Genomic DNA, 57671 nt, shown 5'->3' on the forward strand with positions numbered 1-57671 from the left:
TGTTGCTTCTATCATCGAATAAGATTTGACGACACGGTACAAAAAAGGGCATCATTTGATGCCCTTTTTCTGCGCTTGATTAATTTTTGGCTTGTTTTTTAACCAAAAATGCAGAAAAAAAGATTATTCAATGAAGTTTTTTATATGTAATTAAGGCAATTTGCTTTTTCTTCATTACTAAGGCCTCGCACTTGCGGGGTTATTTTCGTCTATATTGAGACTAGTTACAGGTTGGTTGTATGAAAGCGAATGCCGAAAACCAAAGCAGCTCAAGTAGTATGGATGGCCTGAAGTGGGTCGCCGTCTTTGCTTTGCTAGCTGCCGCTGTGGTTGGTAATTACCTGTACAGTGATGTTTCTGTAGTGCTTCGTGCTGCTGCGATTGTAGTCCTTGTGGCTGCCGCTGGTGGTATTGCTGCGCTTACAGCGAAAGGTAAAACCGCGATTTCGTTTGCCCGCGAATCGCGCATGGAAGTCCGCAAGGTAGTATGGCCTACTCGTCAGGAAGCTACGCAGACAACCTTTATCGTTTTAGCTGTCACTGTCATTATGGCGTTAGCCTTGTGGGGTATTGACGGCATCATGGTCCGTCTAGTCCGCCTAGTTACCGGTGTGTGAGGTAAGAGTTCATGAGCGAAGCTCCAAAAAAACGATGGTATGTAGTACAGGCCTTTTCTGGTTTTGAAGGTCGTGTAGCGCAATCGCTACGTGAGCATATCAAAATGCATGGTATGGAAGATTACTTTGATGAGGTTCTTGTACCGACTGAAGAAGTAGTTGAAGTACGTGCAGGCCAGCGCCGCAAGAGCGAGCGTAAATTCTTCCCTGGCTATGTGCTAGTACAGATGGTAATGAACGACGAGACATGGCATCTGGTACGTAGTATCCCTCGTGTTATGGGGTTCATCGGCGGTACATCAGATCGCCCAGCTCCTATCTCTGATAAAGAGGCGGATGCTATCCTTAACCGCCTTCAGCAGGCGAGTGAGGCTCCTGTTCATAAGACTGTATTCGAGCCGGGTGAAGTTGTCCGTGTTATCGATGGTCCGTTTGCAGACTTCAACGGCGTTGTGGAAGAAGTGGATTACGATAAGAGCCGCGTTAAGGTTTCTGTATCTATCTTCGGCCGTGCAACACCGGTTGAACTGGAATTTGGTCAGGTAGAAAAAAGCTGATCAATAAGTAGTCAGCTTGTATTGTCAGGGGCGTGAAATTGGACTATAATTTCGCGCCCTTTCGTTAGACGGGGAGTCTATTTCAAGAATAGACGTTTGAACCCAAATTTAGGTAAATAGCAATGGCTAAAAAAGTAGAAGCTTACATCAAGCTGCAAGTTGCAGCTGGTATGGCAAACCCTAGTCCACCAGTTGGTCCTGCTCTGGGTCAGCACGGTGTGAACATCATGGAATTCTGTAAAGCGTTCAACGCTAAGACTGACTCTATCGAGAAAGGTCTGCCGACTCCTGTTGTTATCACTGTATACAACGACCGTTCTTTCACGTTCATCACTAAGACTCCACCTGCTGCTGTTCTTCTTAAGAAAGCTGCTGGCGTTAAGTCTGGTTCTGGCCGTCCTAACACTGAGAAAGTTGGTACTGTTACTGACGCTCAGATTCAGGAAATCGCAGAAACTAAAGCTGCTGATATGACTGGTGCAGACATCGAAGCTATGAAGCGTTCGATTGCTGGTACTGCTCGTTCAATGGGTCTAGTGGTAGAGGGTTAAGACAATGGCAAAACTTACTAAGCGTATGCGCGTAATCCGCGAGAAAGTTGATGTAAACCGTGAGTACGACATCAACGAAGCTGTTGCTCTTCTGAAAGAACTAGCTACTGCTAAATTCACTGAAAGCGTTGACGTTGCTGTTAACCTTGGCATCGATGCACGTAAATCTGACCAGAACGTTCGTGGCGCAACTGTACTGCCACACGGTACTGGCCGTGAAATCCGCGTAGCGGTATTCACTCAGGGTGCAAACGCTGAAGCAGCTAAAGAAGCTGGTGCTGACATCGTTGGCATGGAAGATCTTGCTGAGCAAGTGAAGAAAGGCGAAATGAACTTCGACGTAGTTGTTGCTTCTCCGGATGCAATGCGCGTTGTAGGTCAGCTTGGTACTATTCTTGGTCCACGCGGCCTGATGCCAAACCCTAAGGTTGGTACTGTAACTCCTAACGTTGCTGAAGCGGTTAAGAACGCTAAAGCTGGTCAGGTTCGTTACCGTAACGACAAGAACGGCATCATCCACACTACTATCGGTAAAGTGGACTTCGACGCTGCTCAACTAAAAGAGAACCTAGAATCTCTTCTAGTTGCTCTGAAGAAAGCTAAGCCTTCTTCAGCTAAAGGTACTTTCATCAAGAAAGTAAGCCTGTCTACCACTATGGGTGCAGGTGTTGCGCTAGACCAGAACACTCTGGAAACTAACGCACAGTAATTTGCAGAAGCGTCAAATTAGTGTATAATTTGGCGCTTCCGAATTCATGGCTGAGGTCGCAACGTAAGTTGCGATCTTCGTCCAAGACCGTAGGCGTCCAGCTCTTTGGAGCCGAGACTTAATACCACCTACGTAGACGGTGCCAGAACATGATTGATGTAAGTCTTTCTTGGATCTGCGCCGTAAAAACTCTCCTGCCATAGTGGCAGTGAGTGGTGTACTGTCCGGGGTAACCCGGCTATAAATCCAGGAGCAAATCCAATGGCATTGAATCTTCAAGACAAAAAAGCAATTGTTGCTGAAGTCAACGAAGCTGCCAATGGTGCCCTGTCTGCAGTTGTTGCTGACTCTCGTGGCGTTGCTGTGGGTGCGATGACTTCTCTGCGTAAACAAGCTCGTGAAAACGGCGTTTACCTGAAAGTTGTTCGTAACACACTAGCTCGTCGTGCAGTGGAAGGTACTGATTTCGAATGTCTTACTGAGACTTTCGTAGGTCCTACACTGATCGGTTTCTCTAACGAGCACCCAGGTGCTGCAGCGCGTCTTTTCAAAGACTTCGCTAAAGAGAACAAAGAATTCGAGATCAAAGCAGCTGCATTCGAAGGCGCTGTTGCTGACGTTGAAGTACTAGCGACTCTACCAACATACGACGAAGCGATTGCACGCCTGATGATGTGCATGAAAGAAGCGTCTGCTGGCAAGCTGGTACGTACTATCGCAGCTGTTCGCGATCAGAAAGAAGAAGCAGCGGCTTAATTGGCCTTGCTTTAATCTGGTTGCTATTTAAACTAATTGTTGACTTTAAAAGAGAATTGTTATGTCTATCACTAACGAGCAAATCCTAGACGCAGTTGCAGAAATGTCTGTAATGCAGGTTGTTGAGCTAATCGAAGCAATGGAAGAAAAATTCGGTGTTACTGCTGCAGCTGCAGTTGTAGCAGGCGGCGCAGCTGCAGAAGCAGCTGAAGAGCAGACTGAATTCGACGTAATCCTAACTGCTGCTGGCGCTAACAAAGTTGCTGTAATCAAAGCAGTACGTGGCGCAACTGGCCTAGGTCTGAAAGAAGCTAAAGGTCTTGTAGACGGCGCTCCAGCACCTCTGAAAGAAGGCGTTGAGAAAGCTGAAGCTGAAGCTCTTAAAGCTCAGCTAGAAGAAGCTGGTGCTTCTGTTGAAATTAAGTAATAATTACTTAATTTCTTAGCCTTAATTGGCTAATGGCTGGTGGCTAAATAGCCACCGGCCTTTTTGCGCTGTAGGGTGGTGGTGTTTTCACGTTGTTTTGCAACCACTATCTATGCAAAAAGCAGTCCTGTTTCCCCAGAACTGTTCCTACAATAAACAATGTTATTAGTCACTGCTCCTCGTTTTGAGCAGTTTGGATCACTTATCAGCGATCTGAGGAACCTATGGTTTACTCTTATACCGAGAAAAAGCGTATCCGTAAGGATTTTGGTAAGCGTCCACAAGTCCTGGATGTTCCATATTTGCTGTCGATCCAGCTTGAGTCTTTTGATAAGTTCATCGAGCAGGATCCAGAAGGGCATTACGGTCTAGAAGCTGCCTTTCGCTCTGTTTTTCCGATTCAGAGCTATAACGGCAATTCCGAGCTGCAATACGTTAGCTATCGTCTCGGTGAGCCGGTCTTCGATGTTAAAGAATGTCAGATTCGTGGCGTAACCTACTCTGCACCTTTGCGTGTGAAGCTACGTCTTGTCATGTACGATAAAGACGCGCCAGCTGGCACTGTTAAAGACATCAAAGAACAAGAAGTTTACATGGGCGAAATTCCGCTCATGACAGATAACGGTACATTCGTTATTAACGGTACCGAGAGGGTTATCGTATCCCAGCTGCACCGTAGCCCGGGTGTCTTCTTCGACAGCGATAAGGGTAAAACCCACTCCTCAGGTAAAGTGCTATATAACGCGCGCGTAATCCCTTACCGTGGTTCATGGTTGGATTTCGAATTTGATCCTAAGGATAACGTATTCGTACGTATCGACCGTCGTCGTAAGCTACCTGCTTCAATCATTCTTCGTGCACTAGGTTACACAACCGAGCAGATCCTTGACATGTTCTTCGAGAAAGTAAACTTCGAAGTTCAAGGTAAGTCTCTGGTTATGGAACTTGTGCCTGAGCGTCTACGTGGTGAAACTGCAAGCTTCGATATTGAAGCGAACGGCAAAGTTTACGTAGAAAAAGGTCGTCGCATAACTGCTCGCCATATTCGCCAGCTAGGCAAAGATGGTGTTGACCGTATTGAAGTACCTGTTGAATACATCGTGGGTAAAGTCGCTTCACGTGATTACGTGAACGAAGAGACCGGCGAGCTAATCGCAGCAGCGAACCAAGAACTAAGCCTAGAGACACTGGCTCTGCTTTCTCAAGCTGGCCACAAGTCACTGGAAGTTCTGTTTACTAATGACCTGGATTTCGGTCCGTACATGTCTGACACCATCCGTGTCGACAGCACGACTGACCGTCTGAGTGCGCTAGTAGAAATCTACCGCATGATGCGTCCTGGTGAGCCGCCAACACGTGAAGCAGCAGAGCAGCTATTCGAAAGCCTGTTCTTCTCAGAAGATCGTTACGATCTATCTGCTGTTGGTCGTATGAAGTTCAACAGCTCTCTTCTACGTGAAGAGACAACGGGTGCAGGTACACTTGATCACGCAGACATCATTGATGTTATGCGCAAACTGATCGATATCCGTAACGGTAAAGGTGAAGTTGATGATATCGACCACCTTGGCAACCGTCGTATCCGTTCTGTTGGTGAAATGGCAGAAAACCAGTTCCGAGTAGGTCTGGTACGTGTTGAGCGCGCTGTTAAAGAGCGTCTGAGCCTGGGTGACCTTGATGCAGTAATGCCTCAAGACCTAATCAACGCTAAGCCTATCTCTGCGGCAGTAAAAGAGTTCTTTGGCTCTTCTCAGCTGTCTCAGTTTATGGACCAGAACAACCCACTGTCAGAAGTTACTCACAAACGTCGTATTTCGGCGCTTGGTCCAGGTGGCCTGACTCGTGAGCGTGCTGGCTTCGAAGTTCGAGACGTACACGCGACCCACTACGGTCGTCTATGTCCAATCGAAACGCCGGAAGGTCCAAACATCGGTCTAATCAACTCACTATCGGCATTTGCCCAGTGTAACCCTTATGGTTTCCTGGAAACTCCATACCGTAAAGTGATTGATGGCAAGGTAACCGAAGAAATCGACTACCTGTCTGCTATCGAAGAAGGCCAGTATGTAATCGCACAGGCGAACGCCGCTCTTAATGAAGACGGTTCATTCGCTGACGAACTGATCACTGCACGTCAGAAAGGTGAATCAGGTCTGCACCCACGTGACCATGTTCAGTACATGGACGTTGCAACCAACCAGGTTGTATCGGTGGCAGCATCTCTGATCCCATTCCTAGAGCACGATGATGCGAACCGTGCATTGATGGGTGCGAACATGCAGCGTCAGGCTGTTCCGACTCTACGCGCTGACAAGCCGTTGGTTGGTACAGGTATCGAGCGTAATGTTGCTGTTGACTCAGGTGTAACTGCTGTTGCTAAGCGTGGCGGTACAGTTCAGTCAGTAGATGCTTCTCGTATCGTTGTTAAAGTTAACGAAGACGAGCTGGTACCAGGCGAAGCGGGTATCGACATCTACAACCTGACTAAGTACACCCGTTCTAACCAGAATACATGTATCAATCAGCGTCCAACAGTGATGCCGGGTGAACCTGTGGCTCGTGGCGACGTACTTGCTGACGGTCCTTCTACCGACCTTGGTGAGCTGGCGCTTGGTCAGAACATGCGTATCGCGTTCATGCCTTGGAACGGTTACAACTTCGAGGACTCCATCCTAGTTTCTGAGCGTGTTGTACAGGAAGATCGCCTGACAACTATCCACATCCAAGAACTATCTTGTGTGGCGCGTGATACTAAGCTGGGTGCAGAAGAGATCACAGCGGACATCCCTAACGTGGGTGAAGCTGCGCTATCTAAGCTGGACGAATCAGGTATCGTTTACATTGGTGCTGAAGTTAAGGGTGGTGACATCCTGGTTGGTAAGGTGACACCTAAGGGTGAAACTCAGCTGACTCCTGAAGAGAAACTGCTACGTGCAATCTTCGGTGAAAAAGCATCTGATGTTAAAGACTCTTCACTACGTGTACCAAACTCAGTGTCTGGTACGATCATCGACGTTCAGGTATTTACCCGCGATGGCGTAGAAAAAGACAAGCGTGCGCTTGAAATCGAAGAGATGCAGCTGAAAGAAGCGAAGAAAGACATCACAGAAGAATTCCAGATCCTTGAGGGTGGTCTTCTTGCTCGTGTTCGTACGCTTCTGCTATCTGCCGGTTACAGCGAAGACAAGATTGCTTCAATGGACCGTGAGAAACTGTTTGCACAGACTCTTGATGACGAAGCACTGCAGAACCAGTTGGAACAGCTTGCAGAACAGTATGATGAGCTGAAAGCTGAGTTCGATAAGAAGTTTGAAACTAAACGTCGCAAGATCACTCAGGGTGATGACCTTGCACCAGGCGTCCTTAAGATTGTTAAGGTTTACCTGGCTGTTAAGCGTCGTATCCAGCCTGGTGATAAGATGGCGGGTCGTCACGGTAACAAGGGTGTAATCTCTAAGATCAACCCTGTTGAAGACATGCCATACGATGAGAAAGGTCAAACTGTTGATATCGTACTGAACCCACTGGGTGTACCTTCTCGTATGAACATCGGTCAGATCCTGGAGACTCACTTGGGTCTTGCAGCGAAAGGTATCGGTGACAAGATCAACGAGATGCTGAAGCAGCAGCAAGAACTACACAAGTTCCGTGAGTTCCTGCAGCGAGTTTACGATCTGGGCGATACGCGCCAGAAAGTCGACATCGCAGCGCTGTCTGATGATGAAGTACGTACACTGATTAAGAACCTGCGTAACGGTCTGCCAATTGCTACTCCAGTATTTGATGGTGCGCCTGAAGCATCAATCAAAGAGCTGCTGAAGCTGGGTGATCTGCCTGAGTCTGGTCAGCTAACACTGTTTGATGGTCGTACCGGTGACAAGTTTGAGCGTCCTGTAACTGTTGGTTACATGTACATGCTGAAACTGAACCACCTGGTTGATGACAAGATGCACGCCCGTTCTACCGGTTCTTACAGCCTTGTTACTCAGCAGCCGCTGGGTGGTAAAGCTCAGTTCGGTGGTCAGCGTTTCGGTGAGATGGAAGTATGGGCGCTGGAAGCATACGGCGCAGCTTACACTCTACAGGAAATGCTAACTGTTAAGTCGGATGACGTTAACGGCCGTACGAAGATGTATAAGAACATCGTCGATGGCGACCATCGTATGGAACCAGGTATGCCGGAATCTTTCAACGTACTGTTGAAAGAAATCCGCTCGTTGGGTATCAACATCGAGCTGGAAGACGAATAAGTTAGGCTGGTTACCTATACTTATTAGTTAATCCGGTATAAATATGAAGGCGCCAGCAGACTGGCGCCTTTATGGGTCAACTCCTCACAGGAGCCGAATGTGAAAGACTTACTTAAGTTTCTGAAAGCACAACACAAGACCGAAGAATTTGATGCAATCAAGATCGGTCTTGCTTCTCCGGACATGATCCGTTCATGGTCTTTCGGTGAAGTTAAAAAGCCAGAAACCATCAACTACCGTACCTTTAAGCCTGAGCGTGACGGTCTTTTCTGTGCACGTATCTTTGGCCCGGTAAAAGACTACGAATGTCTTTGTGGCAAATACAAGCGCCTGAAGCACCGTGGTGTTATCTGTGAAAAATGTGGCGTTGAAGTAACTCAGACCAAAGTACGTCGTGAGCGTATGGGTCACATCGAGCTTGCTTCACCTGTTGCCCACATCTGGTTCCTGAAGTCACTGCCGTCTCGTATCGGTCTGTTGATGGACATGCCACTACGTGACATCGAGCGTGTACTTTACTTCGAATCTTACGTAGTAATCGAACCAGGTATGACCAACCTTGAGCGTAGCCAGCTGCTGACAGAAGAGCAGTACCTGGATGCACTTGAAGAGTGGGGCGACGAATTCGACGCTAAGATGGGTGCAGAAGCGGTTCAGGCCCTACTGGCCAACATGGACCTGAATGCCGAAATCGAACTAATGCGCGAAGAGCTGGAAGAAACCAACTCTGAAACTAAGCGTAAGAAACTAACCAAGCGTCTGAAGCTTGTAGAAGCATTCCTGCAGTCAGGTAACAACCCTGAGTGGATGATCCTGTCTGTTCTGCCAGTTCTGCCGCCGGATCTACGTCCGCTGGTACCGCTGGATGGTGGTCGTTTCGCTACCTCAGATCTGAACGATCTGTACCGTCGCGTAATCAACCGTAACAACCGTCTGAAGCGTCTACTAGACCTGGCTGCTCCTGATATCATCGTACGTAACGAAAAACGTATGCTTCAGGAGTCTGTTGATGCATTGCTAGATAACGGTCGTCGTGGCCGCGCTATCACTGGTTCTAACAAGCGTCCTCTGAAATCTTTGGCTGACATGATCAAAGGTAAGCAGGGTCGTTTCCGTCAGAACCTTCTTGGTAAGCGTGTAGACTACTCAGGTCGTTCTGTTATCACCGTAGGTCCATACCTGCGTCTGCATCAGTGTGGTCTTCCTAAGAAGATGGCACTTGAGCTATTTAAGCCATTTATCTACGGCAAGCTGGAAACTCGTGGCCTGGCTACGACAATCAAAGCTGCTAAGAAGATGGTAGAGCGCGAAGAAGCAGTAGTTTGGGATATCCTGGACGAAGTAATTCGCGAACACCCAGTAATGCTTAACCGTGCACCAACACTGCACCGTTTGGGTATCCAGGCATTTGAACCAGTACTAATCGAAGGTAAAGCGATCCAGCTTCACCCACTTGTGTGTGCGGCATATAACGCCGACTTCGATGGTGACCAGATGGCGGTACACGTACCTCTGACTCTGGAAGCACAGCTTGAAGCACGTGCACTGATGATGTCTACCAACAACATCCTTTCACCAGCATCTGGTGATCCAATCATCGTACCTTCTCAGGACGTTGTATTGGGTCTTTACTACATGACTCGTGAAAAGATTAACGCGAAAGGCGAAGGCATGTACCTTGCGGGTCCTGCTGAAGCTGAAAAAGCATACCGTACAGGTAATGCTGAGCTACATGCTCGCGTTAAAGTTCGTATTACCGAGCACAAAGTTGATGAGCAAGGTAACCTTGTTGCTGAAACTAAGCTGGTTGATACGACTGTTGGTCGTGCAATGCTATGGACTATCGTACCGAAAGGTCTGCCATACAGCCTGGTTAACACAGAAGCTCTGGGTAAGAAGCAGATTTCTAAACTGCTGAACACTTGTTACCGTGAACTGGGCATGAAAGACACTGTAGTCTTCGCTGACCAGATCATGTACACAGGTTTTGCTTACGCGGCACTGTCTGGTGTATCTGTTGGTATCGACGATATGGTTGTACCAGAAGCGAAATACACCAAGATTGCAGAAGCAGAAGCAGAAGTTGCTGAAATCCAGGAACAGTTCCAGTCTGGTCTTGTTACTGCCGGCGAACGTTACAACAAAGTTATCGATATCTGGGCAACAGCCAACGAGCAGGTTGCTAAGGCGATGATGGATAACCTGTCTTTCGATACCGTTATCAACCGTGACGGCGAAGAAGAACAGCAGAAATCGTTCAACAGCGTATACATGATGGCCGACTCAGGTGCTCGTGGTTCTGCAGCTCAGATTCGTCAGCTTGCTGGTATGCGTGGTCTGATGGCGAAGCCGGATGGCTCGATCATCGAAACGCCGATCACCGCGAACTTCCGTGAAGGTCTGAACGTACTTCAGTACTTCATCTCTACTCACGGTGCGCGTAAGGGTCTGGCGGATACCGCACTTAAGACAGCGAACTCCGGTTACCTGACTCGTCGTCTGGTAGACGTTGCGCAAGACGTAGTAATCACAACTGATGATTGTGGTACACACGCAGGTATCACTATGATGCCTCTGATCGAAGGTGGTGATGTTAAAGAACCACTACGTGAGCGTGTTCTGGGTCGTGTTGTTGCTGAAGATGTTATCAAGCCGGGCACAGACGAAGTACTTGCTCCGCGTAATACACTTCTTGATGAGAAGTGGTGTGACATCCTGGAAGCCAACTCTGTTGACCTAGTTAAGGTTCGTTCGGTTGTAACCTGTGAAAATGACTTCGGTTGTTGTAAGAACTGTTACGGTCGTGACCTTGCTCGTGGTCACCTGGTTAACCAGGGTGAAGCTGTTGGTGTTGTTGCAGCACAGTCAATCGGTGAACCGGGTACACAGCTGACAATGCGTACGTTCCACATCGGTGGTGCGGCATCTGCAGCTGCGGCTGAAAACAGCATCCAGGTTAAGAACAACGGTTCTGTGAAACTTCAGAATGCGAAATTCGTTACCAACAACGAAGGCAAGCTGGTTATCACTTCTCGTGCGTCTGAAATGACCATCATTGATGAGTTCGGCCGTACGAAAGAGAGCTACAAACTGCCATACGGTTCTCACCTGACTAAGGGTGACGGTGCGGAAGTTGCAGCTGGCGAAGTTATCGCTAACTGGGACCCACACACAATGCCAATCATCACTGAAGTGGCTGGTCGTGTTCAGTTTGTTGACCTGATTGATGGCGTAACTGTGTCTCGTCAGACTGATGAGTTAACAGGTCTGTCTATGATCACTGTACTGGACGCTGCAGAGCGTACAGGTGCAGGTAAAGACATGCGTCCAACCGTTAAGCTTGTTGACGAAAACGGCAACGATGTAATGATCGCCGGCACTGAAATGCCAGCTCAGTACTTCCTGCCGGGTAAAGCGATCATCCAGCTTGACGATGGTGCAGCTGTAGGTATCGGTGATACCCTGGCGCGTATCCCTCAGGCATCTGGCGGTACTAAAGATATCACCGGTGGTCTACCACGAGTTGCTGACCTGTTCGAAGCACGTAAGCCTAAAGAGCCTGCAATTCTTGCAGAGATCACAGGTACTGTTTCGTTCGGTAAAGAGACGAAAGGTAAGCGCCGTCTGATCATCACACCTGCTGAAGGCAACGCATACGAAGAAATGGTTCCTAAGTGGCGCCAGTTGAACGTATTCGAAGGTGAGAAGGTTGAGAAAGGTGATGTAATCGCCGATGGTCCAGAGGCTCCACACGATATCCTGCGCCTACGTGGTGTACACGCAGTAGCAGAATACATCGTGAACGAGGTTCAGGAAGTTTACCGTCTACAGGGCGTTAAGATTAACGATAAGCACATCGAGACTATCGTTCGTCAGATGCTACGTAAGGCGACTATCCTGTCTGCTGGTGATTCTGAGTTCCTACCTGGTGAGCAGGTTGAGTTCTCTCGCATCACGATTGCAAACCGTAAGCTTGAAGCTGAAGGTAAGCTACCAGCAACGTTCGAGCGTGACCTACTGGGTATCACGAAGGCATCTCTGGCAACAGAATCCTTCATCTCAGCAGCATCGTTCCAGGAAACAACTCGCGTTCTGACAGAAGCTGCGGTTTCTGGTAAGCGTGACGAGCTACGTGGCCTGAAAGAGAACGTAATCGTTGGTCGTCTGATCCCTGCTGGTACTGGTTTTGCCTACCACCAGGAGCGTCAGCGTCAGCGCGATGCAGAGCTTGAGCCAGTAGCTCCTCAGGTTGATGCTGAGCAGGCTTCTCAAGACCTTGCTGCACTGCTTAACGCAGGTCTGAGCGACGAAAACTAATTAGGTTTTGTCCTTAGCATAAGCAAGAAAAAAGGCACCCGAATGGGTGCCTTTTTGTTATTGGTGTACCTTGCTCTGAAATAGGTTTATCAGATATGAGGTTATTTCAGAGTAAAAAAAACGGTGCGAGCGTGCACCGGTTTATAAGGTTCTTTCAGGGCATGATAATGAAGGTCAGCAACATTATGACGCTGGTGGTTGCCAGAGCTGGTTAGGCATATAGAAGCTTAATACCTGAATGGATGTTCAGGCTTTGCTCAGTAAAGCAATAACGGTTTGAGCCGATATTGCTGCTGTTAAGCCCCCGGCGGACAGGCCAGGCTTTCGCTGATCAGTTCAATCAACTTATCTTCCAAGGCAAAGCGAAGTTCCATGAGCTCGCCGACCGAAGATAAATCTTTATCGAAATCCGGCAGGTCATCGTCATCATCAATAGCGCAGTAACGATCCGAAAAGTTCAGTAGCGGATCGGTTGTCTGGGTGATTTGTGAATAGAGCTGCGAAATCTCTTCGGTAGGGGAATAGCCGGTCGCATTCCAGCGTTCCATCACCATGTCATAGATTTTGAAGTGGCCTTCGGAGATGTAATCGACCAGTTGCTGGCTGAAAAGTTGAAGCTGGGAGCTTGTTGGAAGTTGACGTGTTTTCTTATCGAACGGGGGAAGACCTGCAAGTTTGCAGTAGTCTATCAACAACTGTTGACGAGACATCAGCCAGTGATCAATGACATCACTGGTACCACCCCACTGTTTTTGTACTTGCTCGAATTTACTTAACATGACCATGCCCTCATGATCTACAGTACCGGCACAAGGAGGTACTGAAAATATACCCGTGAAACTCTTAAAAAAGAGAGCCTTGTATGGCGGATTGATTCCGTTCCTAAGCTTAGATTGCCAGTAAAAAACAAACCCTGCAAGGATGGATGTGACATCTATGTTAAAAAAACAAGAATTAGCGTATTGGTGCGTGGTAAAGAACCGCAGATTATATTTGGTTAATCAGACACTTCCTTTGATGACGCCTGAGCAACTGGGGCTAAACAGCGAACAGGCCCGCAAAATAGGTGAATTTGATGGAAAACCGGTGCTTTGGCTGGAAGCGCCAGATCATATGCTGGAAGGTGAGTTTTTCACTCAGCGGGATTTGTTAGGCCTTGATGGTGAGTTGTTTAACCTGGCGGGAAAAGCGACCCAGTTTTCTCATATGCTGCATTCCCAGGCGTTCTGTCCATCATGTGGCGGAGCGTGTGAGCTTGCTGAACATGAATTTGCGATGCGCTGCCGAAATTGCCAGAGCAACCAGTATCCGCGCGTTTCTCCGTGTGTGATTGTTGCGGTTAAACGTCAGGATAAAATCCTGCTGGCTCAGCACCCGAGACATAAAACTGGCTTGTACACTGTGATAGCTGGCTTTGTTGAGGCTGGTGAAACTCTGGAGCAGTGTGTTGCTAGGGAAGTTGAGGAAGAAACAGGTATTCAAATCTCTAATATTCGCTATTTTGGCAGCCAGCCTTGGGCTTTTCCGTCTAATCTGATGATGGGCTTTCTTGCTGATTATGAAAGCGGAGAGATGAATCCAGACTATGAAGAGCTGACTGATGCGATTTGGGCCGGACGTGATGAATTGCCACTGCTGGCCCCGGAAGGGACGATTGCCAGGGCCCTGATTGAGCACACATTGTCATTGATAGCAGAGGCGTAAGATAAAAAAAACCCTCCGAAAGGGAGGGATTAAGGTGCAGTTATCTTGCTCTCTACGAGCAAAGTCATTGTTATTGTTGCTAGCGCGCGAATTTTGTACCACGGGAAGCTGATGAGTCGCAAATTTCGTGAACAGATTGTTGCTGTAAACATGATCAGCTTAACAAAGGGACTCTTTTGTTGCTGTTTTTGAGTGTTACAATACGCCCCAGAATTAACCCATGGAGCCCAGAATGAGCGAATTAAAGAACGACCGTTACCTGCGTGCGCTGCTGAAGCAGCCGGTAGACTGCACACCCGTATGGATGATGCGCCAGGCTGGCCGTTACTTACCTGAATACCGCGCTACACGAAGTGTTGCCGGTGATTTCATGTCGCTGTGTAAAAATGCTGAGCTGGCGAGTGAAGTGACTCTGCAGCCGCTGCGCCGTTTTCCGCTGGATGCTGCGATTCTGTTTTCAGATATCCTGACTATCCCGGATGCAATGGGTCTTGGCCTGTACTTCGAAGCTGGTGAAGGCCCGAAGTTCGAGCGTCCGATCACCTGTAAGGCTGATGTCGATAAGATTGGCCTGCCGGATCCGGAAGGTGAACTGCAGTACGTAATGAATGCTGTGCGCCAGATCCGTAAAGACCTGCAGGGTGAAGTACCGCTGATTGGTTTCTCTGGTAGTCCGTGGACACTGGCGACCTACATGGTTGAAGGCGGTAGCTCGAAAGCGTTTACCAAGATCAAGAAGATGATGTACGCTGAGCCTGCAACCCTGCATGCGCTGCTGGATAAGCTGGCAGACAGCGTGGTTGAGTACTTGAATGCCCAGATCAAAGCCGGTGCACAGTCGGTGATGGTATTTGATACCTGGGGTGGTGTACTGACTCCGCGTGACTACAATGAGTTCTCACTGCGTTACATGCACAAAATTGTGGATGGCCTGATCCGTGAAAACGACGGTCGTCGCGTACCGGTAACGCTGTTTACCAAAAACGGTGGTATGTGGCTGGAGCAAATCGCTGCAACGGGTTGTGATGCAGTCGGCCTCGATTGGACAATCAATATTGCTGATGCCAATCGTCGTATCGGCGATAAAGTGGCTCTGCAGGGCAATATGGATCCGTCGATCCTGTATGCTCAGCCAGAACGCATCCGTCAGGAAGTGGCTACTATCCTTGAAGGTTACGGTGACGAAGGTACGGGCCATGTGTTTAACCTTGGCCACGGCATCCACCTGGATGTGCCGCCGGAAAATGCCGGTGTGTTTGTAGATGCGGTGCATGAGCTGTCTAAGCCGTACCACAAATAACACGCTGACTCTTCATTGCTGAGTTCTGGCGCTATTTTGCTCTGAACCCCGAAGTGTTGAGTAAACATGTTATGAAAATATAAGTAGTGAAAAGCCCATGCAGTTTTACTGTGTGGGCTTTTTCTTATTGCTATTCTCTCGCTAACCTGAGGTGCTGGTGGACGTAATCGCGGATATACGGCACCACTTCCTCTTCAAACCACGGGTTTTTCTTCAGCCACAGGGTATTGCGCGGGGACGGGTGCGGCATCGGGATAAAACGCGGTGCCCACTGGTGCCAGGCCCGCACGGTTTCTGTCAGGGTTTTCGGCTTTTCTTTTAGGTAATACTGCTGAGCATACTGACCGACCAGCAGTGTCATGCCAACACCTGGCAACAACGACCAGACTTGCTGGTGCCATTGCGGTGCGCATTCCGGGCGGGGTGGCAGATCGCCAGATTTCCCTTTGCCCGGATAACAGAGCCCCATCGGCATAATGGCAATTTGCTGCGGATCGTAGAACGTCTCCCGGTCGAGCTCCAACCAGCGACGCAGGCGGTCGCCGCTAGGGTCATTCCAGGGGATGCCAGTTTCATGGACGCGGGTCCCCGGAGCCTGGCCGACAATCATCAGTTTGGCGCTGCTGGCTGCCTGGATCACCGGGCGTGGGCCGAGCGGGAGGTGATCTTTGCAGATCTCGCAACGGCGTATTTGATCCAGCAGGTTATCAAGTTGTTGCTGAGCCATGGAGGTTATCTCCTTCGCTATTAATAGCCACGTGTAAAATCAATTTGGTACAGCAACGGCTGTTGGTTGAGATAGCGCAGGTAGTTGGCGGTAAAAATCTCGAATACCTGTTCCGGAAAACTCTCTGCGGCAATGTGCGGTGTCATTGTGACCGCCGGATGTTGCCAGAAAGGGTGCTGCTCCGGGAGTGGCTCCTGCTTGAATACGTCCAGAAATGCATGGGCAATATGACCGTTGTTGGCAGCCTTCAGCAGCCCAGTTTCACATAGTGCATTGCCACGCCCGACATTAAACAGCAGCGTATCTCGGCAATGGCTTAGGCTGTCGGCATTGAGCAGGTTATCTGTCTCTGGTGTGGCCGGCAGGGTTGAAACCAGGATGTCAGCCAGCGCCAGTCCGTCGCTTAAACCATCAAGTGGATAAATCCGATCAAAGGCCGGTTCATCACAGCGGCCGGAGCGGTTGATGCCAATGACGGTCAGGTCAAAAGCTTTCGCCACCCGGGCCAGGTGGGCTCCGATTGAACCTGTGCCGAGAATGACCATGGTTTTTGAGGCCAGAGAGCTGTAAGGCTGAGGCTGCCATTGACCGCTGGCTTGCTGTTGCCGATACTGGCTTAGATGGCGGGTATAATCCAGGCTGTAACCCAGAACATATTCGGCGATGAGCTGGCCGAAGTGGCCGCGGATGTTCGTTAGCATATAGTCTTTGCGGATATTATCCCGGGTTAAGGCATCTATTCCGGCAAAGGTTGACTGTAGCCAGTTGAGGGCTGGATAGGAGTTCATGCTATTAGCAACACGGGGAGGATCGGCAAGCAGAATATTTGCTTCTTCCTGATTTTCCGTAAGTTCAAGGTCTGGTAACTGGGCTTGTGTCAGTAGCCGGCGATAAGCATCTCGCTGGCGCGAGATGATCAGTATTTTGTTCATTCCTTTCCCTTTTTCCCTGCGTTAAGCATCTTCAAAACATAACTACTATATCTTCATATGCTTGTCTTGCCCGAAAGGCAATGAATTCTCGCTGAAATCTGCATTGAAGTAGCTCTGGTATACAAGTAAACTCCGGTGCAAATCACTATCGCAGATTATCCCATGCTAAAGAATCCTGTTCAGCTTCGACTAGAAAAATTAGAACCGTGGCAACACATCACTTTTATGGTTTCCCTGTGTGAGCGTATGTATCCAAACTATGCGTTCTTTTGCCAGGAAACAGAGTTTGCCGATGCGCAGAAGTACCGCTCTATTCTGGATAGTATCTGGGAGATCCTGACGGTTAAAACTGCAAAGATTAACTTTGAAAATCAGCTGGAAAAGCTTGAAGAGTTGGTTCCTGTTGCTGATGACTTTGATCTTTATGCGGTTAATCCAGCTATTGATGCCTGTATGGCACTGGCTGATCTGCTTCATGCGATGCTGGATCGAGATCTGATGATGGAAACTTTGGTTAAGTTGAGTTCACTGTCAGCGGAAACTGTGGCCGATCTTGAATCTGCTCAGTCAGGTGTTGAAGTGACCAACGAAAACCAGAAAGAAAATGAAGCCGTCTGTGCAGAGTGGGATATGCAGTGGGCTATTTTCCGTGCACTGAAAGAAGCTGAAAAGCGAGATATTGAATTGATTAAAGGCCTGCGTAAAGAATTGCGTGACGAGCCGATCAGCAATATCGGAATTGAGCTGTAATTTCTGCTGAATCAATGATTGAAAAAGGAGCCGGGTGCTCCTTTTTTTGTGCCCGCGGTTCAGCCCTCGAGTAAGAAGATGCGTTAGCTGATAAGGGGAAAGCGCAGAGGTGCTTGCCGGAAATTCTGTCAGTAAAGTTACTTGTTATTAATGTGTTAAGTTTAAAGTTCTGGCTTTCTTGGTTAATTCTGGTTTTATTCTCTATATCTAGATTCAACCTTAACCAATTCAACTTATTTTGTGATGTGGGGTTGTACTAAGTATCTGGCGGCGTATATAAAAAAGGAAGCACCGATGATCATCATGTCGTCGGAATGAACTCAACCTGTCACAGTAGGATCAACGCATGAACGCATTCCAGCTTTCAGTTAACGCAATCAATAGCCGCGCTGCTATTGTTGCTCGCGCGCTCCTCCTGCTCTCTCTGAACCTTATTCGGAGCTGACGGGCTATATCTTTTTTATCTGTCAGCTTGAGAAGAAGCTGGCAGGATCCTTTCCCCCGATCACACTTTCCTTCCCGTTTCCTCAAGCTGAAAACAGAATGAGGAATACTCATGTTAACGACACGGTTAAGCGCACGTAATATCGCCGCATTAGGTTTTATGACATTCGCCATGTATTTAGGAGCCGGCAACCTGATCTTCCCACCGTTTTTGGGTTTTCAGGCCGGTGAGCACTTTCTGGGCGGAATGGCGGGATTCCTGCTGACTGGTGTTGGCCTGCCGGCGCTGGCGCTGGTAATGGTTGCTATCGTGAACGGCTCGGATAACCTGACGGCGGCACTGCCTCGTCCGCTGGCTACCTGCTTCTGGATGATGGTTTTTGTGGTGATTGGCCCGGCGTTTGTCGTGCCGCGTGCGATCACTGTCGCTTATCAGTTTAGTTTTGCTCCGTTTATTGGTGATGCTGCGCTGATTCCGTTTTCTATTGCCTTTTGTATTGCGACCATTATGTTTGCCTTGTTCCCGGGTAAGCTGGTGGACACTCTGGGCAAATGGTTGACACCTATGTTGGTGGTCATCCTGTCAATTCTGGCTGCAACGGCGTTTATGTTTCCGGCTGGTGAGGTGATGAGTGCCACTGGACCGTATGTTAACAGTGCCTTTGCGGAAGGTTTGACCCAGGGATATATGACGATGGATGCGCTGGGCTCAATTGGCTTTGGCTGGATCATCTTCCGGGCGATCCGCAGTATGGGAGTGGAATGCCCGAAAGCGACAGCTAAATATACCCTGATGGCGGCAATGATGTATGCGGTTGCGATGGTGGTGGTTTATATGTCGCTGGCTTATATCGGCTCAACCAGCTCGAACTTAGGTTCTGAATTTACCAATGGTGGCGAGATCCTGACAGCCTTTACCTTCCATCATTTCGGTGCTTTTGGCTCTGTGCTGTTGGGGACCGTGATGGTTCTGGCTTGCCTGACAACTGCGATCGGTGTGACAACCGCGGGCAGTGAGTTCTACAGCCGTACTTTTACTAAGGTGACTTACGGTAAGAGTGTCTGGGTTGCCATGGTGTTGGCTGGTTTAATTGCCAACATCGGTCTGGAGCAGTTGTTGGTTATCACCTTGCCAGTGGTTGTGGCACTTCACCCGATTGCGATTGCTTTGCTGCTGATTGCCCCGGTTCGAAAAAAGCTGGCACCGGCGATGGTACTGGTGGCGGCAGCAACGGCACTGATCTTCGGCTGCGTTGATGCAATACATATTCTTGGCCGTATGCCTGAGGGATGGGATCAGCTGTTCCAGCAGTACCTGCCGCTATACAGCTACTTTGCCGGCTGGATCGTACCGACAATCGTTGTGATTGGTACAGGTTTGGTGGTATCGGTGATGGGTGGTTTGCGTACTGAGGTCGCCGTTGCTCAGGGATAAATGCGACGTTTCAGGATGAACTCATGAATTAATAAAGGGGCCGCTCGGCCCCTTTTGGTGTTCGCTATTACTCGTCGTCTTTGCTTTCAATCACGCCGTGGAGTTGCTTCCACTGTTCCCAGCGCTGGTAAGCCAGTTGCTGCATGTCGGTGTTCTTGTCTGCCTCATCGACAATTTCTTCTCCCACCAGGTGCTCGAAGATATCTTCCATGGTGACAATACCCTGGACTGTTCCGTATTCATCGACTACCAGAACCAGCTGGGAGCGTTCAGTCATCAGTTGCTCAAACGCTTTCGGTACGCTGGCGTTGTTCATGATCACCGGGATCGGGCGCATCTGGGTGCCGAGCTCTTTATTACCTCGCCCTGCCTGACTTTCGGCAAACAGCTCCAGACGGTGAACAAAACCGATGATGTTGTCTTTCTGGCCGCTATAGACCAGCGGGCGTGAGAACGGGCTGTCTTTGTGCTGTGACAGGAATTCGTTAATCGGCTGTTCGGCTTCAACTCGGAACAGCACCGGGCGCGGTGTCATAATTTTGGTGACACTGACATCGCGGAACTGGAGCAGGTTTGTCATGATTTTGGATTCACCTTCTGCCAGCTCTCCGGACTCTTTAGCCAGCATCGCCATCGCCGACAGTTCATCACGGAGCTTAGGTGGCTGGTGGCCGTGTGACAGGCGACGGGTGATTTGTTCAGACACCCAGACAAACGGTGTCAATGCCCATACCATCCAGCGCAGAAGGGTGGCTGAAGATGGTGCCAGTTGACGCCAGTATGTTGCACCGATGGTTTTCGGGATGATTTCTGAGAACAGCAGGATGCCGATGGTCAGCACTGCTGAAAAGACACCCAGCCACTGGCTGCCAAAAACGACGGCGGCCTGAGCACCGGCTGTCGCCGCACCAATGGTGTGGGCGATAGTATTCAGGGTCAGGATCGAGGCCAGCGGACGGTCAATATTATCTTTGAGGGCTGCAAGGCGCGGTGCTGCCGGATGGCCTTGTTGGCGCAGGGTGCCAATGTAGCTTGGAGAAATACTGAGTAGAACGGCTTCGAGAACCGAGCAAATAAACGAAACACCAATCGCAACTGCGATGTAAATCGTAAGGAGTAACATGCTTACCTTGTCAGCTAATAGGATAATTACGCCTATATTAATCGGTGCGGCCGCTCAGAAATACAACTATTTCGTATAGGGAATAAGTAACATTTTGTGAACTTGCGCTCAGTTTATGGTTAAAGAGCCCGCACCTAACCGCAGGATGGTCGACAAACCTTTGCCACACGGGCTTCTTTTGAATTAGAGTTGATGCGTCTGATGAAAAAACCTTAGAAGGGAAACCTAATGAACAAGACCCAACTGATTGACCTGATCGCTGAAAAAGCAGATCTTTCTAAAGCTCAAGCGAAAGTAGCCCTGGAGTCAACTCTGGAAGGCATCACAGACGCGCTTAAGGAAGGTGACCAGGTTCAACTAATTGGCTTTGGTACATTTAAAGTAAACCACCGTGCAGCACGCACTGGCCGTAACCCACAAACTGGTCAGGAAATCCAAATCGCTGCTGCAAACGTTCCTGCATTCGTAGCAGGTAAAGCACTGAAAGACGCAGTGAAATAATCTATACTCCGCCAGGTAATTCATCTGGCGGAGTTTTTCTTATGAAACGTCTTATCCCTTTTCTCCTTCTTTCGCTCCTTGCTGGATGTGAATCCACCACAGTTCCCGAAAACACTATTACTCCAATCCTGAGCTATACCACCGGCCAGACCAAAGGTGATACCACTGCGGTATATTGGTATACGTTCCAGCAGAACCGTCCGGTCAGCTTGTCTGAAATCGTTATGAAAGGCGATTACGGCCAGTACCAGTCGGAATATCGCTGGCGAGAGGGTAACCTGCGCGAAATCAAACGCGAGGGAACACAGTTTATTGATATGGCGGTTAAGCCATTTTCGCTGCATGTTCGTTACGATACCAAGGGTAGTGCGGTATTCCAGCGCTATTTAGTCGACGGTACCGTGCTGCCGCTGAGTGATACCCAGCTATATCAACTGACCCGACAGGCCAAACAGGCGACGGATGTGATTAAGCAGCAGCGTCGTGACGGTCAATCCCTGGTACAGGGCTACTGGCAGGGGAAGCAGTTCCTACGCTGTGATGATGATAAGCCGCTTAGCGTGACATTCGAGACAGCTTTGCCGGATTATATTGAGCAGCAACTGAGCCAGGACAAGTTTATGGCTGTGACTGGCAAGGTGCGCCGCAGTATGTTGGAAGCTAATCAATTGCTGATGCTGGCTGATAAATCCCAGCAATGCCTGAGTGCGCCGGTACTGCTTAAATAAGCGCTAATCATTAGATCGCCACAGGTTCAGCAATAAAAAACGCGCCAGAAGGCGCGTTTTGTTTTTTTGGGGTAGTTGGTGGGGGTATTTTCTACTCGGGCGTTAGTTTTGTTGTTCGCGGGCGATGGCTCGGTAGCCGATGTCATCACGATGGAACATGTCATCCCATGAAATCTGGCTTGCCAGTGCATAGGCGCGTTGCTGTGCCTCAGAGACACTTTCACCCATCGCTGTGGCACAAAGCACTCGTCCGCCGTTTGTCACAATCTCACCGTTGTTATTGGCCGTACCGGCGTGGAAAACCTTTTCGCCTTCATATTCTTGCTGTGGCAGGCCGGAAATCACATCACCTTTGTTGTATGACGCCGGGTAACCGCCGGCAGCAAGGACAACACCGATAGAGGCGCGTGGATCCCACTTAGATTCAATGGTATTGAGTTTGCCGTCGATAGCAGCAAGGCACAGCTCAACCAGATCAGACTGCATGCGCAGCATGATTGGCTGGGTTTCCGGATCACCGAAGCGGCAGTTGTACTCAATGACTTTCGGTGTGCCGTCAGCCATGATCATCAGGCCGGCGTAGAGGAAACCGGTATAAGGGGCTCCTTCGGTTGCCATGCCATGCACCGTCGGGTAAATCACCTCTTCCATCACACGGTCGTGAATTTCCTGCGTAACCACAGGTGCCGGGGAGTAGGCACCCATACCGCCGGTGTTTGGCCCGGTATCACCGTTGCCCACACGCTTGTGATCCTGGCTGGTGGCCATCGGTAGGACATGCTCACCGTCGACCATGACGATGAAACTTGCTTCCTCACCATCGAGGAATTCTTCAATTACCACCCGGTGCCCGGCTTCGCCGAAGGCATTGCCGGCCAGCATGTCGCGTACAGCAGCTTCGGCTTCTTCCAGTGTCATGGCGACAATGACGCCTTTACCGGCTGCCAGGCCATCGGCCTTGACGACTATAGGGGCGCCTTTTTCACGCAGGTAGGACAGTGCTGGCTCGATTTCAGTGAAGTTCTGGTATTCTGCCGTCGGGATCTGATGACGGGCTAGAAAGTCTTTCGTGAAGGCTTTGGAGCCTTCCAGCTGGGCCGCTGCTTCTGTCGGGCCGAAAATTGGCAGTCCGGCAGCCTGGAAAGCGTCGACTACACCGATAACCAGCGGGGCTTCCGGGCCGACGATCGTCAGTTCAATCTGGTTAGTTCGGGCAAATTCAACCAGAGCCGGGATGTCTTCTACGCCAATAGCGACATTTTCGACTTTGGGCTCCAGGGCGCTGCCTGCGTTGCCCGGTGCGACAAAGACGGTTTCAACACGGGCAGACTGAGCGGCTTTCCATGCCAAGGCGTGCTCACGCCCACCATTACCTATAATCAAAACTTTCATAATTTTACCTTTGATAGCTTCGCCATATGGCCAACTTCTGTGTCACGCATGCCCACTTATATCCATAAGCTCCGCGTGCGCTCCTTGAATTAAGCCATCTGGCTTTGCTCTAAAATTAAAATCTTTAAGCTGCGTTGTAGGGCTAAAGCTACAACAGTCCGTGTTCTTAAAATCAAATAAGGCCCAGGGTTTCCCCTGAGCCTGTGTTGATTAGTGGCGGAAGTGGCGCATGCCAGTGAAGACCATGGCCATACCATGTTCATCTGCAGCTGCAATGACTTCTTCATCGCGCATTGAGCCGCCAGGCTGGATCACACAGGTGATACCGGCTTCTGCTGCGGCATCGATACCGTCGCGGAACGGGAAGAAGGCGTCAGAGGCCATTACGCTGCCTGCAACTTCCAGTTTTTCGTCGGCTGCTTTGATCCCGGCGATTTTGGCGGAGTAGACCCGGCTCATCTGACCGGCACCGACACCAATGGTCATGTCGTTTTTGGCGTAGACGATGGCATTGGATTTCACGTATTTGGCAACCTTCCAGCAGAACAGGGCATCGCGCAGCTCATCTTCGCTTGGCTGACGCTTGGAGACGACTTTCAGCTCCTCGTGGCTGACCATACCCTGGTCGCGGTCCTGAACCAGCAAGCCGCCGTTAACACGTTTGAGATCAAAGCCGGTGGTTTTGTCAGACCATTCTCCGCATTCCAGTAGGCGGACGTTCTTTTTCGCTGCAACGGCGTCGGCAGCTTCGGCTGAGACTGTCGGGGCAATGATCACTTCGACAAACTGACGCTCAACAATAGCTTGGGCTGTTGCAGCATCCAGCTCACGGTTGAAGGCAATGATGCCGCCAAAAGCGGATGTCGGATCGGTCTGGTAAGCGCGGTTATAAGCTTCCAGAATATTGTCGCCCAGTGCCACGCCACACGGGTTGGCATGTTTAACAATCACACAGGCCGGCTGGTCGAATTCTTTCACGCATTCCAGCGCAGCATCCGTGTCGGCGATGTTGTTGTAGGAAAGGGCCTTGCCCTGCAATTGGCGGGCTGTTGCCACAGAAGCTTCCTGTGGGTTGCTTTCAACGTAGAAGGCAGCAGCTTGATGGCTGTTTTCGCCATAGCGCATGTCCTGCTTCTTCTCGAACTGCTGATTGAAGGTGCGTGGGAACTTACTTTTAGTTTCAGGAGAAGGTTTATCAACTTCTTGCCCTTGTTTATAAAGAGCTGGGTCGCCGTAAGACGGCACCATGGTACCGAAGTAGTTGGCGATCATGCCGTCATAGGCGGCGGTATGCTCAAAGGCGGCGATAGCAAGATCGAAGCGGGTAGCATGGGTCAGAGAGCCGCTATTGGCTTCCAGTTCGGCCAGAACACGGCCATAGTCATGGGCGTTTACCACAATAGTGACATCTTTGTGGTTTTTCGCCGCAGAACGAACCATAGTCGGGCCGCCGATATCGATATTTTCCACCGCATCTTCCAGTGTGCATCCAGCTTTAGCGACTGTCTGAGCAAACGGGTAGAGGTTAACGACCACCAAATCAATCGGGTTGATTCCATGCTCGGCCATGACGGTATCATCCTGGCCGCGGCGACCTAATACACCGCCGTGTACTTTTGGGTGAAGGGTTTTGACCCGGCCATCCATCATTTCCGGAAAGCCAGTGTAATCCGATACTTCTGTTACTTTAATGCCTTGCTCGGCAAGCAGACGGGCAGTGCCGCCAGTAGAAAGGATGTCAACACCACGGTTGGCGAGGGCTTGTGCAAATTCAACAATACCTGTTTTGTCTGATACGCTGATCAATGCACGGCGAATAGGACGAGCGTTTTCCATTGCTACCATCTCTTTTATACACGGGGGAATATTTGCCAAAAACCATGGTGGTATAGGCGCTGGCTTTTGGCAAATATACTCAGCTAGAATCGGGGAGCCTGATAATGGTTACCGGTCATGTCAATGGCGGTATTTTACATGAATTTCGGTGTTGCGCAAACGTTTGCTTTTTTTGTTTTCGCGGCACTTATCTATGCAATTTGGCATTAAGTATAGAAAAGAGTCTGGTATGTATCTGATAGGACAGTTGGCAAAATTGTGTGATGTCAGCAGCGATACGTTACGGTTTTATGAGAAAAACGGGTTGTTGCGGCCAGCCGGTCGTAGCGAGAGTGGGTATCGCCTCTACAGCGAGGATGACAAGTCGCGGGTGAAATTTATCTTGCGGGCAAAAGCGATTGGCCTGAGCTTGGATGAAATACGGGAATTGCTGGATATTCGGCTGGAAGCCTGCCAGCACAGCTGTGCGGAGGTGAAGGCGATCACTCAGGCTAAGCTTGATGAAGTTGACCGTAAAATGGCAGAGCTGAAACGCATCCGCACCGCTTTGAAGAAGCTGAATGATGCCTGCTGTGGTCACGCTGACGATGATGCCAGCCATTGCTCGATCCTCGAAGCTCTGGCGGATGATGGCGAGGCGCACTAGTGCTTGGATGAAATGATTTGTTTTGATGGACCTGCGTTTTACTGAAAAGCCCTTGAGCGGGTTGATGGTACTTACCGGATAATATTTTATCCGGTAAGTACAGTTTTATATCAGGCAAATTATTGCTCAGTTTGAAATATGGATCAGGACATATCCATTACAATACGGCCGTTGATTTCCCCTTTTTCCATGTCAGCGAAGATGTCATTGATATCTTCAAGGTGTTTGACCTCGATGATGGCTTTGACTTTACCTTCGGCGGCAAACTGCAGGCATTCCTGAAGATCTTTGCGGGTACCGACGATGGAGCCGATGATTTTTACCCCGTTGAGCACCGTATCGAAGATTGGAACCGGCATTTCATCCGGTGGCAGGCCAACCAGAACACAAGCCCCGCCGCGACGGACTGACTTATAGGCTTCTTCGAAAGCTGATTTGGATACCGCAGTACAAACTACGCCGTGTACACCGCCAACTAACGCCTGAACAGCTTCTGACGGGCTCTGCTTCATAAAATCGATACAATGCGTCGCTCCGAGCTCTTTGGCCAGGGCGAGCTTTTCAGCGCCGGTATCAATGGCGATCACATTCATCCCCATCGCAACCGCGTACTGAATTGCCAGGTGCCCCAGACCACCGGCTCCGATAATGGCTACCCATTGCCCTGGTTTTACGCCGGTGACTTTGAGTGCTTTATAGGTGGTAACACCGGCGCAGAATAGCGGTGCAGCGTCGATATAGCTGATGTTGTCGGGAATTTTAACTACATAGTCGCCATGAGCGAGGCAGAATTCTGCATATCCGCCGTCGACGGAGTAACCGGCATTGTGCTGTTCCATGCACAAGGTTTCCTGACCGTCGAGACAGTAGTCACAGTGACCGCAGGCGCTATATAGCCAAGGCACACCGACTCGGTCTCCGAGAGACAAATGATGTATTTCACTGCCGACTGCGACAATCTCACCTACACCTTCATGACCGGGCACCAACGGCATTTTCGGCTTTACCGGCCAGTCACCATGGCAAGCATGCAGGTCGGTATGACAAACCCCGCATGCCTGGACTTTGACCAGTACATCATGGGCTTTTACTTCCGGTAACGGAACATCCTTGATAACCAAAGGGCCTTTGAATTCGTTAATAACAGCGGCTTTCATAATCTCTCCCTAAATGAAGGACCTGATGAATAATTCAATCAACGTTAGTGATAATTATTATCACTCTGAGCTGTTTTAATGTGATGGCTTTCATATAACGATGGCCATTATGTTTCACTGCTATTGAGGTGGCTCGCAGTTCTTGATGAGAATTTTATGCCACTGGTGGGGAGCTGTTTTTCCAGGAAGAGAAAAAGTGGTGATGGGTGTTGGGGAAAGCACGTTAACTATGGTAGCTTCGAAGTATCAAGGAATTAGTGACAGGGAAAGCTATGCTTAAAGTTAACGAGTATTTTGATGGTCAGGTTCAGTCTCTGGGTTTTGAAAGCCAGGGCGAGCGAGCCAGTGTCGGGGTAATGATGCCGGGGGAATACCGTTTCTCAACAGCTGCACCTGAGCGGATGACGGTAGTCAAAGGGGCGCTGACCGTGAAGTTGCCGGGTCATATCGACTGGGAAACTTATCATGCCGGAGACAGCTTTGAAGTACCGGGAGATGCTTCTTTCCATGTGGAAGTCAGCCAGACAACCGCGTACCTGTGTGATTATCTGTAATCATGGCTAGGCCCTGAGACAGCACACAATAAACGCAAAAAAGCCTGCACCAGAGGTACAGGCTTTTCCAAGCAGGGTACTAAACCAGTTGGATTAGTTCATGCCGTATTTTTTCAGTTTCTTGCGAAGCGTACCGCGGTTGATACCCATCATAGTTGCTGCGCGAGTCTGGTTACCACGAGTGTACTGCATGATAGTGTCTAGTAGTGGTTGCTCAACTTCAGCAAGCACTAGCTCGTACAGATCATCGACTTCCTGACCGTTTAACTGAGCAAGGTAGTTTTTTAGTGACGCTTTTACAGAGTCACGTAGTGGCTTCTGTGTGATTTGGTCTTGTGAAGTTACAGTTGTCACTGTTAATGCTTCGGAAGTCAGATTTTGTTCGAACATATTCTGTAAGCTCTTCTAGTATTTATGCAACGTTTTCGAAGTAGCCTTGCAGCGCATCGAGTTGATGTTGTGCATCTTCGATTGCGTTGAAGGTCCGGCGAAAATCACCAGCAGGGGCATGTTCTTTCAAGTACCAAGACACGTGTTTACGTGCAATGCGCAACCCTAAGTACTCACCGTAGAAACGGTGAAGTTCCTGAACATGACCCAGCATAATGTCACCCACCTCATCCATAGAGGGTGCCGGCAGGTGTTCGCCAGTTGTTAAGTAATGGTGGATTTCACGGAAAATCCATGGTCGTCCCTGCGCAGGGCGGCCAATCATCAAAGCATCGGCACCGGTGTAATCCAGTACGAAGCGTGCCTTTTCCGGGGAGTCGATATCACCGTTAGCGATCACTGGAATGGAAATCGCTTCTTTCGCTGCTTTGATGTAATCGTATTCTGCTTCGCCTTTGTACATGCAGGCTTTGGTGCGGCCGTGAAGGGCCAACGCCTGGATGCCGCATTGTTCGGCGAGCTTCGCAATGTCGACACAGTTTCGGTTTTCAATATCCCAGCCGGTACGCGTTTTCAGCGTCACAGGTACATCTACGGCATCGACGACAGAACGAAGAATTTCTTCGATCAGATGGGGATACTGCAGCAGGGCAGAACCTGCAAGGCGTTTGTTCACCTTTTTTGCAGGGCAACCCATGTTGATATCGATGATTTGGGCACCGTTTTCAACACTGAATTGCGCAGCCTCAGCCATCAGTTTCGGATCTGAGCCGGCGATTTGAACCGAGCGGATACCCGATTCGCCTTCATGAACCATGCGGTTCTGGGATTTAGACGTTTTCCATAAATCTGGATTGGACGACATCATTTCGCTTACAGCCATACCTGCACCGAAACGCAGGCAAAGTTCACGAAATGGCCGATCGGTCACACCCGCCATTGGCGCGACTATCAGCTGGTTTTTAAGTTGATAAGGACCGATTTTCAAACGTCTGTTCCTGACTGTGCCAGTAAGGGCGCGCATTTTACGCATTTTTTCTCTTTCTGAAAAGGCCAATAATTGAGCATTTAGTTTTTCAATTGCAAAACTGTATGATTTTCAAACTATTGGGTGTTTTTTGTTCAGAAAAATAGCGTCCTTCATTGTGCTTGTTATGCTTTGCGACCAGCAATTCGGCACCATTCTTCGCGTGCCACAACAGGATCCAGGGTCAGCTCATCGCTGTAGTAAGACGATACGTCTTCCGCCTGTGTTTCCAGAACGCCGGAAATTGCCAGTTGGCCACCGTCTTTCACCAGGCTTTTGATCACTGGAGAAAGTTCGCGTAGCGGGCCTGCCAGGATGTTGGCAACAACCACGTCAGCCTGGATATCCTGAGGCTGATCTTGTGGCAGGAACAGTTCCAGTTTGTCGGCAACGCCGTTACGTTCGGCATTGTCGCGGGAAGCCAGAATCGCTTGCGGGTCGATATCGATACCGATCACTTTCGCCGCACCTAGCTTGATAGCCGCAATGGCCAGGATGCCTGAGCCACAACCGAAGTCGATCACTGTCTTGCCAGTCAGATCCTGGCCGTCCAGCCATTCAAGGCACAGAGAGGTTGTCGGGTGAGTACCGGTACCGAATGCCAGGCCTGGATCCAGCAGGACGTTTACCGCATCCGGTTCCGGCGCTTCACGCCAGCTTGGACAGATCCACAGGCGACGACCGAAACGCATCGGGTGGAAGTTTTCCATCCACTCGCGCTCCCAGTCTTTGTCTTCCAGCTGTTCGATCTTATAGGCGAAGTCGTCTGCGATCAGTGGGCTGTTCTTCAGCATCGAAAGGACGAAATCCATGTCGGCTTCAGCATCATATAAACCAACGACATCGGTATCACCCCACAGGCGGGTTTCACCTGGCAGCGGCTCGAAAACCGGGGTGTCTTGTGCGTCCAGGAAAGTGACGGACAGAGCACCGGTTTCTTCCATCAGCATATCGCCAATTGCTTCGGCATTGTCTGCTGTCGCGTTTAATTTTATTTGAATCCAAGGCATGGTTAATTCGCTTATTGTTTGACTACGGATCAAGGAAGCGGAGTCTAGCATAAAATTTAGTCAGCCCGCATCAACTTCGTTGGTCTGGCGGGGCTATGCGGCGGGATGGCGGAGAAAAAAAGATAGCACCCGGAGGTGCTATCTTGTGGTGATTTGTTGTGAATCAGAGCTGATGTTGCGGGCTTGGTGCGGCAACCGGTTTTAGCAGGCTACCCAGTACAAATGTGACAAAACTCAGGGCGAGAGTTGGCACGATAGCATGCATACCACCAAGATCCGGCTTCACCACCGACAGGCCTGCATAGCACATCAGGCCGGTGACCATGGAAGCAAATGCGCCTGCTGCGGAGGCTTTCTTCCAGTACAGGCCAAGCACCAACGGCCACAGGAACACCGCCTGCATACCGCCGAAGGCCAGCAGGTTAAGCCAGATGATCATATCCGGCGGGTTAGTCGCGGCCACAAACACCAGGGCTGAGAAAATACCGGTAACCCACAGTGACAGTTTAGGCAGGCGGGATTCGGCTTCCGGCCCTTCGGCTGCTTTCGGGTTAATGTAGTTGAGGTACAGGTCCTTGAGCAGGGTGGCCGATGCTTGGATCAGCTGGGAGTCGATGGTTGACATAATTGCAGCCATCGGCCCTGCCAGGAACACTCCGGCAACCACCGGCGGCAGTACTGTCATCATCAGCGTCGGCATGATTTGGTCCGGGCTGGCGATATCCGGCACGATAGCGCGGCCAAGGGCGCCGGCCAGGTGCATACCCAGCATCAGGAAGGCCACCATGGCAGTACTGATCACCATGCCTTTGTGCAGCGATCCGCTGGACTTATAGGACATGCAGCGCACAGCGGCATGGGGCAGGCCGATCACACCGAAGCAGACCAGCACCCAGAAACTGAGCATAAACGGCTGGGACAGGAAGTTATTGGCTCCGAACGGTGTCACCAGCTCCGGGTTGATCTGGTGCAGCTCGGTAACCAATTCACCGATGCTGCCACCGGCATGGACTATCCCGACCAGCAGGGCGATGGTACCGATGATCATCATGATGCCCTGGATGGTATCTGTCATCACTACCGCGCGGAAACCGCCGATGGTGGTATACAGCCCGACAGTGACGGCAAACAGCATCAGGCCATGGCTGTAAGAGAGGCCAGTGACGGTTTGCAACAGGCGGGCACCGCCGACAAACTGCACTACCATGGTACCGAAGAATGCCAGCAACAGAGCCAGCGAAGCGAAGATCACCACCGCCCGGTTTTTATAGCGGGCATAAAGGATATCGTTGAGGGTCAGGGCATTGTGGCGGCGTGCCTCAATGGCAAATTTTTTGCCAAGTACACCCAGCGTCAACCAGGCTGCTGGCAGTTGGATCATCGCCAGCAGTACCCAGCCCAAGCCCATTTTATAGGCTGCACCCGGGCCGCCGATAAATGAGCTGGCACTGGCATAGGTCGCCGCCAGGGTCATGGCCAGGACAAAACCGCCCATACTGCGGTTGCCGACCAGGTATTCATTGAGAAACCCTTTGCCGGTATTGCGGTGACGGCGGGTGAAAAGGGCCAGGCCGAAAACTGCGGCCAGATACAGGATGAGGGGGATTAACAGTTGGCTATTCATCAGTGGTGTCCTTGTCGACTTCCAGTGACATATCCTGGTAGATGTATTTCACCATCAGGGCGCAGAGCAGGGTAAAAATTACCGGGCCGATGATGCAGGCCATCAGGAACCAGAGCGGGAAGCCCCAGTACAGTTCCGGTAAGGCCTCGTGTACATTGATTGGTGCCAAGCCATAGGCTGAGCAGTACCACCAGACGAAATAGGCGAGTGCCAGGCCTATCGCCCATTTGGCTTCCTTATGAGCCTGACGATAACGCGCTGCGAGCGTCTTCATGCCGAAGTCTCCAGTTGGTTGGGTACATTACTCACAGAAGTGGTTGAAAATACTGGAAATGAGTAATGTCTATGGAAAATAAGGTGGGGTATTGTGGCAAAAGTTAGAATTCAGCGCTAGAAAACACATCAAATTGCCGTTGATCGAACTAAAAAAGGCTGCCTGAGGCAGCCTTTTGTATCTGTGATTTTGCAATTATTGCAGACCCAGTTTCTTTTCCAGGTAGTGGATGTTTGCACCACCGTGCTGGAAGTTCTCGTCAGCCATGATGTCTTGCTGCAGAGGAACGTTGGTCTTGATGCCGTCGATGATCATTTCACCCAGCGCGTTACGCATTCGTGAAATTGCGACATCACGGTTCTCACCGTAGGCAATCAGTTTACCGATCATTGAGTCGTAGTGCGGTGGTACTGTGTAGCCGCTGTAGATGTGTGATTCCCAACGGATACCCATGCCGCCCGGCGCGTGGAAGCGCTCAATCTTGCCAGGACATGGCAGGAAACGCTCCGGATCTTCAGCATTGATACGACACTCAACCGCATGGCCGCGGATCTGGATGTCTTTCTGGCTGAATGATAGTGGCTGGCCTGCTGCAATGCGCAGCTGCTCTTTGATCAGGTCAACGCCAGTTACCATTTCGGTCACTGGGTGCTCAACCTGGATACGGGTGTTCATTTCAATGAAGTAGAACTCGCCGTTTTCGTACAGGAATTCGAATGTCCCCGCACCACGGTAGCCGATTTCGATACAAGCACGGCAGCAGCGCTCACCGATGTACTTACGCATCTCTTCGGTGATGCCCGGAGCCGGTGCTTCTTCAACAACCTTCTGGTGGCGACGCTGCATTGAACAGTCACGCTCACCCAGGTGGATAGCACCGCCCTGGCCGTCAGCCAGTACCTGCACTTCAATGTGACGAGGGTTTTCCAGGAATTTCTCCATGTAAACCATATCATTGTTGAAGGCTGCTTTTGCTTCTGCACGGGTCATGGCAATCGCTTCGGTTAGCTCAGCTTCGCTGCGAACCACACGCATACCACGACCGCCGCCGCCACCGGATGCCTTGATGATCACCGGGTAGCCGATACGTTTAGCGAAGGCTTTGTTTCTTGCTTCGTCGTCATCCAGCGGGCCGTCAGAGCCTGGTACACAAGGTACGCCAGCTTTTTTCATCGCGGTGATTGCAGACACTTTGTCACCCATCATGCGGATGGTGTCGGCTTTCGGACCAACGAAGATGAAGCCGCTGCGCTCAACCTGCTCGGCGAAGTCTGCGTTTTCAGACAGGAAACCGTAACCCGGGTGGATAGCTACCGCACCGGTGATTTCAGCCGCACTGATAATACGCGGAATGTTCAGGTAACTTTCGGTGCCGCGAGCAGGACCGATACATACAGACTCGTCTGCCAGTAGTACATGCTTCAGATCGCGGTCAGCAGTTGAGTGAACGGCAACAGTTTTGATGCCCAGTTCTTTACACGCGCGCAAGATACGCAGCGCGATTTCGCCTCGGTTGGCGATAACTAATTTATCTAACATAGATAGCCCCGGTTACTCGATGATAACTAGAGGCTGGTCGAACTCGACTGCATCACCGTCTTCAGCCAGGATCGCAACAACAGTACCTGCTTTGTCTGCTTCGATCTGGTTCATCATCTTCATTGCTTCAACGATGCACAGAGTGTCACCAACATTCACGCTCTGGCCTACTTCTACGAATGCTTTCGCATCTGGGCTTGGCGCGCGGTAGAAAGTACCAACCATTGGAGAAAGAACCTGATGGCCCGCAGGTGCAGCCGGCGCCGCCGGAGCTTCTGCTGGTGCTGCTTGAGCTTGAGCTGGAGCTGCTACTGGCGCAGGTGCTGCAGCAACAACTTGTGCTGGAGCTGCTACAGTTGCAACAGTCGAATTACGGCTGATGCGTACTGATTCTTCGCCTTCAGAGATTTCAAGTTCCGAGATACCAGACTCTTCAACCAGTTCAATTAGCTTTTTAATCTTACGAATATCCATTTATCTTTCTCTTATCTATATGTTCATTTAGCTTTCTGCTTGCAGGCGTCGTACAGCTGCACGCAGGGCGAATTCATAACCATCCGGGCCAAGACCGCAGATCACCCCGACAGCGACGTCAGACAGGTAAGAATGGTGGCGGAATGGCTCACGGGCATGGACGTTGGACAGGTGCACTTCAATAAACGGGATACTGACCCCGAGCAGGGCATCACGGATCGCCACACTGGTGTGAGTGAAAGCGGCCGGGTTGATGATGATGAAATCCACATTGCCTCGGGCATTGTGGATGGCATCGATCAGCTCATGCTCTGCGTTGGACTGAATGTGCTCAAGCGTCACACCAAGTTCAGTTGCTTTGGCAGTTAAATTCGTCACGATTTCAGCCAGGGTACTCTGACCGTAGTGACCTGGCTCGCGAAGGCCCAGTAAATTCAGGTTAGGGCCGTTGATCAGTAAAATTCGTTGAATGGTCGACATCTTGACGTTAAATCACTCGTTTTTTGACGTTTTACTCTAACAATGTGCAGAGAACAACAAATCTGCTTCCTTGTGTCCCAATTTTAGCTGCCAAAACACGCTTGGAGAGCAATTATAGTGAATTCAATGCAAATCGCAGCAAAATACTGGTCTAATCACCACAGTTTTTTGTGGACACCTGTACGCTGTAATAATTGAGTCATTGCATTAGATGGCTGCGAGAATGCAGAGTTCAGCCGGGTATATTTAAGTTGTGGCCGAGTTCGTGATTTTTATCCCGGATGTCACTTTCAGCCGTTTTCTGAATACAGAAACAGTGTGAATTGGGAGTGAAAATCTCTATTAGTGTAGTTGGTTTGGGAAAGAAAGTACGCGATCCTGCGCGATGATTTTGTAACCAGTCGTTGATATTGTAATGGATATCAAAGAAAAGCAAAGCCGCCCGAAGGCGGCTTTATGTTGATAGATTAAAGAACCTGTTGCTTTTCGGCTATCAGCTTTTCGACCACACTCGGATCGGCCAGTGTTGAGGTGTCGCCCAGAGTGCCGGTATCGCCGGTGGCGATTTTGCGCAGAATTCGACGCATGATCTTGCCTGAGCGGGTTTTTGGCAGGGCGTCGGTCCAGTGCAGGAAGTCCGGGGTGGCGATCGGACCGATTTCCTTGCGCACCCACTCTTTCACCTCTTTGTGCAGCTCGGCACTCGGGATTTCGCCGGCGTTAAGGGTGATATAGGCGTAAATTGCCTGCCCTTTGATGTCATGAGGCACTCCGACTACCGCGGCTTCAGCTATTTTGTCGAAGGCCACCAGAGCCGATTCAATTTCGGCGGTTCCCATACGGTGGCCGGATACGTTCAGAACGTCATCGACCCGGCCGGTGATCCAGTAATAGCCGTCTTCGTCGCGGCGGGCGCCGTCACCGGTGAAGTACATGCCTTTGAAGGTTGAGAAGTAGGTTTGCTCAAAGCGCTCATGATCGCCCCACAGGGTCCGCATTTGCCCCGGCCAGGAATCAAGCATCACTAGGTTGCCTTCTGCTTCCCCATCGATGATATTGCCGATGTTATCAACCAGGGCCGGCTGAACGCCGAAGAACGGGCGGGTGGCGGAGCCCGGCTTGAGCTCGGTCGCGCCGGGCAGCGGGGTGATCAGGATGCCGCCGGTTTCGGTTTGCCACCAGGTATCGACAATCGGACAGAAGCTGTTACCGATAGTGCGGTGGTACCACTCCCAAGCTTCTGGGTTAATTGGTTCACCGACCGAGCCCAAGATGCGCAGGGTCGAACGCTCGGTGCCTTCAATAGCTTGGTCGCCTTTGGCCATCAGGGCGCGGATAGCGGTCGGGGCTGTGTACAGGATGTTGACGCCATGCTTGTCGACCACCTCGCTCATTCGGCTGGTGGATGGGTAGTTCGGCACCCCTTCGAACAAGATTGTTGTGGCGCCGTTGGATAACGGGCCGTAGACCAGATAGCTGTGGCCGGTGATCCAACCGACATCTGCGGTACACCAGTAGATATCACCGTCATGGTAGTCAAACACATACTTGAAGGTCATGGTGGCATACACCAGGTAACCGCCAGTGGTGTGCAGCACACCTTTTGGCTTACCGGTTGAGCCCGAGGTATAGAGGATAAACATCGGGTCTTCGGCGTTCATCGGCTCTGGTTCACAGTGGGTTGAGGCGACAGCTGTTGTTTCGTGCCACCAGACATCGCGGTCGTCATCCCACGCGACTTCTGCTCCGGTGCGTTTAAAGACAATGACTTTCTCGACACTGGTGACTTCTTCATTTGCCAGTGCCGCATCAACGTTTTTCTTCAGCGGTACAGCTCGTCCGCCACGGATCCCTTCATCGGCAGTGACCACGACTTTGGCATCTGAGTCTGTGATACGGCCGGCCAGTGCCTCCGGTGAGAAGCCGCCAAATACAATGGTGTGAACGGCACCGATGCGGGTACAGGCCAGCATGGCAACGGCCGCTTCGGCGACCATCGGCATGTAAAGGCAGACCACATCGCCTTTGCGGATGCCCTGGCTTTTCAGCGCATTGGCAAACTGGCACACCTGCTGGTGTAATTCATTGTAGGTCAGGGTGGCATCGTCGGCCGGGTCGTCACCTTCCCAGATGATGGCAACCTGGTCACCGCGGCTTGCAAGGTGGCGGTCGATACAGTTGGCAGAGACGTTCAGAACACCGTCTTCAAACCATTTGATACTGACGTGCCCGGTATCAAACGAGGTGTTTTTCACTTTGGTGTAAGGCTGGATCCAGTCAACAACCTGGCCATGTTCTCGCCAGAACCCTTCTGGATTAACGACGGAATGCTGGTACATCTCGCGGTATTGCTCATCGTTGATATGGGCCTTGGCGGCGATTTCCTTGTAGACCGGATAGATATGAACCTCACTCATTATTATTTTCTCCTTGTGTTTCCGTCATTGTCCGTTCCGGACCGGCTGGTTCTTATTGTTTGTATTGTGTGTAATTAATAACTTCTGTCAGATTCCGAATAGTCACAATTAGACTTTAGGATGACTGGGGGAAAACGAAGGGAAAAAGAGCCGTTTTAGTTCAAAAACAGATAAAAAAGTTGCCGGTAACCGGCATTTAGAGGTCAGGCACAACGCAGGGGCGGGATGTCACCGTGTTTGAGGCGGACATAAATCAGCGCGGCGGCAATGGCATCCTGCATGGCGTCATGGCGCTGTGGCTCGGGGAGTTCAAGGTGGCGGCTGATAGCTTCCAGGCTCAGATCGTAGCAGGCGTTGGGCAGCAATCTTTCCAGCCGCTCATGGTAGAGATGGCTGACTTCCACGGTTTTGTTGGGCAGGGGAAAGCCGAGCAGTCGACGGAAGTAGCGGTCGAGGATCGTCTTGTCATAGCGGATGTAATAACCAACCAACGGGCGGTTGCCGATAAAGGACAAAAGATATAACAGAGCTTGTTGTTCATCCACCCCCTCACTGAGATCCTGATGACGCAAGCCGTGTATGGCGATGGAATCGGCATTGAGGCTGCCGGGCGCTTGTAAGGTCAGCCTTAGTGACTGGCTGGTTATAATACGGTTGGCCTTGATCTGGGTGGCGGCAATGGTTACCAGTTCGGCGGAGTGAGGGTCGAGGCTGGTGGTTTCGCAGTCGAGTGAAACCAGCTCATCGCCCTGGTAGCGTTCAAACAGAAATTGGTATGGGCTGTTTGCAAATTTATGCAGATACCACCATCGTCGTAAGCTGTTCATGGTTGTTTCCTCTTTTATGATGTCTCTCGCTTTTTGTTTTTAATCCCGGATTTGGTAGTGGTAACCGAGCCACTCTTTAAATTTCTTGACGACATGCAGGCTGTGGCGGAGCAGGTCGCGTTCGGCTCGGTTGAGCTGGCTGATATCCAGATGGTGTTGCAGCCCGTGGTCCGGGTGACTCAACTGCTGCCGCAGGCGGAGCTTGATAAAGAGTTTCAGAGCTTCACTCAGATTGGATGAGGTGGAAGGCTCTAGTACGCTGTGCTTTTCCAACTGTTCAATCCGTCGGAAGGTATTGTTGTCAGCGATGTTATGTTCAAGGGTCAGGGCGCGAATACCGTGAACTATCGGAAAGATCCCGCCACGCTTGATATCCAGCCCTTCTTTGCCGGATTTGAGGTTGCCGAAAAGGGTCAGCGGGACACTGAAGGTCAGGGCCGGGCGGGTGAAGGTCGCCAGGAGTAATTCCTGCTGGCCAAATTGTTGGCGGAGGTGGCCAAGTACCGGTTTCAGCAGTTCGGTGTTACCGGCAACGGCATGGCTGTCGGCCATAATCGCCAGCTCCATCATGGTTTCACTGTTACCTGTCTGAGTGGCATCGCGAATGGTTTGTAACCACTCACTTTGATGTTTGACCCATTTGGGGTTGCTGACCATCACTTTACCGGGGCAGTTCGGGTAGCCGAGCTGGAGCAGGGTGTGGCTGAACTCTTCCATTACCTGCTGACAGTCGGGCCAGTCGATGCCATCTTTGACGATCAAGGCATTGTCCTGATCGGTTTTGAGAATTTGCTCTCCCCGCCCTTCCGAACCCATTACCACCAGGCAGCAATAATCATGCATATAGTGAGGAACCACTAACTGGAAGGCTTTTTCGATAATTTGCTCGTTGACGGTGGCGATCAGCTCCGTTACAAATCGGGTATGGATGCCGTTGTTAAATAAGGTTTCGACCAGCCGGTTTTGCCCTCTGGCCGCTAAGGCCAGCTCCTCAACGGTTTCAGCTCTAGCGATCTGCAGGGTTAGGACGTGGGAGTGGGTGGAAAACAGGCTCAGTACCTGGGTCAGATCCAGCATCCCGATAATCGCATTGCCATCTAAAACCGAAACCCGCTTAACTTTGTGGCGGGTCATCGCCAGCATGGCGTTAAATAAGAAGTCTCCTTTGCGGACACTGATCACTGGTGTTGTGGCTATCTGGCTGACCGATGTTGCTGGCAGACAAGCTTCAAGCATAACGGCATGGAGCAGGTCGGTACGGGTGACGATGCCGTATTGGTTTGCTCCATTCTCTGCGGTATTGAGTTTGACCAGGGCAGCATCAGTTCCTTTGTTTTGCATCTGTTTAGTGACGGTAAACAGGTCGGTGTCTGCCGGGACTATCAGGCAAGGCTGGATATTGTCATTACTAACTTTGGTCAGGATAAATTCAGCCAAGTTTTGTTGCTGGTGAGCGTTTTCAAGCAGTTGTCGGCGTCGGGCCAGGTTGTTGTCGAAGTAGGCGGCAAACTCGCCGTTGGCCTGATAAAGGTCGGTAAAGAATTCCCGTGGCAGCAGGTAACACAGGGTGTCTTCCAGCGCGGTATAGCGGTGTCGGCTGCGTTGTTCCAGTTGGGCCCGGACATCAAACATGTCATCAGCAGTGTAGTGGGCGAAGATTTCCTGACTGTCTGAGGCTGTTTCCTCGACATAGCCTTTAATAATAATGAAGAGGTGAGGGCTTGGCTCTCCGGCTTCAATAATGATCTCGCCGCCACGGAAATAACCGATATCCAGTGATTGTTGCAGGGTGCGTTGCTGATCTTCCAGTAGTCGGTCAAACGGTGGCAGTGAGGTATCGAATGTATCAGGCATGGCAACCCTCCAGTAGGTTTGGATACGGCTGACAGATCGTGTACTTAGTACCTGTTTGAAAGTATCTGAGTACCGTATCTATGTTGGCAGTGTCGCCCAGGAATGCCCTCGGCTCCAGCCGACTTTAGTCTAGCTGTGAACCGGAATTCGTCTTCTGTTTGAAAAAGGGGAAGGGATTTTGTCTGATAATTTCGTTTGGGTGGGAAGGCAGAATATGCATAATAGGCGCTCAATTTATTCTTCACTCTGCATATAGGACTTGGCATGTTTCGAAGTAGTCCCTATGGATGGACCTCGCAGTATCTGCTCGGTTTTTTCTTTAACTATGGTGTTTACCTTCCTTTTTGGGCGTTATGGTTTGCCCATCTAGGAGTCAGTGCCTCCAATATCGGCCTGTTGCTGGGCCTTGGGCTGGGGGTTCGCTGTTTTGCGAACCTGGTAATCACACCACGCATTCACAAAGCTGAGCATCTGATCCCGGCGCTGCGTTGGCTGGCGCTTGCCTCCCTTATTAGTTGTATTGTCTTTATATACTGCGGTAGCAGCTTATGGGCGCTGACGGCAGTGACTGTCATTTTCAACCTGCTGGTGGGGCCGATTGTTCCACTGTCTGATGCATTGGCAAACCACTACGCTAATGACGGCCACTTAGACTATGGTCGTACCCGCCTGTGGGGCTCGATTGCCTTTATTGCCGGTTCAACAGTGGTTGGGATGCTGGCGGCGAAATATGATCCGAGCATTATCCCTTGGGTTGCGGTTGCCGGCCTTGTGGCGACCTTGTTATTCGCGATGCGTCGCCCGACGGTGGAGCCTAAATCGGATGATAACCATGACGAAGCCCGTCCGGCACTGCTGAAAATGATGCGTGACAGCCAGGTTGTTCTGTTCCTGGTGATTGTTGCTTTGTTGCAGGGCAGTCATGCCGCGTACTACAGCTTCAGTGCGATTTACTGGAAAGAGGTTGGTTACAGCGAAGCGGTGATCGGTTACCTGTGGAGCTTCAGTGTGGTTGCGGAAGTAGCGGTGTTTGCGTTCAGTAAGCGTATTTTTGCTGGCTGGAGCGTATCGGCCATGTTCCGCCTGGCGGCAGTGGGTGTTCTGCTGCGTTGGGGGATTACTGCAAGTATGACTGAGCTGCCGGTACTGGTGGTATCTCAGGCCCTTCATGGTGTGACATTTGCTGCGGCTCACCTGGCGGCGATCCGTTATATCCAGAATGCCAAAAGTAATCAGGTGGTGGCATTGCAGGCACTTTACAATGCGTTGCCGCTGGGGGCCTTCATGGCGCTGATGACGGCGGTGAGCGGTTGGTTGTATGGCATCTGGGGCGCAGATATGTTCTGGCTGATGGCTGCGATGGGTGCGCCAGTGCTGTTTATGAAGCTTGAGCCGCAACGAGAGTCGTATGCAGCAGCAAGCTGCTAAATTTATTCATTAATTTACGGAGCGAGACCGGCGGCGCTATGTCCTGACCGGAACTGTGATCCCCCTGATTGAGGTAGTGGATGAATATTCGCTACTATGCTTAAGCCAGAGTAAATTCATCAGATAATTTGCCCTTCGGTATTTCGCATTTTCAATCAGTCAGGGAACGCACATGGCACAGGGATGGATTGTCGTGCCGGTCTCGCTTGCTTATCTGGGGCTGCTGTTTTTAATTGCCTGGTACGGCGATCGGAAACCGCAGTGGATGGCAGGTTTGCGGCCGTGGATTTATAGCCTTTCAATTGCAGTTTACTGCACCTCATGGACCTTTTATGGCACGGTTGGACAGGCCAGCCAGAATGTCTGGTCCTTTTTACCTATCTATTTAGCACCGATCTTGGTGTTTACCGTTGGTTGGCGGATCCTGGCCCGTCTGATCCTGATTGCCAAACGGGAGCATATCACTTCTATTGCCGACTTTATTGCTGCCCGTTACGGCAAATCGCAGGGGGTGGCAGTGTTGGTGACCGTTATTGCTGTCGTCGGTATTCTGCCCTATATCTCCCTGCAGCTTAGAGCGATTACGATGGGGCTGGAGCTGGTGGCTCCGGATTTTGGGAAGGCTCAGGATCTTGGTAACAGTGATATCGCCTGGCTGGTGACTTTGGCGCTGGCAGTGTTTACCGTGTTGTTCGGAACCCGGCATATTGATACCACTGAGCATCACCGCGGGATGATGATGGCTGTGGCTTTTGAATCGCTGGTTAAGCTGGCGGCGTTTCTGGTTGTCGGCGTCTTTGTCTGCGGTGTGTTGTTTGAACTGCCGGATATCAAGTTGTTGCACCAGGCTTACCTGTTGCCCCATTCACCGAATATGGCCAGCCTGTTGATCCATACTTTGCTGGCCATGGCGGCCATTATCTGTCTGCCCCGCCAGTTCCATACCACTGTGGTCGAAAATAAACGTGCCCAGGATTTGCATTCTGCCCGGAAGATTTTTCCGGTTTACCTGCTGCTGATGGGGCTGTTTGTTGTTCCGTTGGCGCTTGCCGGTCAAGTGTTGTTGCCACATATCGCAGCCGATACTTATGTGATCAGTCTGCCTCTTCAACAAGGGGCTGACAGTATTGCTTTGTTGGCTTTTCTCGGTGGTACATCGGCTGCCAGCGGGATGGTGATTGTGTCGACTATTGCGCTGGCGATCATGGCGTCCAATGATTTGGTCCTGCCCTTGTTATTGCGTCGTTTGCGGATTTCGGGACAGGATTTCGGTGCCTTTTCCGGCCTGTTACTCAATGTCCGTCGGGGACTGATAGTTGTGCTGCTGTTGGCGGCGCTTTTCTTTCATTTGGCACTGGATGAGATTGAGTCACTGTCTGCCATTGGCTTGTTGTCGTTTGCGGCCATTGCCCAGTTTGCTCCGCCGCTGCTGGGGGGATTGTACTGGCGTGACGGGAACCGTAACGGGGTGTTTGCCGGTTTGGCTGGTGGTTCGGCTGTTTGGGTGATCACCATGATGGGGCAGACCAATATGTTAGCCGGAACCGCAGACAGCAACCTGCTGCTGTGGTTACTGGCGCCGCCACAGTGGCCATTGCTCGGTGAGCTCTCCTCTGTTGACTGGGGAATGCTGCTCAGCCTGAGCGTCAATGTTTCACTGTATGTGCTGGTGTCTTTGGCTTCCCGTACTTCTCTGAGCGAGCGTTTGCAGGCCGCGGCCTTTGTTGGTGCGCCGCTACCGGAAACGGAAGATGTCAGCCTGTATCAGACCCGGGTGACGGTGGGAGAGCTGGAGATGCTGGCTGCCCGGTTTGTCGGGCGAAAACGGGTCAAGAATGCTTTCCACCAGTATGCCGAACAACATCAGGAGCCGGTGATGTCGCAGATGCAGGCAACGGCTTCGTTGATCCGACATACCGAGCGAGTGCTGGCCGGAGTATTCGGGGCATCGTCTGCCCGTCTGGTTCTGACTTCTGCCTTGCAGGGGCGCAACATGCAACTGGAAGAAGTGGCGACCATTGTCGATGAAGCGTCGGAGCTGTTTGATTTTAGCCGAGGTTTGTTACAGGGAGCGATTGAACATATCAGTCAGGGGATCACCGTGGTTGATAAACAGCTGCGGCTGGTGGCCTGGAACCATCGATATCTGGAAATGTTTTCATTTCCGCCGGGGCTGATCCAGGTCGGCAGGCCGATTGCTGATGTGATCCGCCACAATGCCCGGCAAGGACTGTGCGGTCCGGGGGATGTGGAAAAGCATGTCGCCAAACGGGTGGCACACCTCAAGCGCGGGACAGCCCATACTTCTGCCCGCACCCGGCCTGACGGTTTGGTGATTGAAGTGCAGGGAAACCCGATGCCCGGTGGCGGGTTTGTGATGAGTTTTACTGACATTACCGCTTTTCGCCAGGCTGAGCAGGCGCTGAAAGAAGCCAATGAACACTTGGAGGAGCGGGTTAGGCTTCGAACCCAGGAGCTGGAGTCACTGAACCGACAGCTGGTGGCTGCTACGCAGCAGGCGGAGCTGCAAGCCAGTTCGAAAGGCCGGTTTCTGGCGGCTGTGAGCCATGATTTGATGCAGCCGCTCAATGCAGCACGGCTGTTTTCTTCGTCGCTGACCGAAATGGCGAAAGACAAGGATACTATTCAGTTGGCCAGTCACATTGAGAGTGCGCTGGGTGCTGCGGAAGATTTGATTGGTGATTTGCTTGATGTGTCACGGCTGGAGTCGGGGAAACTACAGGTTCATGTGCATCCGTTTCCAGTCAGTGAGGTACTCGACACCCTGAATGCTGAATTCAGCGCGCTGGCTCGCCAACAGGGGATCACCTTTGAGGTAGTCCATAGTGATGCTGTGATTGTCTCTGATCCGAAACTGCTGCGTCGTGCACTGCAAAATTTTCTTACCAATGCGTTTCGTTATAACCCGAACGGCAGGGTGGTGCTGGGCGTGCGTCGGAAACAAAATGACCGGAAAAATCTGTTGCAAAACTTACTGCAAATAGAAGTCTGGGATAACGGCCCCGGCATACCGGAAGAAAAGCAGGCACATATTTTTGAGGAGTTTACCCGGATAGAGCACTCCGGGGCTGATCACGGCCTCGGATTGGGGCTGGCGATAGCCCGCGGGATCAGCCGGGTGTTGGATCATTCATTGTCATTGCGATCATGGCCGGGGAAAGGGACGGTATTTTCCCTGACGGTTAAGCGTGGAGTATTGGTTAAACCGTTACATCAGCTCCAGAGTGATGCATCACTGGAAACGGTGGGACAGTCAGCTCCTTTGGCCGGTCTGCGTATTTTGTGTGTCGATAACGAACCGGATATTTTGCTGGGAATGGAAAACCTGCTGGTTCGTTGGGGTTGTGATGTCCGGCTGGCAGAAACGGTGGCCGAAGCCATGGCACAGTTAACTGACGACTGGCAGCCTGATGTTGTGCTCAGCGATTATCATCTGGCGCATAACCAGACTGGGTTGCAGGTGTTGCAGCAATGTACTTTGCAGTTAGGTAACGTTTTCAGGGGCGCGGTGATCAGTGCCGACCGGACGGCAGAAACTCAGCAGGCGGTGAAAGCTCATGGATTTAAATTTATCAGCAAGCCGGTCAAGCCGCTTAAGCTGAGGGCGTTTTTGAATCAGCAGGTCCGTGAAACCGGTTAGGCTTAATATTTGTTGGTTTCCATAAAGAATACGCCGGCAGCTGCCGGCGTATTGATAAGGTTTACTTGTCCGGGAATTATCCCATGTTCCCGACCACGGACACGCTCTTGTCATCCGGGATCTCATTGAACGACAGTACATGCAGGCCGCGGGCACAGACCCTGGCATAGCGGGCCAGTAGCGGGCGAAGCTGAGGCAGTACCAGTAGAATCGGCGGATGGCCGTGCAGGCGCATGTTATCCAGCACTTCCGGCAGGGTGCGCTGAAGCTTTTCGATAACTGTCGGCTCCAGGGCAAAACCATCGAGCTGGACATGACCACCGGACTGGGCCTGGCTTAGGGCTCCGAGCAGAACATTTTCCAGCTCGTTTGACAGGGTGACTGCAGGTACATCCGGGCGCATGCCGATCAGGCTGCCCAAAATCACCCGGCGCAGTACGCAACGGACATCCGCGGCCAGCAGGATCGGGTCCTGTGACAGCTCAGCCGATTCGACCAGTGAGTTGGAAATGGTCACTATGTCAGACAGGGATACGCCTTCAATCGCCAGTTGGCGGAATACGCGCAGCAGTTGCTGTGGCGTCAGTTTCTTTTGCAGATCTTCAGCCAGCTTGCTGTTGATGGTTGCCAGGCGATCGATTACGCCGGAGATTTCTTCCGGACTCAGGATATCTTCGATATGGTCGCTGATAATCTTGCTGACATGGGTCGAGATGATAGTTGCGTGATCCACCACGGTATAACCCAGGTTTACGGCTTTGTCTTTTTCTGCAGGTGTAATCCATACCGCTTCCATACCGTAGGCAGGATCTTTGGTCAGGATACCGTCAACGTTGCCGTAGACCTGGCCCGGGTTAATTGCCAGAAGATGGTCCATTTCCAGCTCGGCCTGGACGACTTTGGCACCACGGATCAGTATTTGGTATTGGCTGGCCTCCAAGCCTAAATCGTCTTTAACATGAATTTGCGGGATCACGAAACCGCGTTGTTCGGTCAGGGTCTTGCGGATACCCACCAGGCGGTTGAGCAGTTCTGCACCCTGGCGGCGGTCGATCAGGTTCACCAGACGGAAACCGACATTCAGGCTCATAGCATGGACCAGAGGGATGTCACCGGCAACCAGCTCTTTGTTTTCCGGCTGGTCATGTTGTTCCACAATCTGTTCGGCACGTTCGAGATCTTCCTGTTTGGTCGGATTCTCGTAATTGCGCATCCGCCATGCAGTCAGGCCAACCACACCGGCAAAACACAGGAACGCCATGTGTGGCATGCCCGGGATCAGGCCCAGTATCAGCATGATCCCGGCAACCACAAACAGGGCCGTCGGTGAAGCCAGCATCTGCCTGCTGATTTGTTTGGACAGGTTGTCGCTGTCAGCGACACGGGTCACGATGATTGCAGCAGAGGTCGCCAGCAACAGTGAAGGGATCTGGGCTACCAGGCCGTCACCGATAGTCAGTAGGGCGTAAGTCTGAAATGCATCAGAGAATGACAGGCCATACTGGAATACACCGATGCTGATACCACCGATGATGTTGATGAACAGGATCAGCATACCTGCTACAGCATCACCGCGGACGAACTTCGATGCACCGTCCATCGAACCGTAGAAATCGGCTTCACGGGCAACTTCTTCACGGCGGGTCTTGGCCTGAATATGGTCGATGATACCGGCGTTCAGATCGGCATCGATTGCCATCTGCTTACCCGGCATCGCATCAAGGGTGAAGCGGGCGCTTACTTCCGAGATACGTTCACCACCTTTGGTAACCACGACGAAGTTGATGATCATCAGGATCACGAACACCACCATACCGACGACGTAGTTACCGCCGATCACCACATCACCGAAGGCTTCGATTACCTTACCGGCTGCGGCACCGCCGTCATGACCGTTGAGCAAAACTACCCGGGTTGAGGCGACGTTCAGTGCCAGGCGCAACAGGGTCGCAACCAGCAGGATGCTCGGGAAGACTGAGAAATCGAGCGGGCGTTTGCTGTAAACACTGACCAGCATTACCAACAGCGCCAGGACGATATTGAAGGTGAACAGCATATCCAGCACCATCGGCGGGATAGGCAGGATCACCATAGCCAGTATCGTCATCAGGAGCAGCGGGATACCAAGTTGTCCCTTGGCGAGTAGCTGCAGTAACGGGGTGAGTTTATGTTTCATCTAGCTCAGTTCCTGTTAGCGACGTAATTCTTTCGGAATCGTAACTTGTGGGAATTCAGGTCTGTTCTCCTGACGTCCCTGTTTGTATTGCTCCATCTGGAAGACAAATGTCAGTACGTGGGCTACGGCCACATACAACGGAGCCGGAATTTCCTGCCACTCGTTGGTTGAGTAATACACCGCACGGGTCAGTGGCGGGATCTCGACCACCGGGCGGTTATGCTGGCGGGCAATCTGTTGCATTTGCAACGCTGCCTGATCCACCGCTTTAGCGATAACAAACGGTGCACCAGCTTTATCTAAATCATATTTCAGGGCGACGGCGTAGTGAGTCGGGTTGGTGATAACGACGTCGGCCTGAGGCACAGTTTTCATCATCTGTCGTTGTGACATTTGGCGTTGCAGCTGGCGGATCTTAGCTTTAACTTCCGGCTTACCTTCGTTGTTCTTATGTTCTTCTTTTACCTCTTGTTTGGTCATCTTCAGCTGTTTGGTGTACTCCCAGCCAGCGTAAGGCATTTCGAGCACAGCAATCAGCAGCAGCGCCAGACCAAAGCTGAACAGGCCCAGCCACAGCAGGTCTATGGTCTGTAAGATAGCCTCAGGCAGCGGCAGGCGCTGGAGTGTGACTATCTGTGTCAGGTGGCTGTTGAGCAGCCAGTATAGGGTGCCGCTGATCAGCGTTACCTTCAGAATACTTTTCACCAGCTCGGCCAGCGATTTGGTCGAGAACATCCGCTTGAGACCCGAAATCGGATTCAGTTTGGAAAATTTCGGCTGTGCTGATTTAACCGACATATTCCAGCCACCGCGGAGCAGGTTTGCCAGCACGGTAATAAACATCAACATCCCTAGCATCGGGCCGATGGCTTTTACCATGGCGATCAGGCTTTCAGACAGATGCTTGAACATGTACTTGGTTTCAAAGGCCGCTTCTTTCGGTAGTACCATATTGAGGTTGGTGACCACTTTGAACATTTCGGCCATAGAACCGGCAAAGCCGGTCAGCAATAGGGCACCGCCTACTGTCATCAGTGCGGTCACCAGTTCTTTCGAGCGGGGGAGGTTACCTTCCTCTCGTGCCTTGCGTAGTTTCTGCTGACTGGGCTGTTCCGTTTTGTCCTGACTGCTGTTATCACTCATCAGCGCGCCTCCATGTTGGCCATCAGCTGCAAAGTTTCACTGCAGAGACGGGTGAAGTTCTCCGGAATGCCTGAGGTGGTGATCAGCAGGCAGATCAGGCCGAGCATCATGGTCATCGGAAAACCGAGGGCAAATACGTTCAACTGCGGTGCAGCTCGGTTCATCATGCCGAAAGAGCCGTTAACCAGCAGCATGGCACACACCGCCGGCAGTGCTAGCAACAGGGACGCAGCCATCATCCAGCCGAAACGCATAATGACGCTGTAGAGTGCATCCTGGCTCGGCATATTACCAACCGGCCAGACTTCGAAACTGCGGACAATGACATCCAGTGCGATTAAATGGCCGTCCAGAGCCAAAAACAGCAGCAGGGTATAAACCTGGTAATACTTACCCAGTGCCGGGATACTGACGCCGTTGATTGGGTCATTCATCATTGCCATACCCAGACCCATCTGCATTGACAGGATTTGGCCCATGGTGGTGAATACCGCAAACAGTAATTCCAGCATCAGTCCCATTAGGCCGCCGATCACCATCTGTTGGGCAGCCAGTAGCAGGGCTTCAAGGGAAAGCGGGTCGACACTTGGCATCGCTGGCATCAGCGGTGATGCAAGAATACTGATCATGAATGCCAGGCCGATACGCACCCGTACCGGGACGCCGTTGCCGCCAAAAATCGGCATCAGCATCATTGCGGCACTGAGGCGGAAGAAAGGCCACCAGATCTGTCCAAGCCAAGCGGTTAACTGAGCGGCTGAGATGTCTAGCATGGCGTCAGCCGATCAGGTGTGGAATGTTGAGGAATAAGCGGTTGAACAGATCACCCAGCGTGCGCAGCAGCCACGGGCCGGCAAAGCCCAGCATCGCCAATGTCATCAACAGACGAGGCAGGAAGCTGAGCGTCTGCTCGTTGATTTGGGTTGCAGCCTGGAAAATACTGACAAGGAGGCCGATTATCAGGCTGGGGATGATCATCACACAGACCATACTGACGATAATCATTAATGCCTCGCCGAAAAACGTAGCGAGAAATTCTGTTCCCATACTCTATCCGAAACTTGCGCTTAGTGTGCCAACGGTCATAGACCAGCCATCCACCATAACGAAAATCATTAGCTTGAACGGCAGCGAAATAATCAGGGGTGAAAGCATCATCATACCCATCGCCATCAGAACACTGGCGACCACGATATCGATGATCAAAAACGGAATAAACAGCATAAAGCCGATTTGAAACGCGGTTTTCAGCTCACTGAGAATGAAGGCTGGCATCACTATCAGAAAGTCGAGCTCTTCCATGTTATTCGGCGCTGGCTCATTGGCAATGCGCAGGATTTGCTCCAGATCCGTCTCGCGGGTTTGCTGCAGCATAAAGTGGCGCAATGGTTTTTCAGCTGTATTCAGTGCTTCGACCATGGTCATTGAACCGCTCTGGTAGGGAACAATGGCGTTATCGTAGACTTCATAAAGAACCGGGCGCATGATAAACAGCGACAGGGTCAGGGCTATACCGATCAGTACCCGGTTAGGTGGACTTTGCTGCAGACCCATCGCCTGGCGCAAAATGCCCAGTACGATGATGATCCGGGTAAAACTGGTCACCATCAGCAGCATGGCCGGTAAAAAAGCCAGTGCAGTCATCAGCAGGAAGATTTGCAGCTTCACGCTGTACTCTTCCGCGCCGTTCGGACCATTGATGGTCAGCAGCGGCAGGTCCTGTGCCAGCGCAGGAACGCTGAACAACAGGCAGGTCAGTACAACCCAGATGCGACGCATTACTTGGTTAGTCCTTTCAGCATGTCGTTGTCATCAACAACATTCACCAGACGCAGGCCGTATTTGTTGTTTACGATAACCACTTCGGCATGGCCCAGCAGAGTACCGTTCACTTTTACGTCCATCGCTTCACCGCTCAGCTTATCAAGCTCGATAACTGTACCCAGCGACACATTCATCAGATCGCCTACCATCAGTTCGGTACTCGCGACTTCCAGGGTCAAATTAACCGGAATATTACGGATAAACGACATGTCCTGTTGAGCGGTTGCATTTGTACTTTGCGGTTCCTGACTCAGGCTACCCAGGTCAAGTTCATCAAGGTCAATATTCAGATCTTCGGTTTGTTCAGACATGGTGGTTCCTGTTACTGTTTAATCACATCTTGAATCTGCAGAACAAGGCTTGAGTTGTTTTCTGCAATACGGGCCTTGAAGAGGGATGTCTTACCTGCGCGCACGGTCACTTCGCCCGGAAGCTCCACAGGAATAACATCACCTGGTTTCAAATCCATCACATCACCCAGCGCCAGACGTCGTTCACACAGGGTGGTCATCAGGCGCATCGGAATATGGCACAGTTTTTCCTGAATTTTGGCTTGGAGTTCAGGGTCGGCTTCAACGTCAGCAGGTTTGCACTGCTGATCGCGCAAAAAATCGAGGCCTCCGAAAGGCAGCGCAATATCAAACCAGCCTTGATGACCACTGACTTCAAGCGTAAAACGACAAACTTGGTAAAGTTGATTGTTCTGCATCGGGTTGCCAAGACGCAGGGTGTTCTTTTCTGTCAGAGTACTTTGCCAGTTTGTGATGCTGTGCCAGCCGTTAGAAAATTGTTCTAGTGCCTGGTTAAAGAAAAGCTCGACTAGGCGCAGCTCGGTATCACTCATGTCATTCTGGCGGCGTTTATTGTTGCCACTGCCCCCGAAGAACAGATCAACCATGAAGAAAAGCAGGTCGCCATCAATAGAGACTGCGCCGTGAAGATCATGTGGGTTGACCATGAACTCGCGATACAGGCTTGGTTTTTTTAGCTGTTGCAGGTAGTCCTGCAGCTTGAGCGTGTCTTGCTGTTCAAAGCGGAATTCTACCGGGTGGCGTAGCAGGTGATGGAAAGACTGGCGGGCCGATCTTTCGAACTGCTTACAGACATTGTCAATGATGGCTTGAAGGGCGCCAATACGGTGTTCCGGGCTCGCGAGATCAAATGCTCGAACTTCAATCTGATCAAGTTCGGAGATTATTTTGCTCTTTTTCGTCATAACCTATGGCAACCAATGGAATTTGTGTTTTTCGAAAATTGTATTAATTACGTTGAATATATAAATATATGAATCAAGATCTCAGTGCTGTTATTAATACTTTTATTATTAGTTCACTGTAAGTAATCAATTAAATAAAGATAAAGCGACCAAATTTGTCTTTAATTAATAATGGTTATTTAAATATTGGAATGGATCTCACACTAACAACCCGCTATTTATTAACAATTAATTACCGCATATATATAAATATTAACAGAGGGTGAAAATAAGTCGATTTGTTCACTTAGTGTTCGTTTGTAAACCCAATATTTTCGTGAATTCTGCTTCCTGTCAAATTATTTTTTCCGATATACTAGGCAGTGCACATAACTTACAGGTTTTGCCCTGTGCTCATTGAGCGCGGGAGACTACCGTTTGAGCAATAGGTTTGTCAAACAAATATATTATTTGATGCATACGTCAAAATATTACCGTGTGCTATTCTGGTGATGTTCATTTTATTGACAGTTGACAGATAAACTCGAATGTTTTCTCATTTAGCAAAATAATAAAATAAATTAGACGCCCAAACATCGGTTGGATTTATAACCCTCTCATATATATGGAAAACCTACTGGTGTGACGGATTTAAGGTGTTGTTTCCTTTTGTTTTTCTTTATGGCTTAACATTTTTGCAGTAGTCAAATATTAGGTTTGCCGAAAAATATAAATGATTTTGTCGATGGTAACTCCAGCGGCAGGGGGACTTTTACCCTTAATCACCAATGAAACACATACAACGTTATTTAGGCTTAGTGATGGTTAGACGAAGTGTTGCTACTTTATTGATGCTATTGACTTCAGCCCAGGGATTCGGCCAGGAAAATAAAAGAATGTCGGCCCTGGATAATAGTCAGTGGACATTTAAAGGTAATAAAACAATGTGTTCTATTTCGCATGAAATAGAAGATTTTGGTGTGGCGGCAATTATTGCTGAAGCGGGTGAGGAGACTCGCCTTGAAATTAAGTCTAATGAACTAAAGAAGCAGATTGCATATCGTTCTGTTTTTGAAACACCTGCAGTCTGGGCGAATAATACTACTAAGCCTATTTATGATATTGGAATGATTGATTTTTCACCGCTTACCGGTGAATTAGTTGTCCATCAGGCTGGCGTCGTTTTTGAAAAATTAAAAAATGGAACGTGGGTCAAAGTCCTTTTAAAAGATGAACGTCAAATAACTGACAGCGTCATTTTAACCAATATCAATTTCCAGCAACCTGCTGAAGATTTCCTTAAATGTCGTAATCACTTGTTGCCGGTAAACTACCAGCAGGTCAGAAACAGTGAATTCTATTTTCGATCGGGATCGACCTCGGTATCGAAAGAGAGCCTGCGCGCCTTGCGTGGCATTGCGGAATACATCAATGAAACTGCATCAATCAGTAAGATCCTGATTGACGGTCACTCTGATAGCCAGGGGCGGGTCGGTGTGAAACTCAGAATGTCTCGGGAACGGGCTGAGGAAGTGGCGGCGGCGCTGATTGAGTTCGGCATTCCCCACAAGATGATTCAAATTCGTTCTCATGGCGATCGCTATCCTATCGCCGATAACGCCCAGGAGCTAGGGCGGATGAAAAATCGACGGGTAACAGTGCGTTTAATTAAGAAATCTGCGGCAGGTTAGTAAATGAAGAAGAGTTGGCAAGTTTTAATGTTCCACCCTCATCACCCTGGTTTAGAGCAGGTTCTGTCAGAGGGCGAAGCAAAAGGATACCAATTAACTCAGACAGCTGATCTGGCTGACTGTTTAACCCTCCTTACCCAGAATCATTGGGACCTGGTGTTAGTGCCAGCCTGGTTGCCGGACGGTACTGAGGCCGCGGACCTGATCAAATTGGTACAGCCTCGCTATAAAGGCGAAGTGGTTGTCGTTTCCGAACTGCAGCATGTTGCCCAGGTGACTCGCGCTTTGCAGCAGGGTGCGATGGATTACTTGTTGATCCCGTTTGGCCACATGCACCTGAGTCAACTCGTTCAGCGCCTGCAGCCTGAACAACAGCGTCAGGCGATTGTCGCAGAATCTCATCAGAGCAAACAGTTATTCCAGCTGGCGCAACGAGTAGCTCAGGCTGACGCTTCTGTTCTGATTAACGGTGAGAGCGGTACTGGTAAAGAAGTTTTGGCGCGTTTTATTCATGAATCATCTCCGCGCGCTTCCGGTCCGTTTGTCGCTATTAACTGTGCAGCAATTCCTGAAACCATGATTGAGTCGATTCTTTTCGGTCATACCAAAGGGGCGTTTACTGGCGCAACGTCTGCTCAGGCCGGTAAGTTGGAAATTGCCAACGGCGGTACCCTGATGCTGGATGAAATTGGTGAACTGCCATTGTCCCTGCAGACTAAGTTATTGCGAGTACTGCAGGAACGAGAGGTTGAGCGCTTAGGTAGCCATCAGAAAATTAAACTGGATATCCGGGTTCTGGCTGCAACCAACCGTGATCTGGAAAAGGAAGTGGCTGAAGGACGTTTTCGTGCGGACCTGTATTACCGTCTGAATGTTTTTCCTATGTACTGCGCAACCCTGAAAGAGCGTCAAGAAGACATCGTTCCTCTGGCACGTCATTTGCTTGCTAGATATATGCCTAACGACCAGCTCACGACAGAGTTTACCGAGGAGGCTCAGCTGGCACTGCGTAGCTATGACTGGCCGGGCAATGTTCGCGAACTTGAAAATGTTATTCAGCGCGCGTTGGTTATGAGCAGAGGCTGTTTAATCCGAGGCGAAGATTTGATGCTGCCGGTACAGACAACACAGGAACCGTCTGTTGAACCGCTTGCAGATATGAATGTTTTGCCGGTGAGGCAACAGGCTGTCGAAAGTGACGCCAAGCCGAACTTGCAGAAGAGCCGTAAGCTGGCGGAGTTTGACACCATTATTGAAACGCTGCGTCGGTTTAACGGTCACCGCAGCAAAACCGCCGAAGAGCTGGGGGTGTCAACCCGGGCGCTGAGATACAAGATCCAGACAATGCGTGAGCAGGGACTGGATATAGAAAAAATACTGACTGGGCAAAACACGGATTTTGCTGCAACCAATTTAAATTATTCATAACTGAACCGTCATTACGCGAGAACCAGATATGCAAGATAAAGTAATGAGCATGCAATTGCCGCTTAGCCAGATGAATGAGATTCAGGCTCAGATTAATACGCTGGAGCCAATGCAGATTGCTCCGAATCCGATGACGGTTAACCAGACGAATCCTGTTAATTTCACGGATGCTATTTCGCAGGCAATCAATAGTGTCGACCAGCAGGGTAAAGAAGCATCGGCAATGATGACTGCGGTTGATACCGGAAAGAGTGATGACTTGGTTGGTGCCATGGTTGCTAGCCAGAAAGCCAGCCTGTCGTTTGCCGCTATGGTGCAAGTACGAAATAAGCTGCTTACTGCTTATGATGACGTCATGAAAATGCCGGTGTAATGAGGCGAGATAAGTGACTGAATTAATCAAACAAAGGCTAGCTGGCATAGCTGGCCCTTCAAGTATAGGGCAGCTGTTTTCCGGTGCCCGACTGATGGTATTGCTGGGGATCATTGCCACACTGGTTGCGTCTGTGGTGGTGATTGGTCTGTGGCAGGGGAATACCCAGTATCGGCCACTGTACGGTGAGCATGAAAACTTTGACCGTGCCCAGGTATTGTCTGTTCTTGAACAGAGAGGGATGGATTTCTACATCGACCCTCAGCAGGGTACCATCATGGTGGATCGTCATAGTCTGGGCCAGGCTCGTATGGCGATGGCTGCTGCAGGTATTGAAGCTCAGCTGCCTACAGGTCTGGAAATTCTGTCCCAGGATTCCAGCTTGGGTACCAGCCAGTTTATTGAAAATGCCCGCTACCGTCACGGTCTTGAAGGTGAACTGGCGCGAAGCATCATGGCACTGGACCCGGTCAGCAATGTTCGTGTTCACCTGGCAATTCCGAAACAAACACTGTTTGTTCGCCGTGAAAAAGAGCAGCCGTCTGCATCAGTTGTGGTCTCGCTGCGTCCGGGCCAGAGCCTGGATACCGAGCAGGTGACAGCCATTGTTAATCTGGTTGCCGGTAGTGTGCCGGAGCTGAGCTCAGAGCATGTTAACGTGATCGATCAGCAGGGTAACCTGTTGTCAGCCGTAATTAATGATGACGGCAAACATGGCCGTAACAGCAGTCGTTACCTTGAATATGTTCAGAAGCTGGAGCGCAGCTATATTGAACGCGCATCCCGTATGTTGCGTCCATTGGTCGGCATGGAAAACTTCCAGGTTGAAGTGGCGGCAGATATCAATTTTGACCGTGTTGAAGCGACAGAGGAGCTGTATGCGCCAGACGGCACGGTTGCGAATGAATACAGCACTTATGATCGTCGTATCGGCAAACCTGCTCAGGGGGTACCGGGTGCACTGAGCAACCGTCCGCCGGAAGAAGGTGAGGATGCTGCTGATAAGAACCAAGGTAATGAGCGTGGTGAATCATCTCGTGACTTCGCGATTGATCGAACCCTGAAGCATACTCTGTACCAGCAGGGCCAGATTAAGCGTCTGAGTGTGTCGGTACTCCTTAATGGTCAGCCGGAAACTTTTTCTCAGGCACAGTTGCAAGATCTTAAGCAAATGCTGGCGGATTCAATTGGTATCGATACTGCACGCGGTGATAAGTTCAGCGTTGTGGTTTATCCGTTCAATCGCGGTGATGCTAACTTGCTGGCCGATGAGCCTTCATGGTGGACGCAGCCTATTTGGCTTGATTACCTGCGTTACCTGTTGTCCGCACTGGTTGCATTGGTGATTCTACTGGTTGTTGTTCGCCCAGCAATACGTCAGCTGTCTGGCGCTAATAAAGCGAATAAGCTGATGATTCCTGAAGCAGAAAATCTGCCAGAGAAAGAAACGTCAACCGCAGTGGCAACCGTGCCAGCTACAGCTGGTGGTGAAGTGAATAATCAGGAAACTGAATCTGATGCCGATGTGGTGGCAACCCAAACTGCAACTCCTGGCCTGAGCTCTGTTGTTTCAAGTGAAGAGTTGCCTGAGTTGCCGAGTCCTGAAACGGGTCTTGAAGCGCAGCTGTCTTATCTTCAGATGCTGTCTGAGAAAGAACCAGAGCGTGTTGCTCATGTAGTTAAACAGTGGATTACACCGAAAGATGACGACGACCGAGAATAACCCTGGAATGGAACAAGCTGCCATCCTGCTGCTGAGTATGGGTGAAGAAGCGGCAGCTAATGTGCTCAAGCAACTTGATCGCGAGCAGGTGCGTCAGCTGTCAATTGCGATGGCGAATATCCCTGCGGTGAAAAAAACTGAAGCAGAAAATGTTTTTCAGCGTTTTTTCAATGATTTCAAGACTGAGTCAGGCATTTCAGGTGCATCACGTAACTACCTTGAGCGCACCTTGAACAAGGCTCTGGGACAGTCTCTGTCCCAGCCTTTGCTGGACTCTATCTATGGCGACTCGCTTAAACACAACCTGCAGCGCCTGCAGTGGCTGGAGCCGGCGAAGCTGGCTGAGCTGATTTCGGGTGAACACCCGCAGATGCAGGCTGTATTCTTGGCTTACCTAGAGCCGGAAGTCGCGACTCAACTGTTGGCACGCTTGCCTACAGAAAATTTAGATGACTTGCTTTACCGTCTGGCTAACCTGAAAGAAGTCCATCCGAACATGATCGACGAAGTTCATGTGTTGCTGGAGAAATTCTTGTCTCAGGTCGGTCAGCAGAATAGTACGTTGATCGACGGTACTGAGAAGGCAAGCGAGATCATCAACCGCCTGAACGGCGATCAGAGCCAGCAAGTAATGCTGGGACTGAAAGAGCTGGATCCGGAGCTGGTTTCAACGCTGGAAAGCAAGATGTACAACTTCGACATTCTGGTACGCCAGACCGAAGATACGCTGGAGCGTCTGGTCGAGGAAGTCGATCAGGAACTGCTGGCAACTGCACTGAAAGGCAGCGAGCAGGCTCTGCAGGACAAGGTTTTTGGTACTATGCCGAAGCGTGCGGCTCAGTACCTGCGCGAAGCAATGGAAGGCAAGGGACGAGTTCGTCTCAGCGCGGTCGAAGAAGCCCGTTCCCAACTTATTACCACGTTGCGTCGGCTTGCTGACGAGGGTGAGATTGAGCTTCAGCTGTTCAGTGAACCGGTTGTGGAGTAGGTATGAAGAAGCAGGCAGTGAAAATTCTTCATCCCCAGATGGGTCAGTACCGCAATTATCATTTTCCGCCACTGGTTGAGCCGGAAGAGGATTTATTCGGTGATGACCTGTCTGCGGGCAGTGGCGCTTCCTATCAGGATGAGTTCAATGACGGTTTTCAGGATGGCCAGCAGAAAGGTTTTGAGCAGGGCTATCAGGAAGGTCTGGCCCAGGGCCAGCAGGCTGGTGAACAACAAGGTTTAGATCAGGGACGCCAGCAGGGGGTCCGTGAAGGTCTTTCCCAGGTGCAGCAGCAGATGGGCAGTACTGTGACATCTGTTGATAATCTGATGCAGCAAATTCAGCAAGTGTTTCACCAGCATGTTCGTCAGCAGAGCGAGATGATTTGTGACTTGGTGCAGAAAGTGTCGCGCCAGGTTATTCGTGCAGAGCTGACATTGGTACCAAGCCAGATGGTCAACCTGATTGAAGAAACCCTGGCTCAGATGCCGGAGCACAAGCCGGAGCTTGAGGTTTATCTAAACCCGCAAGACTGTCAGCGCTTGGTGGATTTGGTTCCGGAGCAGGTTAGCAGCTGGAACCTGAAGCCGGATGATTCATTAGCAATTGGCAGCTGCCGCGTGGTAACCAGTGATTCAGAGGCCTTCGCCGATAGCGAAGAGCGTCTGGAAGCCTGTATGGAATCGATTCGGGATAATTTACTGACAGATGC

At 50.7% G+C, this 57671-nt stretch carries 50 protein-coding genes (2 of these 50 only partly in view); 25 read left to right on the top strand and 25 right to left on the bottom strand.

Annotated elements, in window-relative coordinates; translation table 11 throughout:
* Positions 1-239 precede the first annotated feature (239 nt).
* The 8 genes from secE (at position 240) to rpoC (ending at position 12184) form a co-directional block, all read left to right on the top strand.
* On the top strand, positions 240-617 hold the full coding sequence (gene secE, locus C942_RS04120; protein WP_007462787.1) for a preprotein translocase subunit SecE: 378 nt from the start codon (positions 240-242) through the stop codon (positions 615-617).
* A gap of 11 nt (positions 618-628) precedes the next feature.
* Positions 629-1174: a transcription termination/antitermination protein NusG gene (nusG, locus tag C942_RS04125; protein ID WP_007462789.1), complete on the top strand. Its 546-nt coding sequence runs from the start codon at positions 629-631 to the stop codon at positions 1172-1174.
* 122 nt (positions 1175-1296) lie between these two features.
* Positions 1297-1725 (top strand): 50S ribosomal protein L11, encoded by a 429-nt coding sequence (gene rplK / locus C942_RS04130; RefSeq protein WP_007462791.1) that lies wholly within the window; start codon positions 1297-1299, stop codon positions 1723-1725.
* Between the two features lie 4 nt (positions 1726-1729).
* Positions 1730-2434, top strand: a complete 705-nt coding sequence (gene rplA, locus C942_RS04135) for a 50S ribosomal protein L1 (protein WP_007462793.1) — start codon at positions 1730-1732, stop codon at positions 2432-2434.
* Between the two features lie 261 nt (positions 2435-2695).
* The gene (gene rplJ, locus C942_RS04140) at positions 2696-3190 is read left to right on the top strand and encodes a 50S ribosomal protein L10 (RefSeq protein WP_007462795.1); all 495 of its coding nucleotides are present in this window, start codon (positions 2696-2698) and stop codon (positions 3188-3190) included.
* Positions 3191-3251: 61 nt separating this feature from the next.
* Positions 3252-3617: a 50S ribosomal protein L7/L12 gene (gene rplL / locus C942_RS04145; protein ID WP_007462797.1), complete on the top strand. Its 366-nt coding sequence runs from the start codon at positions 3252-3254 to the stop codon at positions 3615-3617.
* Between the two features lie 224 nt (positions 3618-3841).
* Positions 3842-7867 (top strand): DNA-directed RNA polymerase subunit beta, encoded by a 4026-nt coding sequence (gene rpoB / locus C942_RS04150; protein WP_007462799.1) that lies wholly within the window; start codon positions 3842-3844, stop codon positions 7865-7867.
* 99 nt (positions 7868-7966) lie between these two features.
* Positions 7967-12184, top strand: coding sequence for a DNA-directed RNA polymerase subunit beta' (rpoC, locus tag C942_RS04155; RefSeq protein WP_007462802.1), 4218 nt, complete (start codon positions 7967-7969; stop codon positions 12182-12184).
* Positions 12185-12480: 296 nt separating this feature from the next.
* Here rpoC and C942_RS04160 read toward each other — a convergent pair whose 3' ends face one another.
* Positions 12481-12963: an Rsd/AlgQ family anti-sigma factor gene (locus C942_RS04160; protein WP_007462804.1), complete on the bottom strand. Its 483-nt coding sequence runs from the start codon at positions 12961-12963 to the stop codon at positions 12481-12483.
* A 157-nt stretch (positions 12964-13120) separates the two neighbouring features.
* On the opposite strand from C942_RS04160, the gene nudC reads away from it, so the two are divergent.
* On the top strand, positions 13121-13888 hold the full coding sequence (gene nudC / locus C942_RS04165) for an NAD(+) diphosphatase (RefSeq protein WP_007462806.1): 768 nt from the start codon (positions 13121-13123) through the stop codon (positions 13886-13888).
* A 232-nt stretch (positions 13889-14120) separates the two neighbouring features.
* Positions 14121-15188: a uroporphyrinogen decarboxylase gene (gene hemE, locus C942_RS04170; protein WP_007462808.1), complete on the top strand. Its 1068-nt coding sequence runs from the start codon at positions 14121-14123 to the stop codon at positions 15186-15188.
* A 130-nt stretch (positions 15189-15318) separates the two neighbouring features.
* Here the strand turns inward: hemE and C942_RS04175 are convergent, their stop codons facing one another.
* The gene (locus C942_RS04175; RefSeq protein WP_007462810.1) at positions 15319-15915 is read right to left on the bottom strand and encodes a uracil-DNA glycosylase family protein; all 597 of its coding nucleotides are present in this window, start codon (positions 15913-15915) and stop codon (positions 15319-15321) included.
* 20 nt (positions 15916-15935) lie between these two features.
* Positions 15936-16847 (bottom strand): D-2-hydroxyacid dehydrogenase, encoded by a 912-nt coding sequence (locus C942_RS04180; RefSeq protein ID WP_007462812.1) that lies wholly within the window; start codon positions 16845-16847, stop codon positions 15936-15938.
* A 162-nt stretch (positions 16848-17009) separates the two neighbouring features.
* Between C942_RS04180 and C942_RS04185 the strand changes: the two genes are divergently transcribed.
* Positions 17010-17597 (top strand): YjaG family protein, encoded by a 588-nt coding sequence (locus C942_RS04185; RefSeq protein ID WP_007462814.1) that lies wholly within the window; start codon positions 17010-17012, stop codon positions 17595-17597.
* Between the two features lie 556 nt (positions 17598-18153).
* Positions 18154-19476, top strand: a complete 1323-nt coding sequence (gene brnQ / locus C942_RS04190; RefSeq protein ID WP_007462816.1) for a branched-chain amino acid transport system II carrier protein — start codon at positions 18154-18156, stop codon at positions 19474-19476.
* A gap of 67 nt (positions 19477-19543) precedes the next feature.
* On the opposite strand, the gene C942_RS04195 is transcribed toward brnQ, so the two are convergent.
* A complete protein-coding gene (locus tag C942_RS04195; RefSeq protein WP_007462818.1) occupies positions 19544-20599 on the bottom strand; it encodes a CNNM domain-containing protein in 1056 nt (351 codons plus the stop codon).
* 228 nt (positions 20600-20827) lie between these two features.
* On the opposite strand from C942_RS04195, the gene hupA reads away from it, so the two are divergent.
* Positions 20828-21100: a nucleoid-associated protein HU-alpha gene (gene hupA, locus C942_RS04200; RefSeq protein ID WP_007462819.1), complete on the top strand. Its 273-nt coding sequence runs from the start codon at positions 20828-20830 to the stop codon at positions 21098-21100.
* A gap of 41 nt (positions 21101-21141) precedes the next feature.
* Complete coding sequence (locus C942_RS04205) at positions 21142-21828, top strand: DUF1481 domain-containing protein (RefSeq protein WP_007462821.1); 687 nt, start codon at positions 21142-21144, stop codon at positions 21826-21828.
* A 102-nt stretch (positions 21829-21930) separates the two neighbouring features.
* Here the strand turns inward: C942_RS04205 and purD are convergent, their stop codons facing one another.
* The gene (gene purD, locus C942_RS04210) at positions 21931-23220 is read right to left on the bottom strand and encodes a phosphoribosylamine--glycine ligase (protein ID WP_007462823.1); all 1290 of its coding nucleotides are present in this window, start codon (positions 23218-23220) and stop codon (positions 21931-21933) included.
* A 210-nt stretch (positions 23221-23430) separates the two neighbouring features.
* Positions 23431-25056 carry a bifunctional phosphoribosylaminoimidazolecarboxamide formyltransferase/IMP cyclohydrolase gene (gene purH / locus C942_RS04215; RefSeq protein WP_007462825.1) on the bottom strand — a complete coding sequence of 542 codons (1626 nt, stop codon included), beginning with the start codon at positions 25054-25056 and terminating at the stop codon, positions 23431-23433.
* A gap of 229 nt (positions 25057-25285) precedes the next feature.
* On the opposite strand from purH, the gene zntR reads away from it, so the two are divergent.
* Positions 25286-25702: a Zn(2+)-responsive transcriptional regulator gene (zntR, locus tag C942_RS04220; RefSeq protein WP_007462827.1), complete on the top strand. Its 417-nt coding sequence runs from the start codon at positions 25286-25288 to the stop codon at positions 25700-25702.
* A 143-nt stretch (positions 25703-25845) separates the two neighbouring features.
* Here the strand turns inward: zntR and adhP are convergent, their stop codons facing one another.
* Positions 25846-26859, bottom strand: coding sequence for an alcohol dehydrogenase AdhP (gene adhP, locus C942_RS04225; protein WP_007462829.1), 1014 nt, complete (start codon positions 26857-26859; stop codon positions 25846-25848).
* Positions 26860-27131: 272 nt separating this feature from the next.
* On the opposite strand from adhP, the gene ppnP reads away from it, so the two are divergent.
* The gene (gene ppnP, locus C942_RS04230) at positions 27132-27413 is read left to right on the top strand and encodes a pyrimidine/purine nucleoside phosphorylase (RefSeq protein WP_007462831.1); all 282 of its coding nucleotides are present in this window, start codon (positions 27132-27134) and stop codon (positions 27411-27413) included.
* Positions 27414-27506: 93 nt separating this feature from the next.
* Here the strand turns inward: ppnP and fis are convergent, their stop codons facing one another.
* From fis to C942_RS04285, 11 genes are all read right to left on the bottom strand, one after another.
* On the bottom strand, positions 27507-27803 hold the full coding sequence (gene fis / locus C942_RS04235) for a DNA-binding transcriptional regulator Fis (protein ID WP_005372656.1): 297 nt from the start codon (positions 27801-27803) through the stop codon (positions 27507-27509).
* Between the two features lie 22 nt (positions 27804-27825).
* On the bottom strand, positions 27826-28791 hold the full coding sequence (gene dusB / locus C942_RS04240) for a tRNA dihydrouridine synthase DusB (protein WP_036798777.1): 966 nt from the start codon (positions 28789-28791) through the stop codon (positions 27826-27828).
* Between the two features lie 164 nt (positions 28792-28955).
* A complete protein-coding gene (gene prmA / locus C942_RS04245) occupies positions 28956-29840 on the bottom strand; it encodes a 50S ribosomal protein L11 methyltransferase (protein ID WP_007462856.1) in 885 nt (294 codons plus the stop codon).
* Between the two features lie 163 nt (positions 29841-30003).
* Positions 30004-31464 carry a sodium/pantothenate symporter gene (gene panF / locus C942_RS04250; RefSeq protein WP_007462859.1) on the bottom strand — a complete coding sequence of 487 codons (1461 nt, stop codon included), beginning with the start codon at positions 31462-31464 and terminating at the stop codon, positions 30004-30006.
* Positions 31457-31738 carry a YhdT family protein gene (locus tag C942_RS04255; RefSeq protein ID WP_007462861.1) on the bottom strand — a complete coding sequence of 94 codons (282 nt, stop codon included), beginning with the start codon at positions 31736-31738 and terminating at the stop codon, positions 31457-31459. The genes panF and C942_RS04255 overlap by 8 nt, the downstream gene beginning before the upstream one ends.
* Positions 31739-31933: 195 nt before the next feature.
* Positions 31934-33277, bottom strand: coding sequence for an acetyl-CoA carboxylase biotin carboxylase subunit (gene accC / locus C942_RS04260; protein ID WP_007462862.1), 1344 nt, complete (start codon positions 33275-33277; stop codon positions 31934-31936).
* A gap of 12 nt (positions 33278-33289) precedes the next feature.
* Complete coding sequence (gene accB / locus C942_RS04265; protein WP_007462864.1) at positions 33290-33751, bottom strand: acetyl-CoA carboxylase biotin carboxyl carrier protein; 462 nt, start codon at positions 33749-33751, stop codon at positions 33290-33292.
* A gap of 27 nt (positions 33752-33778) precedes the next feature.
* Complete coding sequence (gene aroQ / locus C942_RS04270) at positions 33779-34231, bottom strand: type II 3-dehydroquinate dehydratase (protein WP_007462866.1); 453 nt, start codon at positions 34229-34231, stop codon at positions 33779-33781.
* Positions 34232-34698: 467 nt separating this feature from the next.
* A complete protein-coding gene (acs, locus tag C942_RS04275) occupies positions 34699-36648 on the bottom strand; it encodes an acetate--CoA ligase (RefSeq protein WP_007462868.1) in 1950 nt (649 codons plus the stop codon).
* 203 nt (positions 36649-36851) lie between these two features.
* Entirely contained in the window at positions 36852-37475 is a 624-nt protein-coding gene (locus tag C942_RS04280; protein WP_007462870.1) for a 3'-5' exonuclease, read from the bottom strand.
* A gap of 39 nt (positions 37476-37514) precedes the next feature.
* The gene (locus C942_RS04285; protein ID WP_007462872.1) at positions 37515-39329 is read right to left on the bottom strand and encodes a DUF294 nucleotidyltransferase-like domain-containing protein; all 1815 of its coding nucleotides are present in this window, start codon (positions 39327-39329) and stop codon (positions 37515-37517) included.
* Positions 39330-39593: 264 nt separating this feature from the next.
* Here C942_RS04285 and C942_RS04290 point away from each other — a divergent pair, with 264 nt between their 5' ends.
* Together C942_RS04290 and C942_RS04295 are read left to right on the top strand one after the other, a co-directional pair.
* A complete protein-coding gene (locus C942_RS04290; RefSeq protein ID WP_007462875.1) occupies positions 39594-40757 on the top strand; it encodes a 3-phenylpropionate MFS transporter in 1164 nt (387 codons plus the stop codon).
* Positions 40758-40929: 172 nt separating this feature from the next.
* On the top strand, positions 40930-44418 hold the full coding sequence (locus C942_RS04295; protein ID WP_007462876.1) for a PAS domain-containing hybrid sensor histidine kinase/response regulator: 3489 nt from the start codon (positions 40930-40932) through the stop codon (positions 44416-44418).
* 76 nt (positions 44419-44494) lie between these two features.
* Here the strand turns inward: C942_RS04295 and flhA are convergent, their stop codons facing one another.
* Genes flhA through C942_RS04330 form a run of 7 tightly spaced genes read right to left on the bottom strand, consistent with a single transcriptional unit; the run spans position 44495 to position 50777 of the window.
* Positions 44495-46594 (bottom strand): flagellar biosynthesis protein FlhA, encoded by a 2100-nt coding sequence (gene flhA / locus C942_RS04300; protein ID WP_007462879.1) that lies wholly within the window; start codon positions 46592-46594, stop codon positions 44495-44497.
* Positions 46595-46609: 15 nt separating this feature from the next.
* A complete protein-coding gene (gene flhB, locus C942_RS04305; RefSeq protein WP_007462881.1) occupies positions 46610-47737 on the bottom strand; it encodes a flagellar biosynthesis protein FlhB in 1128 nt (375 codons plus the stop codon).
* Complete coding sequence (fliR, locus tag C942_RS04310) at positions 47737-48510, bottom strand: flagellar biosynthetic protein FliR (RefSeq protein WP_007462884.1); 774 nt, start codon at positions 48508-48510, stop codon at positions 47737-47739. The genes flhB and fliR overlap by 1 nt, the downstream gene beginning before the upstream one ends.
* A gap of 4 nt (positions 48511-48514) precedes the next feature.
* A complete protein-coding gene (locus tag C942_RS04315; RefSeq protein WP_007462886.1) occupies positions 48515-48784 on the bottom strand; it encodes a flagellar biosynthetic protein FliQ in 270 nt (89 codons plus the stop codon).
* Between the two features lie 3 nt (positions 48785-48787).
* On the bottom strand, positions 48788-49516 hold the full coding sequence (gene fliP / locus C942_RS04320) for a flagellar type III secretion system pore protein FliP (protein WP_007462888.1): 729 nt from the start codon (positions 49514-49516) through the stop codon (positions 48788-48790).
* Positions 49516-49872: a flagellar motor switch protein FliN gene (gene fliN, locus C942_RS04325; RefSeq protein WP_007462890.1), complete on the bottom strand. Its 357-nt coding sequence runs from the start codon at positions 49870-49872 to the stop codon at positions 49516-49518. Before fliN ends, fliP begins: the two co-directional genes overlap by 1 nt.
* Positions 49873-49883: 11 nt before the next feature.
* Positions 49884-50777 carry a flagellar motor switch protein FliM gene (locus C942_RS04330; protein ID WP_007462893.1) on the bottom strand — a complete coding sequence of 298 codons (894 nt, stop codon included), beginning with the start codon at positions 50775-50777 and terminating at the stop codon, positions 49884-49886.
* An 875-nt stretch (positions 50778-51652) separates the two neighbouring features.
* Here C942_RS04330 and C942_RS04335 point away from each other — a divergent pair.
* Positions 51653-52447: an OmpA family protein gene (locus C942_RS04335; RefSeq protein ID WP_007462895.1), complete on the top strand. Its 795-nt coding sequence runs from the start codon at positions 51653-51655 to the stop codon at positions 52445-52447.
* 3 nt (positions 52448-52450) lie between these two features.
* Positions 52451-53875 (top strand): sigma-54-dependent transcriptional regulator, encoded by a 1425-nt coding sequence (locus C942_RS25590; protein ID WP_157372550.1) that lies wholly within the window; start codon positions 52451-52453, stop codon positions 53873-53875.
* Positions 53876-53903: 28 nt separating this feature from the next.
* Positions 53904-54248 carry a flagellar hook-basal body complex protein FliE gene (gene fliE, locus C942_RS04345; protein WP_007462899.1) on the top strand — a complete coding sequence of 115 codons (345 nt, stop codon included), beginning with the start codon at positions 53904-53906 and terminating at the stop codon, positions 54246-54248.
* 13 nt (positions 54249-54261) lie between these two features.
* The gene (gene fliF, locus C942_RS04350; RefSeq protein WP_007462901.1) at positions 54262-55971 is read left to right on the top strand and encodes a flagellar basal-body MS-ring/collar protein FliF; all 1710 of its coding nucleotides are present in this window, start codon (positions 54262-54264) and stop codon (positions 55969-55971) included.
* Complete coding sequence (fliG, locus tag C942_RS04355; RefSeq protein WP_007462903.1) at positions 55952-56959, top strand: flagellar motor switch protein FliG; 1008 nt, start codon at positions 55952-55954, stop codon at positions 56957-56959. Before fliF ends, fliG begins: the two co-directional genes overlap by 20 nt.
* Positions 56960-56961: 2 nt before the next feature.
* A protein-coding gene (fliH, locus tag C942_RS04360) for a flagellar assembly protein FliH (protein WP_007462905.1) crosses the window boundary here: on the top strand, positions 56962-57671 show its 5' portion. Its footprint extends 4 nt past the window's final position; only the first 710 of its 714 coding nucleotides appear in the window; the start codon lies at positions 56962-56964; its stop codon lies off the right edge, out of view.
* A protein-coding gene (gene fliI / locus C942_RS04365; protein WP_007462907.1) for a flagellar protein export ATPase FliI crosses the window boundary here: on the top strand, positions 57668-57671 show its beginning. 1337 nt of this gene lie beyond the right edge of the window; 4 of the gene's 1341 nt are visible here — the first part of the coding sequence; its start codon is at positions 57668-57670; the stop codon falls past the right edge of the window. The genes fliH and fliI overlap by 8 nt, the downstream gene beginning before the upstream one ends.

Source organism: Photobacterium marinum (assembly GCF_000331515.1).
GTDB lineage: Bacteria > Pseudomonadota > Gammaproteobacteria > Enterobacterales > Vibrionaceae > Photobacterium > Photobacterium marinum.

Excerpts from the sequence above, each read along its gene's own strand:
- secE (WP_007462787.1), top strand. The coding sequence starts at position 240 with ATGAAAGCGAATGCCGAAAACCAAAGCAGCTCAAGTAGTATGGATGGC.
- nusG (WP_007462789.1), top strand. The coding sequence starts at position 629 with ATGAGCGAAGCTCCAAAAAAACGATGGTATGTAGTACAGGCCTTTTCT.
- rplK (WP_007462791.1), top strand. The coding sequence starts at position 1,297 with ATGGCTAAAAAAGTAGAAGCTTACATCAAGCTGCAAGTTGCAGCTGGT.
- rplA (WP_007462793.1), top strand. The coding sequence starts at position 1,730 with ATGGCAAAACTTACTAAGCGTATGCGCGTAATCCGCGAGAAAGTTGAT.
- rplJ (WP_007462795.1), top strand. The coding sequence starts at position 2,696 with ATGGCATTGAATCTTCAAGACAAAAAAGCAATTGTTGCTGAAGTCAAC.
- rplL (WP_007462797.1), top strand. The coding sequence starts at position 3,252 with ATGTCTATCACTAACGAGCAAATCCTAGACGCAGTTGCAGAAATGTCT.
- rpoB (WP_007462799.1), top strand. The coding sequence starts at position 3,842 with ATGGTTTACTCTTATACCGAGAAAAAGCGTATCCGTAAGGATTTTGGT.
- C942_RS04160 (WP_007462804.1), bottom strand. The coding sequence starts at position 12,963 with ATGTTAAGTAAATTCGAGCAAGTACAAAAACAGTGGGGTGGTACCAGT.
- nudC (WP_007462806.1), top strand. The coding sequence starts at position 13,121 with ATGTTAAAAAAACAAGAATTAGCGTATTGGTGCGTGGTAAAGAACCGC.
- hemE (WP_007462808.1), top strand. The coding sequence starts at position 14,121 with ATGAGCGAATTAAAGAACGACCGTTACCTGCGTGCGCTGCTGAAGCAG.
- C942_RS04175 (WP_007462810.1), bottom strand. The coding sequence starts at position 15,915 with ATGGCTCAGCAACAACTTGATAACCTGCTGGATCAAATACGCCGTTGC.
- C942_RS04180 (WP_007462812.1), bottom strand. The coding sequence starts at position 16,847 with ATGAACAAAATACTGATCATCTCGCGCCAGCGAGATGCTTATCGCCGG.
- C942_RS04185 (WP_007462814.1), top strand. The coding sequence starts at position 17,010 with ATGCTAAAGAATCCTGTTCAGCTTCGACTAGAAAAATTAGAACCGTGG.
- brnQ (WP_007462816.1), top strand. The coding sequence starts at position 18,154 with ATGTTAACGACACGGTTAAGCGCACGTAATATCGCCGCATTAGGTTTT.
- C942_RS04195 (WP_007462818.1), bottom strand. The coding sequence starts at position 20,599 with ATGTTACTCCTTACGATTTACATCGCAGTTGCGATTGGTGTTTCGTTT.
- hupA (WP_007462819.1), top strand. The coding sequence starts at position 20,828 with ATGAACAAGACCCAACTGATTGACCTGATCGCTGAAAAAGCAGATCTT.
- C942_RS04205 (WP_007462821.1), top strand. The coding sequence starts at position 21,142 with ATGAAACGTCTTATCCCTTTTCTCCTTCTTTCGCTCCTTGCTGGATGT.
- purD (WP_007462823.1), bottom strand. The coding sequence starts at position 23,220 with ATGAAAGTTTTGATTATAGGTAATGGTGGGCGTGAGCACGCCTTGGCA.
- purH (WP_007462825.1), bottom strand. The coding sequence starts at position 25,056 with ATGGAAAACGCTCGTCCTATTCGCCGTGCATTGATCAGCGTATCAGAC.
- zntR (WP_007462827.1), top strand. The coding sequence starts at position 25,286 with ATGTATCTGATAGGACAGTTGGCAAAATTGTGTGATGTCAGCAGCGAT.
- adhP (WP_007462829.1), bottom strand. The coding sequence starts at position 26,859 with ATGAAAGCCGCTGTTATTAACGAATTCAAAGGCCCTTTGGTTATCAAG.
- ppnP (WP_007462831.1), top strand. The coding sequence starts at position 27,132 with ATGCTTAAAGTTAACGAGTATTTTGATGGTCAGGTTCAGTCTCTGGGT.
- fis (WP_005372656.1), bottom strand. The coding sequence starts at position 27,803 with ATGTTCGAACAAAATCTGACTTCCGAAGCATTAACAGTGACAACTGTA.
- prmA (WP_007462856.1), bottom strand. The coding sequence starts at position 29,840 with ATGCCTTGGATTCAAATAAAATTAAACGCGACAGCAGACAATGCCGAA.
- panF (WP_007462859.1), bottom strand. The coding sequence starts at position 31,464 with ATGAATAGCCAACTGTTAATCCCCCTCATCCTGTATCTGGCCGCAGTT.
- C942_RS04255 (WP_007462861.1), bottom strand. The coding sequence starts at position 31,738 with ATGAAGACGCTCGCAGCGCGTTATCGTCAGGCTCATAAGGAAGCCAAA.
- accC (WP_007462862.1), bottom strand. The coding sequence starts at position 33,277 with ATGTTAGATAAATTAGTTATCGCCAACCGAGGCGAAATCGCGCTGCGT.
- accB (WP_007462864.1), bottom strand. The coding sequence starts at position 33,751 with ATGGATATTCGTAAGATTAAAAAGCTAATTGAACTGGTTGAAGAGTCT.
- aroQ (WP_007462866.1), bottom strand. The coding sequence starts at position 34,231 with ATGTCGACCATTCAACGAATTTTACTGATCAACGGCCCTAACCTGAAT.
- acs (WP_007462868.1), bottom strand. The coding sequence starts at position 36,648 with ATGAGTGAGGTTCATATCTATCCGGTCTACAAGGAAATCGCCGCCAAG.
- C942_RS04280 (WP_007462870.1), bottom strand. The coding sequence starts at position 37,475 with ATGAACAGCTTACGACGATGGTGGTATCTGCATAAATTTGCAAACAGC.
- C942_RS04285 (WP_007462872.1), bottom strand. The coding sequence starts at position 39,329 with ATGCCTGATACATTCGATACCTCACTGCCACCGTTTGACCGACTACTG.
- C942_RS04290 (WP_007462875.1), top strand. The coding sequence starts at position 39,594 with ATGTTTCGAAGTAGTCCCTATGGATGGACCTCGCAGTATCTGCTCGGT.
- C942_RS04295 (WP_007462876.1), top strand. The coding sequence starts at position 40,930 with ATGGCACAGGGATGGATTGTCGTGCCGGTCTCGCTTGCTTATCTGGGG.
- flhA (WP_007462879.1), bottom strand. The coding sequence starts at position 46,594 with ATGAAACATAAACTCACCCCGTTACTGCAGCTACTCGCCAAGGGACAA.
- flhB (WP_007462881.1), bottom strand. The coding sequence starts at position 47,737 with ATGAGTGATAACAGCAGTCAGGACAAAACGGAACAGCCCAGTCAGCAG.
- fliR (WP_007462884.1), bottom strand. The coding sequence starts at position 48,510 with ATGCTAGACATCTCAGCCGCTCAGTTAACCGCTTGGCTTGGACAGATC.
- C942_RS04315 (WP_007462886.1), bottom strand. The coding sequence starts at position 48,784 with ATGGGAACAGAATTTCTCGCTACGTTTTTCGGCGAGGCATTAATGATT.
- fliP (WP_007462888.1), bottom strand. The coding sequence starts at position 49,516 with ATGCGTCGCATCTGGGTTGTACTGACCTGCCTGTTGTTCAGCGTTCCT.
- fliN (WP_007462890.1), bottom strand. The coding sequence starts at position 49,872 with ATGTCTGAACAAACCGAAGATCTGAATATTGACCTTGATGAACTTGAC.
- C942_RS04330 (WP_007462893.1), bottom strand. The coding sequence starts at position 50,777 with ATGACGAAAAAGAGCAAAATAATCTCCGAACTTGATCAGATTGAAGTT.
- C942_RS04335 (WP_007462895.1), top strand. The coding sequence starts at position 51,653 with ATGTCGGCCCTGGATAATAGTCAGTGGACATTTAAAGGTAATAAAACA.
- C942_RS25590 (WP_157372550.1), top strand. The coding sequence starts at position 52,451 with ATGAAGAAGAGTTGGCAAGTTTTAATGTTCCACCCTCATCACCCTGGT.
- fliE (WP_007462899.1), top strand. The coding sequence starts at position 53,904 with ATGCAAGATAAAGTAATGAGCATGCAATTGCCGCTTAGCCAGATGAAT.
- fliG (WP_007462903.1), top strand. The coding sequence starts at position 55,952 with ATGACGACGACCGAGAATAACCCTGGAATGGAACAAGCTGCCATCCTG.